Here is a 57,671-nt window from a genome sequence, read left to right as displayed (position 1 = left end):
TGCGCATCCTCTGCTGTCACCGCATCCGCCAGCAGCTTCTCCAGCTCGGCGACCCCGGCGGTGACGCGCTTGACCAGGGCTTGGGTGGGCGACTGGATCAGGCTGCGTAGTTTGTCGGCCTTGATGTCTTCTGCGCTGACCGCCGCGCCGCTGGTCAGCTTCTGCTTGCCTGCGGCGGTCAGTACATCGGCGTACAGGAGGTTGAGCTTGTTGTTGGCTTCCTGCTTGGCCTGCTCGTCGAAGCCGGCGGCCACATGTTGCGCAGCGGTCATCAACATCGCACCAACTGTCTGCGCCGTCGGCGACAGCGCACGCATCGCGCCTGTCTTGCTGAGCAGGCCCAGCGTGCTGGCCACCGGCGAACGCAAGATGCGGGGAATGGCCTGCCAGCGGTTGCCCTGCCACTGGCGATCGTGCGCGCCCTGGGTCATGACGAAATCATGCTGGGCCTGGTGCAGGTCCTTCTCTGCTGCCAGCAAGGCGTCGGCTGCCGCCGCACGTGCGTCACTTGGGGAATTTGGGTCACGCTGAATCTCGCGAAACCTGTCGCAGGCGTTGGCGAACGTTTCGATCTTTTCCTCGAGGGCGCTTGCCAGTTCGGGGAGCCAGTGCTTGTCATTGATCTGCTTCTTGTCCGGCACGATGACGTGAGCGCCGTGTTCGCGAATCGACTCGCATAGGCTGACAACCGCCGATTGTTGGCCGGCATTCACAGGTGCGGCGACCAGCATGGTCGCCAGGCCGAACCCAGCACCGGCCCACGGTTGGCGTGTCGCATAGTTGATCCACGGCGAGACGATGTACTGCATGGCATTGGTGAGGAAGCTGCCGCTCGGGTTGGGCAGGCCGGAGAGCAGCGCGGTGCGTCGCAGCGTGGCCACGTCGTTTTCGTTCAGCCCCTGCGCCTTGTACCAATCGATCACATCGTGTTCGCTGATGCGGCTGACCAGGTCCGCATGCGTGGCCGCGCGTGCCTGCGCACCCGTGGCGCCGGGCGATTTCATCGGCCTGAGCCTGCTGATCAGATCGGCCGCCAAGTCCGGTGCGATTGCGCGTGCATTGTCCGAGGCCAACTGCTGACGAAGCCGTGCCAGCGTCGCCCTGGTTGCAGTCGATGAGGTGACTGGTTGCGGAGCGAGGGCCTGTGCGTCTTGCTCGGGCCTGGCTAGCAGCGCCTCTAACGTGGTTCCGCTACTGCGCCTGACGGGCGCGCGCCCAAGTGGGCTGAGTGCGGGATCAGGCGAGGATTGGTGGGTAACCCCCGCAGAGGTGGAGAGAACGGCGAGCTCTGTTTCCTGAATCTCTTGCGAGTGCGTCCTCGCACTGCGGCTGGCCGGATCGACGGATGCAGATGACTTCATTGGATATATCTCCTGACGTGTATACGGCAGATAGATTGCTTGCGTACCAGACGATTGGTGCGCATCGCATGGATTGCATCGCAGATGCCGTGGAACCTCCCTCCCTTGGCGAAGTTCCTGGTGCAATCCGGAGCCTGCCGGTATTGATGGAAGCGAAGTGGTGAATGCACTGCGCGAAAATTGAACTACCAGACGCGCATGCCACCTGTCTGTACAGCAGATTTTCTATCGCCGTACGCGAACCAAATCAGGTTCCGCAACGGCGCTTGGTACGCAATCAATGTTTGGTGCGTGATAGAAGGGCGGTTTTTAATGCACTGGAATTCGGCGATCGGCCCGTCCCTGTCTCGTCGGCAATATCCAAGATGCGCGTCCATGGCGAGCAGGTCGTCGCGGATGCATGCCATGGCGCTGGGCTTCGGGATGGCCGCACCGAACTGCGTGCGAAGCGCCGGTCATTCGAGAGTGGTATGGCCTGAGGTGCGGAAAAAATCTGCGGCCACTACAGCCTTGATAGCTGACTTGAGTAAACAGGCAAGTTGGATCAGGAGCGCGCCATTGCGGCGGCCGAGCAGGACAGAACGATCTCACGCGCCTTTGCAGAAGCTCGCCGGGCCCTTGGACACGGCGCTTGGCTTGCTTTGGCCGCAGGCCCAGGGCGAGCTGGCGCGCGCCATGGAAGAGGGCATGGGCGTGCCTGTGCCGCTCAGCCCCGACGTCGGCCGATTGCGCGATGCGTTGCAGCAGCTGAGAGGCCAGGTGGCTGCGCAAGCAGTCTCGATTGCGACCATCGACGATGCGCTTGGCCGGCTGGCCGATCTCCCCGTCGCGGTTGAAGGCGAAGGCCGCGCGGTAATCGCAGAATCGTCTGCGCAATTGAACGCGCTTGGCGCGGCTTTGCGTCAGAAGGAGGGGCTGCAGCAGTGGCAACAGGGTAGACCTTGAGCGCCGCCCAGACGCGGGCCTGGCCAGGGCCATCACCAAACGCAAGCGCTATGAGTTGCAGCTTGGACTGAGGCCCGTAGCGCCTGCGTCAGCTCGTCGTTATCTGCATGCCGGCACGCAGGCTTGTCTCTGCGCAACGGGTTCCACGTGAATGCCGCCTACGGCCTGATACGAAACCGATGTGCGTTGCGCGACAAGTGCAGCAATGGGCCAGCACGCTTGCGGCTGCGGGGGAGCGACTATCGCTGCTCACATCGCAAAGGTTCTGCGCGTTGCTGCTGCGGCATTAGCACTTGGTCATGAGGGCGTGCAGGTGTCTCGCTCCGGCATCATCCGTTGCGTGAGCGGCGGGTCGAGCGAAAGGCGGCGGGTCGAGCGAAAGCATGTAGCGTCGGATCAGCTGGCGTGGCAGCGATCACTGCCGTCATCCTCAACGTGCCGGCTTGCGTTTGACGTAGAGCTGCTTGCGCACGCGTGCCACCACCTCGCCGTCCCGGTTATGTACGTCGTTCTCGAACCAGCGCAGATGTTTCTCGCCGTTTGCAGTGGCCTGGCGCAATTGCGCCAGCACGCTGTCGTCGATAACGAAATCCGCCGTTACCGTGCCGCGCCCGGGCTTGACGAATTCGATGCTGCCGGCCTTGTCCCACACATAATAATCGCGGCCCAGGTTGTGCATGGTCAGCAGCATCCAGAACGGGTCGGTCATCGCAAACAGGCTGCCGCCGAAATGGGTGCCGACATAGTTGCGATTCCACGGGCGCTGGCGCAGCTCCACCCGCGCAAAACGGTAGTCGGCCGAGAGCACGGTGACGTGGATGCCGGCGAATAAAAACGGCGGCCATAGATTGATGCCTAACTTGAATAGCGATGCGCGCATGCGGGCCTGTTTCCTTGGCGAGGGAAGTGCTCAGCATAACATTCGCATGCGTATGGAGGCTTTGCCGCATGCCGACATCGAGGCGGTCGTGTTCGTACTGCAAGCCCGGTCCAGACGGTGTGTCATCTCCGGTTCGCAGTCGCATGGTGTGCATTGCCGCTTTGTGCACACCGGGCAAGAGCCCACCGTGGTGGTGCAGCCTTCGTAGGAGCGGACCTGGCCGCGACGGCGCGCTCCCGGGAATACCTTATCGGGGACTGGCGAGTACCCCCTGGTCGCGGCCGGGTCCGCTCCTACGTGTCCGTGTGGCGCCGAAGCGCCATCGGCTGTCAGAACACCAGCGCCGACATCTTGCGACGATAGCGGCCGACCAGATCTTCGTCCTCGATCACACGAAACGCATCGATCAGGCTACGGCGCGGCAGGTTGTCGTCGAACGTGCGGTCCTGCCGCAGCATTTCCAGGAACTGCTCCAGCGCCGCTTCGTCGTTGCCGTCGAGCAGATGGCGCACGCCGAGCAGGTGACGCGCGCGCAGGTCGGCGCTGTTGGCATCCACGGCGGACTGCAAGGTGCCGGCGTCCGCGGCGTCCTTGAGGACACTGGCAAAGCTCAGCCGCGCCTTGGCGCGCACCGCGCGGTCGTCGGTGGCCAGGTTGGCGGGCAGGGCGTCGATCAACCGCTCGGCCTCGGCAGTGTCGCCGGTCTTGAGCAGCGCCAGCGCCAGGTCCAGCTTGAGTTCGTCCTTGTCCGGCTCGGCAGCGATCGCCTCACGCAGCGCCGCGGCCTGCGCCTGCGGGTCGAGCGGCGCCAGCGGCACGTCTTCTTCGGCCACCTGCGGTTCGGCCGGCAGCACGCCGTGCTGGCTCAGGAATTCGCGCACCTGGCCTTCCGGCATCGCGCCGGGGAAGCCGTCGACGATCTCGCCGCCCTTGACCAGGAATACCGTCGGCACCGAGCGGATCTGGAACGCCGCAGCGATCTGCTGTTCCTTGTCCACATCGACCTTGCCCAGCTCGAACGCACCGTTGTACTCGCCGGCCAGCTTTTCCAGGATCGGCGTCAGCGACTTGCAGGGGCCGCACCAGGTGGCCCAGAAGTCCACCAGGACCGGTGTCGTCAACGATTTCTGCAGGACCTCGGTCTCGAAGGTGTCGGTGGTGGCATCGAATACATGCGGCTTGTCGGACATGGGCTTCCAGAAGTTAAGTGCGGCAACAGTGGGAGGTAATGGTGGCAAACGCGGCTGACACAAGCCTAGCCGCGATGACCCGCGCACGTGCCCGGGTCAGGCGCCTTCCGCATGGCCGTGGCAGCGTCAGGGGTTCACGCCGCGCCCGACCGGCACGACAATGCCGCGTTCTGGTGGCGCTTCGCGCCCCGAGTTGGAGTAAGCCAATGGCAACCACCGAGCGCGCACAGCGCTACATGGGCCTGATCGCCGCAACGGTTTTCGTGCTGGCGCTGGCCGGTTTCGGCGTCACGCTGCCGGGCTATCTGCAGGCCAGCCATCCGGTGGCGCTGCTGGGCGCGCAGGGGGTGCCGCATGCGCTGGGCTTCAATCTGGTCGCCTTCGTGCTGGTGGGCGCGCTGGGCATGGCCACCGGGGTCAGCCTGCTGGCGCGCATGCCGCCCAAGGCGAGCTGGAGTCTGCGCGTGGGCGGGCAGTTGATCGTGCTGGCCGGCCTGGCCTTTCTGGGCATGGGCATGTTGCCGCTGGACCCCGCCGATCTGGATGGCCGCGCCAGCCAGGCCCACGCCACCGCCTGGTTGTTGTGGGCCGTGGCGTTCGTGCCCGGTATGTTGTTGATTGCCGCCGCGCTGCTCAACGATGCCACGACCCGCAGGCTGGCCTGGTTGAGCCTGGCGGCAGGACTGTTGGTGTCGGTGCTGGCATTCGGCCCGCCGGGCCTGGTTCGCCAGGCCATTGCGCAACGGCTGGCGTTCCTGGCCTGGGTCGGCTGGCTGGCAGTGGCGGGCTGGAGCTGGCCGCAGAAGCCGGCCACGCTGCGGTAACGGTTTGGTCCACCTGCTGCACTGCGGTACCCTGTACCGCTTTGCACCGCCCGAGCATCCGCTCCCAATGTCCACCGTCGAACCGAACGTCTACGACCCGCAGCAGGTCGAAACCTCCGCCCAGCAGTTCTGGGATGCCACCCGCGCCTTCCAGGTCGACGAGAACTCGGAGAAACCCAAGTTCTATTGCCTGTCGATGCTGCCGTACCCGTCCGGTGCGCTGCACATGGGCCATGTGCGCAACTACACCATCTCCGACGTGGTCAGCCGCTACAAGCGCATGACCGGCCACAACGTGCTGCAGCCGATGGGCTGGGACGCGTTCGGGCTGCCGGCGGAAAACGCTGCCATCAAGAACAAGACCGCGCCGGCCAAGTGGACCTACGCCAACATCGAGCACATGCGCGCGCAGCTGAAATCGCTGGGCTACGCCATCGACTGGTCGCGCGAGTTCGCCACCTGTACGCCGGACTATTACGTGCACGAGCAGCGCATGTTCACCCGGTTGATGCGCAAGGGCCTGGCGTACCGCCGCAATGCGGTGGTGAACTGGGACCCGATCGACCAGACCGTGCTGGCCAACGAGCAGGTCATCGACGGCCGCGGCTGGCGCTCCGGCGCGGTGGTGGAAAAGCGCGAGATCCCGCAGTGGTTCCTGCGCATCACCGATTATGCCCAGGAACTGCTCGACGGCCTGGACCAGCTGGACGGCTGGCCGGATTCGGTCAAGACGATGCAGCGCAACTGGATCGGCCGCTCGGAAGGGCTGGAAATCCAGTTCGACGTGCGCGACCCCGATGGCGCCACACTGGACCCGTTGCGTGTGTTCACCACCCGCCCGGACACGTTGATGGGCGTGACCTTCGTGTCGATCGCCGCCGAGCATCCGCTGGCGTTGCACGCGGCCAAATCCAACCCGGAACTGGCCGCGCTGCTGGAAACGCTCAAGCACGGCGGCGTGTCAGAAGCCGAGCTGGAAACCCAGGAAAAACGCGGCATGGCCACCGGCCTGACCGCGGTCCACCCGATCAGCGGCGAGCAGGTGCCGGTGTGGGTGGCCAACTTCGTGCTGATGGGCTACGGCACCGGCGCGGTGATGGCCGTTCCCGGCCACGACCAGCGCGATTTCGAATTCGCCAACAAGTACGGCCTGCCGATCGTGCAGGTGGTCAAGCTGCGCGAGCCGCGCAACGAAGAAGAGCAGACCTGGGATGCCACCCACTGGCGCGATTGGTATACCGACAAGAGCCGCGAGCTGGAGCTGATCAATTCGGCCGAGTTCGATGGCCTGGATTTCGGCGGCGCCTTCGAAGCACTGGCCGAGCGCTTCGAGCGCAAGGGCCAGGGCCAGCGCCGGGTCAATTACCGCCTGCGCGACTGGGGCGTGAGCCGCCAGCGTTACTGGGGCTGCCCGATTCCGGTGATCTATTGCGCCAAGTGCGGCGCAGTGCCGGTACCGGAAGACCAGTTGCCGGTGGTACTGCCGGAGAACGTGGAATTCTCCGGAACCGGTTCGCCGATCAAGACCGATCCGACCTGGCGCCAGACCACCTGCCCGGACTGCGGCGGCCCGGCCGAGCGCGAAACCGATACCTTCGACACCTTCATGGAATCGAGCTGGTATGTGGCGCGCTACACCAGCCCGAAGGCACGCGACATGGTCGACCGCCGCGCCAATTACTGGATGCCGGCCGACCTGTATGTGGGCGGTATCGAGCACGCGATCCTGCACCTGATGTACTTCCGCTTCTATCACAAGCTCATGCGCGATGCGCGGCTGGTGGACAGCGACGAGCCGGTGACCAATCTGCTCACCCAGGGCATGGTCATCGCCGACACCTTCTATCGCGATGCCGACAATGGCGGCAAGGACTGGATCAACCCGGCCGACGTCGAGATCCAGCGCGACGAGCGTGGTCGCGTCACCGGCGCGGTGCTGATTGCCGACGGCCAACCGGTGCAGATCGGCGGCACCGAGAAGATGTCCAAGTCCAAGAACAACGGCGTGGACCCGCAATCGATGGTGGCCAAGTACGGCGCCGATACGGTGCGGCTGTTCTCGATGTTCGCCGCGCCGCCGGAGCAGTCGCTGGAGTGGAACGAGGCCGGCGTGGACGGCATGGCGCGCTTCATGCGCCGGCTGTGGGTGCAGGTACACAAGCATGTGGGCGAGGGCACGGCGGTCGCGCTGGATGTCGCCGCATTGAGTGCCGAACAAAAGGCGATCCGCCGCAAGACCCACGAAACCATCGGCAAGGTCGGCGACGACTATGGCCGCCGCCACAGCTTCAACACCGCCATTGCCGCAGTGATGGAACTGTCCAACGCGCTGGCCAAGTTCGACGACGCCAGCGAACAGGGCCGCGCGGTGCGCCAGGAAGCGCTGGAAGCGATGGTGCTGCTGCTCAATCCGATCACCCCGCACGCCAGCCACGCGTTGTGGCAGGTCCTGGGCCGTGGCGAGACGCTGCTGGAGAACGTGGCCTTCCCGCAGGCCGATGCCAGCGCGCTGGTGCGCGATGCGTTGACGCTGGCAGTGCAGATCAACGGAAAATTGCGCGGCACGATCGACGTCGCTGCCGACGCGACCCGCGAACAGATCGAAGCGCTGGCGCAGGCCGAGCCGAACGCCGCCAAGTTCCTCGAAGGCCTGAGCGTGCGCAAGATCATCATCGTGCCGGGCAAGATCGTGAACATCGTCGCCGGCTAAGTCGTGCTGGTCCGGCGGGTTGCCTTCGCCGGTCCGGGCAATGCGCCGGATCGGCGTGGCAACGGGGTTGTATGGTGGCGGGGCGTTCCAGCGCGCATGTGTGTGCTGACGCGGTCAGGACGCATCGGTGATGTTGCCGCTGTGGCTGCTGCACACCGCACCGGCGTGCGATGTGCGGGCGTGCCGTTGCGACGGCTCTGGTCATGCACTGCGTGGGCGCGCGGCAACACCGAAGGCGAGAGGTGATCGGCGCGAAGCGCCAGGCGTCTGCGGCGTTTGTTCCATCAGTGCGTGACGACGCGCTGCTGGGCTTTTTAGGGAAACCACTGCATCGGCGCGTGGCGTGGCTTACGTGGGCACGGCTTTCGTTTTCGACACTGCCCTTCGCTGGCGCGCACGGGCGCGTGGGGGAGTTTGCAGCGGTTTCTGACCATCCGTTTCACTGGCGCGTGGCGACGCGTTTTTCATTCCTGGGGCGCCGCAGTTTTTCGCGGCGCCCTCTCAAGCCCCGTTCACGCGGTCTCGGGCAGGCTAGCCGCCTGTTGCCGCCGCCGGGGCGCTCATCCAGACTGTGCCCATGATTCGATTTCCTACTGCCTTCGCTGCGTCCCTCGTGCTCGTCTCGAGCCTCACCGCCTGCGGCTTCCATTTGCGCAATGCGCTGGCGTTGCCGCCCGATACACCGGCGGTGAAGGTGCAGTCCGCCGTGCAGTACAGCGAGCTGGCCAAGCTGTTGCGGCGGGGTCTCAAGGCCTCCGGTGCCACGCTGGCCGACGATGATGCCAAGACCGGCTTTGCGCAGGTGCAGGTGTTGTCCGAGCGTTGGGGCGATCTGCCGATCGCCATCGACAGCCAGGGCCGTGCACAGGAATACAGCCTGCGCTACGCGGCCATTTTCACCGTCACCACCGCCAACGGCTCGGTGCTGGTGCCGCAGCAGGTGATCGAGCTGTCGCGCGATTACGTGTCGCCACCGGTGGACGCCACCGGTACGGCAACCGAGCGCGAAATCCTTGCCGACGAACTGCGCAGGGACATGTCGGCCTCGATCCTGCGCCGTATCGACAGCGTGGTGCGGGCACGCCTGCAGCGCGGCGAAGGTCTGGAGAGCACGCCGACCGCGCCATTGCCGCCGGCCCCGACGGCGCCAGCGCAGCCGACCACGACGCCCGAATCCAGCGTGCCGGCCTCGTTGCCGCCCGCGCCCACGTCGGGCAATTAAGCCGCGCCCCGCGTTTCCGGTCATGGAACTTCGCCCAGAGCAGCTGGCCGGCCAGTCCAGCCAGCCATTGCAGCCGGTGTATCTGATCGCCGGCCCCGAGACCTTGCGTGTGCTTGAGGCCGCCGATGCGGTGCGCGCGCGCGCGCGCGCCGAAGGCATCGGCGAACGCGAAGTGTTCGATGCCGATGGCCGCGAGTTCGACTGGAATCAGCTTGACGCCAGCTTCAATGCGCCCAGCCTGTTCAGTCCGCGCCGCCTGGTCGAAGTGCGCCTGCCCAGCGGCAAGCCCGGCAAGGACGGGGCCGAGGTCATCAGCCGCTTCTGCGCCAACCCGCCGCCGGACGTGGTGCTGCTGATCACCGCCAACGACTGGAGCAAGGCGCATCACGGCAAGTGGGCGGAGGCGGTCGGCCGCGTCGGTACCATCGCGGTGGCCTGGGCGATCAAACCGCACGAACTGTCCGACTGGATCGAGCGCCGCCTGCGCGCGCACGGCCTGCGCGCCGACGCCGCTGCCGTGCAGCGCCTGAGCGAGCGGGTGGAAGGCAACCTGCTCGCCGCCGCGCAGGAAATCGACAAGCTCGCCCTGTTGGCCGACGGCAAGACGCTGGATCTGGAGGCGATGGAATCGCTGGTGGCCGATGCCGCGCGCTACGACGTGTTCCGGCTGGCCGAAACCACTTTTTCCGGGCAGCCGGCCGCGGTGATCCGCATGCTTGCCGGCCTGCGCGGCGAAGGCGAGGCGGTTGCCGCGCTGATGCCGATCCTGATCAAGGAACTGCTACGCACCGCGTCATTGGCGAAGGTGCAGGCCAACGGCGGCAACCTGGCTGCCGAAATGAAGGCACAGGGGCTGTGGGAGTCGCGCCAGGCGCCCTTCAAGCGCGCGCTGCAGCGTCACCCCGAACCGCACCGCTGGGAACGCTTCGTCGCCGAAGCCGGGCTGGTCGATCGCATGGCCAAGGGCCGCGCCGACGGCGATGCCTGGGTTGGTCTGGAACGCCTGCTGGTGGCCGTGGCCGAAGCCCGCGCGGTGAGATTGTTGGCGTGAAGGCTAGGGACGCCGGGACCCGGGACCCGGGACCGGGGAGCCGGGAAGGGCAGGGTGACCGGCAGCGAGCCCATTCCGACCAGCTTGCGCAGGCCAGCCCTGCAATCAGCGCTTCCGGATCGCAGGAACAGCAACGCTCCCATCCCGACCACGTTGCGGACCCCGGCTCTTCCGATTCCCGAATCCCGAATCCCGATTCCCAGCTCCATCTTTATTACGGCGGCACCTTCGATCCGATCCACCTGGGCCATCTGGCCATCGCCTGCGCGGCGCGCGACGAACTGGGCGCGTGCGTACGGCTGGTGCCGGCTGCCGACCCGCCGCATCGTCCTGCACCCGGTGCCACCGCCACGCAACGTGCGCAGATGCTGAAACTGGCGCTGGCCAACTATCCAGGGCTGCAACTGGATAGCCGCGAACTGCAGCGCGCCGCGCATTGCGATGCGCCGTCCTACACGGTCGATACCCTGCGCGGGCTGCGTGCCGAACTCGGCCCTGCGGCGCCGATCGCCTGGTTGCTCGGCGCCGATGCCTTCGCCGGGCTGCACCACTGGCATCAGTGGGAGGCGTTGTTCGGGCTGGCGCATTTCGTGGTTGCCGCCCGACCGGGCACACCATTGACGCTGGCCGACGCACCGCAGCTGGCCACGGCGGTGCAGGGCCGCTGGGTCGCCGGCGCCGACGAGCTGCTCGGTGCGCCGGCCGGCCGCCTGTATCTGCTGCATCAGCCCCTGCGTGGCGAATCGGCCAGTGCGGTCCGGTCACGCATCGCCACCGGTGCGCAATGGCAGAGTCTGGTGCCGCCGCCGGTGGCCGGAATGATCCAGCGCGAAGGCCTGTACCGCAGCGTCCGCCCGGCTACCTGAACACGCGTCCGGCCGGACCGGCCTATAATTCACGCCAATTCCATCGAGTTGCCGCTTTGACCAGCCAAGCCCAAGTCATCAAGACCTCCCTCCCGAACCCGCCGCCATCCGTGCCGGCCCTGTTGGCGACCGTGCGCGAGGCTGTCGAAGAACTCAAAGCCAAGGACGTGGTCGAGATCGATGTGCGCGGCAAGTCCAGCGTCTGCGACTACATGGTGGTGGTCTCCGGCACCTCCACCCGCCACGTCAAGTCGATCGCCGACGAAGTGGTCAAGTTCGCCAAGCGCCTGGACGTGATGCCGCTGGGCGTGGAAGGCGAGCGCGAAGCCGAATGGGTGCTGGTCGACCTGGGCGATGTGGTGGTGCATGTGATGCTGCCGCGCGTGCGCGAGTTCTATGCGCTGGAGCGTCTGTGGACCGTGGGCGATCAACGTCCGTCCGACGAAGACGAGTCCGACGAACTGCGCTGAGTCTGCGCAGGCGCGCCGCAGGCGTGCAGAGTCAACAACGGCGCCCTTGGGCGCCGTTATCGTTTGGGACGTTCGCTGCGCAATCGGCCGGCGTCGTGCATTCCTCAGCCACGCGCTGTTCGGGGCATGCACACCGCCGGCGCGTGGCGCCATGCGGTTACAGCGGTCCGCGTTCCCACGGCCCGGTGATGGCCAGGGTGATGCCCGGCGTCTGGATGTTGACGAACAAGGTGCGCGCCAACGGGTCCCAGCACGCGCCGCAGAACTCGGTGTCGCGGTAGTCGCCTTCGGCAATGGTCTTGCCGGCATCGGCAATCTGCTGCGAGGTCAGCTGTACGTTGTTCTTGGCCAGATAGAACGACTGGCCGTTGCGCGTCAGGCCGAGCAGACGCGCGCCAGGGCCGTATTCGTCCGGGCTTTCGCCGCCGTCTTCGCACAACACCACGCCGCCGCGCGCACTCACCGTCACATTGTCCGGATTGTGCGCGGCCAGCTGATTGCCGCTGACGAACAGCGCGCTCAGGCGTTGGGTAAACAGGTCCAGCACCCACACCGCACCGTTGCCGTAACCGCGACGACCCTGCGCATCCACGCCGGTGCTGGTGTCGACGATGAACATCTTGCCGTAGCTGTACCAGATGCCTTCGCCGCGGCTCATGCGCAGCGCGCCATCGGCCCAGGCCTGTGCGAACGGGCCGCTCAGGGTGTCGTTGGCGCCGATATCGGCAAAGCCGGCCGGTGCGGCGATGCTGTCCAGGTCGGGCTCGGCAATATCCACCCATTCCAGTTGGAACTGCTGGCCGATGCCGGCCACGGTGAGGTCGGCATTGCGGCGGCCGCGCACGCGCGCGGCCTGCAACCGCCCGCCGTTTTCCAGTGAACCATGACGGCCGCGGCGGTCGTTGGGAATGAAGCGGTACAGGCCGGCCTTGTTGCGGTCGTCTTCGGTGAGATAGACGATACCGGTGCGCGGATCGACCGCCACCGCTTCGTGGCTGAAACGGCCAAGTCCCACTAGCGGGCGGCCGGTGGTGCGGTGGCTGTCCGGGTCCACCTCGAACACATAGCCATGCTTGCGGCCGGTGCTGGAGACCGCATTGGTCTTGATCTCTTCGCAGCTCAGCCAGGTGCCCCATGGCGTAGGGCCGCCGGCGCAGTTGACCAGCGTGCCGCCCAGGCTCGGCTCCAGGCTGCCCCAGCCGCGCCGGCCATAACTGAGCGTGGTGGTGCCGCCGCCGGCCTGCTGAGTACCGCTGACGGTGCCGGTGTCGTACATCGCCGGGGCGCGGAGCGGGCTGCCCGCGCCGCGTTCGTGGTTGCGGATCAGCACGTATTCCAGGCCGCGCAGCGGGTCGCTGCCGGGACGCCAGTCGGGTCGGCGCAGGCCGACCACGGCCATGCCGTCATGTCGGTCGGGGCAGGGCTGGCCGTCGTCCATGCGGTCGCCGCTCCAGCCGAACGAGCGATAGCTGAAACCCTGTGGCAGCTGCAGCAGCGGCAAACCGGTGCTCTGGTCGGCGACCGGGGCGAGTGGGCCGTACCGGCTCGGGACCGGTGCAAGTTGCGTGGAGGGCGAGGTGGCGGCCTGGGCCTGGCGCGACTGCAACGCGCTCAAGCTACCAAGGGCGCCGGCGGCCATGACGGCAGCACTGCCCTTGAGAACCTGGCGGCGGGCGGGATCGAAAATCGGCATCGAACGACTCCTGCGTGGCTGGGTGGTCGGGCGACACTAATTGCCAGCTGTAACCACACCATGACACGCAGTGACAAATCGCCGCGGGCTGCCCGGGCTGTGACGCGGATATCATGTCGCCATGAAATGCCGACTCATCGCTACCGGCGAGCGCGCACCGAGCTGGGTGGCGCAAGGTTTTGCCGAATATCAAAAGCGTCTTTCGCACTGGATGCCGCTGGAGCTGGTCGAGATCGAACCCGGCCTGCGCGGCAAGGGCCGCGCTGCGCAGCGCGCGACCGACGACGAAGGCCGCCGCGTGCTCGCCGCGCTGCCGAAAAACGCCTACGTGGTGGCGCTTGATGTGCCGGGGCGCCCGCTCAGTTCCGAACAGCTCGCCCAGCGCATGGAGCATTGGCGCGGGCAGGGCCGCGACCTGGCGTTTCTCATCGGCGGCCCGGAAGGCCACGCGGCAGAGGTGCTCAAGAGCGCCAGCGAAAGCTGGTCGATCGGCCCACTCACCCTGCCGCACATGCTGGTGCGCCTGATCGTCGCCGAGCAGCTGTATCGCGCCGCGGCGATGCTGGCCAACCATCCGTATCACCGCGCATAGGAGCGGCTGACGAAACGTGTGTGCAGCGCCATATCGATGCGGCGGCTGCGGTTGCAGCCCGCCGCATCCGGTCACCGCTCAATTCAGCGAGAAACTCACCGGCACCAGACCATAGGCCTGCACGGCCTGACCGTTCTGCATCGCCGGCTGGAAGCGCCAGTTGCGCAGCACCTGGCTACGCGCGGCCAGGTCGAGCATGCGATGACCACTGCTGGTCTGCACGCTGACTTCGGCCGGACGCCCATCGGTGCCGACCAGGACGCGCAGCAGGACCGTGCCTTGCTGACCTGCGCGCAGTGCGGCCGCCGGATAGCTCGGCGCTGGCGAACTCAGATACTGCAATCGACCTGCTTCGATCGGTCCACTGGGTGCGGTGGTCGTCGGGGCACTGTCTGCAACGACGTCGGAGACCATTGCGGCAACGGCAGACGGTGCGCTGTCGACCAGGGATGTTTCACTGACCACCGGAGTCTGTACCGGCAGCGGGAGCGACTTGGTCGGTGAATGCGTTTTCGGCGTGAACGTGACTTCGACGGGAAACACCCGCGGTGGTGGCGGCGTCGGGATGCTGACCGGCATGAGCCAGCGCTCTTTTGGCGCGGTCTGCTGTGGAATGGCCCGATGCGAGAGCGGAATCAACAACAGCCCGCCCGCCAGGAGGTGCAATGCCACGGCCGTGCTCATCGCCAGAACGCGCGAGGGGTCGATGCCAAGGGGACGGGAAGAAACCTGCGATTGCGTGCGAACCATCATCCACCTCCAGAACGGAACTGCGGAAAGGACCAGCGCGACCCGGACGCACATCACCATCCGGTAGCGTAGGTTTACCGCAGCGGTAACGACCGCACAAGCGCCACGCAAGATTGCGTGGCTGCGCCGAACCGTCAACGCGGCACGCGTCATCCTTGTAATGCTCGGCGATACCTCGCCGCTCACGCGTGTCGCATGGGTCAGCCGCGGCAATCATCCGCGCAAACGAAACGCCCAGCCGAAGCTGGGCGTGCATCGAAGAAAAGCCCAGCCCTTCGCAGGGCTGGGGAAGCGACGCTGACGGGAGAGTGCGTCAGTAGTCGTACGACACGGAGAACATGGCGTAACGCGGCTGGGTGAAATAAAGCCCCATTCCGTAGGTATTGGACAGCGTGAAGGCGCTATCCTCCCAGGTCGAATCCACCTGCAGCGGCTTGCGTTCGTTGAAGATGTTGAAGGCCTGCAAGGTCATGGCGAGCTTGTTGTCCGCGAACGCCGGGCGATAGGTCAGGCCCAGGTCGACGATCTTGGTCCACGGCAACCGGCCCGCATCGCCCGGACGCGACGGTTGGCCATTGCAGGTGTGGTACGAAGAACCATAGCCCACCGGATCGCCGGCATCGGAATCTTCGCTGATGCCGTTGATGCTCACATATCCCAGGCAGGATTTCGGGGTGCCGGACAGGATGCGGATATTGCCCGCGATCAGCCATTCGGGTGCGATCTGATAGGAGCCGTAAAGCTTGATCTGATGGCGGCGATCGTTGGCCAGATACCCGCCCGAGTACCACATCAGCGCAGCAGCGTCCCAATCCTGGGTCTTGGACACATCGGTCTGCCCGATATCGGATTTCACCTGGCCCTCGGTATTGCCGAAGTTGCGCGACCAGGTGTAGTCGATACGGCCTTCCCACTTGCCGTCGAATGGATGCTGCAGGAACAGGTCCACCGCCAGGTACGTGCGCTTGGCCTTCTTGTCGAAGCCCCAGTCCGACGGCGACATCGTCACCGAGGTGCGGCCCGAGCCATCGAGATTGGCGAGGCTGAAGGAATTGGTTTCGCCGGGATTGAAGATGATGCAACCGGGCACGTTGACGGTGCTCGGGTCGACGCCCGATGCCGTCAACTTTGTCCGCATGCGGTCCGCATCGCAGACGTCGTCGATGGTGGCGCCGAGCGTGCGATAGGTGGCCTTGGCGCCGGTGACCCAACTCTCGCCCAGGGTCTTGTCGAAGCCAAGCATGAACTCGTCCTGGTACATCGACTTCAGGTCGGTGGCGGCGATGCCGGCGGCATCCGGTGCCTGGCCGCATTCCAGATTGGACGACACGATGTTGCCCGAACAGGAGAACCCGGCGGATGGATCCACTGCGACCGGCGTCAGTCCGGTCGGGCTGCCTTGCGCATCGATGCCGGAGTAGGTGAAGTATTCGCGCGTGAAAGTGGACGGCGATGCGCCACGGATGGCCACGCTGTTGGGCAACGCCAGGTAATAGCGACCTGCGTTGCCGTACACCTTCAGCGACGAGTCGCCGAACACATCCCAGCTCAGTCCCAGGCGCGGCGCCCATTGGTCGCCGCTGGTCACGTAAGCCTCGCCCGCATCGTTGAAGTTGGTGAACTTGTCGTTGCGGATACCCAATGTCAGCAGCAGCTTGTCGTTGACTTGCCACTTGTCCTCGAGGAAGTAAGCCTTCTGCGCGACTGACATGCTGGTCGCCGTATTGAACACCGAGCGATACACGTAGTAGCCGTTGCCACCGGCCGGACCCACGCCCAGTGCAGCGCTGATGGGCGAGGTGGGGCGGGAAGAGCGGCCATAGATCCAGCGGTAGCCTGGACCCGTGGTGATGACGCCCTCGTTGTTGGCATTGAAATACATGTTGTCCACGCCTGCGGTCAGTGTGTGGCTGCCCAGCACGTATTCCAGATCGATGCGCAGGCCGCGCGTCTTGTTTTCGCCGTCGCGTGCCTGGCTGGAGGTCTGGTTGTTGCGTATCTCGCTGCCACCGGTGATGGCCGGGTCCTGCAGATTGGTGTTGGTCAGCAGCGGTGCGGTGCTGGGGTTGTTGCGGAAGTCGGTCTGGCGGCTCTTGCCGTAAGTGGCGCTCAGTGTCAGATCGTCGGTGATATAGCTGGTGTACTTGCCGATGTAGTAGCGGTCGTTGACCTTGACCGTATCGGCGAATGCGCCGTTGGCGTCGCTGACAACGTCCGGGTATCCGTTGAAATCGGTATAGGCACCGCCTTCGCGAGAATTGTTCTTGACGCCGGTCAGTTCGAGAATATTGCTGTCGTTGATGTTCCAGTCGATCTTGGCGTAGACCTTCGGCTCATCAATGCTATAGTTGTTGCGGCCGATGACCGGGTCGTCCCTGCGTGCAGTGGAAACGCCTTCGGTGCGTTCCTGCTCTGCGGCAACGAACACGAACAGGCGGTCTTCGACCAGCGGGCCGCCAGCGTAGACGCTGTAGACCGTGTTCCAGAAGGTGTCGTCCTTTCGGCTGCGGTAAAGCGTGCCTGGCAGGCTTTCGTCGCTGTACTCATAGCCGGCAGGCGGTGCGGTATCGGGGTAGAAGACATTTTTGTAGTCGCTGGACAGCGACCTCGGACGCCACAAGGCCTGCGCGCCAAAATGCCACTCGTTGGTGCCACGCTTGCCGACCTGGCTGAGCACGCCACCGGCCGAGCGGCCGTAGCGGGCGCTATAGCCGCCGGTATACGTTTCCTGCTGATCGATGGCACCAAACGGCAGGGTGACACCGCCGATGTTGGTCAGCGGATTGGAGCTGAGATAGCCATTGAGGTAGTAGGCGTTTTCGGTAACGCCGGCGCCGCCGAAGGAAATGGCGTTGCCGAAATAGCCGCTGCCTTGCACCGCACCGGGCGACAATAGCGCGATCGCTTCGCCCGAGCGCGCCAGCGGCAGGCGTTGCAATTGCTCGGCCGTGATGACGGTGCGTGAAGCAGTGGCGGAGACGTCCACCGGCGAGATGTTCTTGCCGGTCACCGTGATGGTGCCCAGGGTGGCAGTGTCGTCGGACGCATTGCTGCTGCCGAAGGACACATCGGTGCCGGCGCCGACGCGCAGCGCGATGTTCTTGCGGGTCTCGGCGGCCTGGCCTTCGCGCTGCAGGGTGACGGTGTAGGTGCCCACCGGAAGGTTGCCGATGGCATAACGGCCATTGGCATCGACGGTTGCAGTGCGCGTCAAACCGGTGTCGCTCTGCGCGGTGACCGTGGCGCCTGCACTGGCCGGCGCGCTTCCGTAGATGCCGGCGGTCGTGCTTTGCGCGGCCGCAGTGCCGGTGGCGAGCATGCCGACGGCGCCGCTCAGGGCAAGCGCAAGCATGCTGATGCGGCCATAGCGCGCAGGCGACGTGGAACGAAACGGGCGGCGTTGCCGCGCGGCGTGGCTGGTCATCTCTATCGCTCTCCAGATGGGCGCCGTCACGAAGATGACGGTGCGCTGACAACCGATGCTAGAGAGCGGTCGCGCCTGCTTAAAGAATAATTTCGCTAAATTTCATGTTTTTTTAAGCACAAACAGCTAAAAGCGCGTATTCAGACCAGGTCCTCATGACTCTGGGCACTTGCAGCCAGGCAATCTTTTTGTTTCTTAGGGGAAATGTGGCTCGCTGCCAGTCACTGGCAACCACCATCGACTGGCGGCGGCCAGAAGTGAGGTGCGCTCTACCAAGCGTGCAAACGACATTGCCCTCCGAAGAGGGCAATGCAAACGCAACACGTGAGGCTTGAGGGTGGGGCTACCCTGTCAACGCCCCAGTTCGAACGTCACATCCAGGTTTATCGACAAGGTGCTCTCGCCGGGGGCGACCGGGGTGTCCATCTCGGCCTTTGCCGAGCGCATCGAGGCGGCCATCATCATCGGGCGAACCGCGCCGCCGCTGCGGCCCTCGGAGATGCTGACGATGCGGCGCACCTTCAGCCCAAGCGATTTCGCATAAGTGTCGGCGCGCGCCTGGGCCTTCTTCAGTGCGGCAACGCGGGCTTCGTCGTAGACCGGCTCGGGTTGGTCGATCGAAAAACTGGGGCCGTTGATGTCGTTGGCGCCTTGCGCGACCAGGGCGTCCAGCACCTTGCCCAGGCGCGTGATGTCGCGCACCTTGAGGCTGACCGTGTTGCTGGCCTGGTAGCCGTTGATCTTGGGCGCTTCGTTCTCTTTGTAGGTGTACTGCGGGCTCAGATTGATGCCGCTGGTTTGCACGTCTTTGTCGGCGATGCCGGCGGCCTTGACGGCGGCCATGACCTTGCTCATCTGCTCGGCATTCTGGCGCATGGCGGCATTGCCGTCGGCGGCCTGGGTGACCACCCCGGCAGACAGCGTGGCGATGTCCGGCACACGCTTGGCCTCGGCCTCGGCCGATACGTTGAGCAGGGTGCCGTCGCTGGGAATGGTATAGCTCGACGCAGGTTGGGCGTGGGCGGTCATGGCGGTTCCGGCAGCGATGGACAGGGCCAGCAACAACGGCTTGAGATGGGTATGCATGAGATCTCCTTGTCTGTGTGGCGAGCGTGTTGGCAGGTCGATGAATATGTTGTGAGTCGAGCACGGCCACGCCGTCGGCAACGGTGTGTGCGTTCACCAGGCAAGCGGGCGAGTGCGGGCAACAGGTATGCTGGACGGATGCTCTATCTCGCTTCCCGTTCGCCGCGCCGACAAGAACTCCTGCAACGCCTGGATGTGCCGTTCCAGACATTGCAACTGGATGTGCCCGAGCTGCGCGCAGCCGATGAATCGCCCGACCAGTACGTGCAGCGCGTCGCGTTGGAGAAGGCCCACGCCGGGCTGGCGCTGGTACAGGCCGCCGACCCCGACGCCATCGTGCTGGGTTTCGATACCGAAGTGGTGCTGGGCGAGCGGGTGTTCGGCAAACCGCTCGATGTGGACGATGCCATCGCCATGCTGCGTGAGTTGTCCGGTCGCACCCACCAGGTGCTCACGGCGGTGGTTCTAGTCTGCGCACAGCGCGCGCCGGCGCAGGCATTGGTGGTGTCGGAGGTCACCTTTGACACCCTCGATGATGCGCAGATCGCCGCCTACGCCGCCTGCGGCGAGCCGATGGGCAAGGCTGGCGCCTATGCGATTCAGGGCCGCGCCGAGCGCTTCATCCGCCATCTGTCCGGAAGCTATTCCGGCGTGATGGGATTGCCGCTGTACCACACCTCGCAGTTGCTCACAGCCTTCGGAGCGCATTGATGTCGGAAGAGATTTTGGTCAACGTCACCCCGCGCGAGACCCGTGTGGCGGTGATCGAGAACGGCATGCTGCAGGAGTTGCATATCGAGCGCGGCTGGCGGCGGGGCGTGGTGGGCAATATCTACAAGGGCAAGGTGCAGCGGGTGATGCCGGGCATGCAGGCTGCCTTCGTCGAAGTGGGGCTGGAGCGTGCCGCGTTCCTGCACGCCAACGACGTGGTCCGTCTGGCGCCGGCGCCGGCCAGCGTGGTCGATACCGAAGAGACCCCGATCCCGCCGCCGCCGCCGGCGTCGGTGCCGATCGTGGAGCTGCTGCGCGACGGCCAGGAGATCGTGGTGCAGGTGGTCAAGGATCCGATCGGCACCAAGGGTGCGCGGTTGACCACCCAGATCAGCATTCCTTCGCGTTATCTGGTGCTGCTGCCGCAGTCCAAGGTCGTTGGGGTGTCGGCGCGCATCGAAGACGAAGCCGAGCGGCTGCGCCTGAAGACCATCGTCAGCGAGGTCTCGGCCCAGCATGGCGGCTTCGGCTACATCATCCGCACCAATGCCGAAGGCCAGCCGGCCGAGGCACTGGCCGAGGACATCGCCTACCTGTCGCGGGTCTGGAACGTGGTGGAGCGCCGCGGCCGCGAAGCGCCGCCGTGCAGCATCATCTACGAAGACCTGAGCCTGCCGCTGCGTGCGGTGCGCGACCTGATCCGCCGCGACGTGGAAAAGGTCAAGGTCGATTCCAACGAGACCTTCGTGCAACTGCAGGCCTTCGTGGCCAAGTACATGCCGGTGCTGGCCGAGCGGCTGGAGCTGTACACCGGCGACCGCCCGATCTTCGACCTGTACGGCGTCGAAGACGAGATCGGGCGCGCGCTGAACAAGCAGGTGCCGCTCAAATCCGGCGGCTATCTGGTGATCGACCAGACCGAGGCGATGACCACCATCGACGTGAACACCGGTTCGTTCGTCGGTCAGCGCAATCTAGAAGAAACCGTCTTCCGCACCAACCTGGAAGCCGCGCAGGCGGTGGCGCGGCAACTGCGCCTGCGCAACCTGGGCGGCATCATCATCATCGACTTCATCGACATGGACGACTCCGAGCACCGCCGGCAGGTGCTGCGCACCCTGGAAAAAGCGCTGGCGCGCGATCACGCCAAGACCACCGTGTACGAGTTCTCGCCGTTGGGCCTGGTGGAGATGACCCGCAAGCGCACCGTCGAAAGCCTGGAGCGCCAGCTCTCGGAAACCTGCGGCCAGTGCGGCGGAAGAGGCACCATCAAGACCGCCGAAACGGTGACCTACGAAATCTTCCGCGAGATCACCCGCGCCGTGCGCCAGTTCGATGCCGCGCGCCTGCTGGTGATCGCCTCGTCCAAGGTGGTCGCGCGCATCACCGATGAGGAATCGGCAGCCGTCGCCGAGCTGGAGGAGTTCCTCGGCAAGAGCATCCGCTTCCAGTCCGACGACCAGTACCTGCAGGAGCAGTTCGATGTGGTGCTGCTGTGAGGCCGGGAATGGGGAATCGGAAGTGGGGAATGGGTGTGGAGCAACAGCCGCTCCACGGGACCTTTGGTATCACTTCAACTTCGTTGCGCAGGCGGGCGGCTAACCGGTCGTGCGCCTGCGCTGGTGCTCTTACGATTCCCTATTCCCCATTCCCCATTCCCAGCCGTTAATGCCCACCCCGCTGCGCCGCCGTCTCCGTCTGTTTCGCCGCTATGCGATCACTGCCTGCGCGCTTGCGCTGGTGGCGGTCGCGTTGTTGGTGGGCGCGGCCAGCCAGGCGCTGCCGTTGGCCGAGGAACATCCGCAGCAGATTGCGCAGTGGCTGAGCCAGCGTGCCGGTCAGCCGATTGCGTTCGATCGGCTGCAAACCGAATGGACCCGGCGCGGTCCGCTGCTGCGGCTGGATGGGTTGCGCATCGGTCGGCACGGCGAGGTGCGCATTGGCCAGGCCGAGGTGCTGCTGGCGATGTACGCCGGGTTGCTGCCGGGCCATTCACTGACCGAAATACGCCTGCGTGGCCTGGCGCTGACCTTGCAGCGTAGCGATGACGGTGTGTGGTCGGTCCAGGGCATGCCCAGCGGCGGGAACTCCGATCCGTTGGATGCGCTGCGCCGGCTTGGCGAGATCCAGCTGGCCGAAGCGCGCCTGCATGTGACCGCGCCTTCGATCGGCTTGGACACCACGCTGCCGCGCATCGACCTGCGCCTGCGCGTCAGCGGCTCGACCGTGAAAGTGGGCAGCCGTAGCTGGATCGATCTCAAGCGCGCGCCGCTGACGGCGGTGCTGGAATTCGATCGCGACAGCGGCGACGGCAGCGCCTATGTGCAAGCCGACCCGGCCGACCTGTCCGCATGGGCGTCGCTGCTGCAGTTCGGCGGCATGCGCGTCGATGGCGGTGGGGGGCGCTTGCAGGCCTGGGCGCAACTGCGCGCACGCCGGATCGCTGCGGTGAGCGTGGATGTCGACCTGCAGCAGCTACGCCTGTCCGGGGCCGCGCTGCCGGACGAGACCGCGCGGCGCACGCTCACCTGGGAACGGCTGCAGGCGCGTGCGCGCTGGCAGACCATCGATGGCGGCTGGCGCGTGGACGCGCCGCTACTGCGCCTGGGCCAGGCGGCGCAACTGCAGCGCCTGGACGGGCTGAGCATTGCCGGCGGGCGCCGCTACGCGGTGATGGGCAGGCATGTGGATGCCTCGGGCCTGATCGCAGCGGCCGCCCTGAGCGAGCAGTTGTCGCCGGCCTTGCGGCGCTGGCTGAGCCTGTCCAAACCGCAGCTGCGCGTGGCCGACCTGCAGGTCGCCGGCGAGCCGGGCGGCGCACTGCGCGCGCAGGGCCAGATCGAGGAGCTGGGGTTTTTGCCGGTGGGCAATGCGCCTGGCATCAGTGGCCTGCGCGGCACCATCGATGGCGATGCGCAGGGCGTCGAGCTGGACCCCGCGCCCGACGCCACGCTGCGTTTCGATTGGCCGACCGGCTTTGGCGTGGTGCACGAGATCCAACTGGCCGGCAAGATCGTCGGCTGGCGCGAAGGTGCTGGCTGGCAGGTCGCCACCCCGGCGCTGCGTGTGCAGGGCAAGGATTACGGCGCCAACGTGCGTGGCGGGCTGTGGTTCCTGGGCGATGGCAGCCGCCCGCGCATGCAGCTGGCGGCCCAGCTGGACGATGTGGCGCTACCGGTGGCGCGCAAGTTCTGGATCCGCTCCAAGATGAGCGAGGCCGCCATCGACTGGCTCGACATGGCCGTCGCCGGCGGTACCGTCACCGGCGGCACTGGCCTGGTCAGCGGCGATCTGGACGATTGGCCTTTCGACAATAACGACGGGCGCTTCGAAGCGTTCGGGCAGATCCGCGATGGCGTGATCCGCTTCCAGCCGGACTGGCCGGCGATGGAGCAGGTCCAGGCCAACCTGAGCTTCATCGGCAACGGCTTCTCGCTGCACGGGCAGGGCGATCTTGCCGGTACCCCGATCGCGCAGCTGGAAGCTGGCATTCCCAGCTTTGCCACCTCCGAACTCTACGTCCGCGCCTCCACGCAGGCCGATGCGGCGCAATTGCTCGGCATGCTGCGCAAGAGTCCGCTGGAGCGGCGCTATGGCGACACCTTGCGCAATCTTACTGTGTCCGGGCCGGCCGCCGTGACCTTCGACCTGCTGCGTCCGTTGCGGACGCATGGCGTCGGTGGCCATCTGCAGGGCACGGTGGCTCTACAGGGCGCCAAGCTGGCCGACGCGCGTTGGGATCTGGCCTTCGATCAGGTCAGCGGGCAGGCCGAGTATCGCGACACCGGCTTTGCCGCCGAGCGGTTGAGCGTGCAGCACGAAGGCCGCAGCGGCGAATTGTCGTTGCGCGCTGGCGGGTTGGTGCAGGACCCGAAGCAAGCCTTCGAAGCACGTCTTGGCGCCACCCTGGATGCCAAGGAACTGTTCGATCGTGCACCCCAGATGGAATGGCTGCGCCCGTACGTGCATGGCAGTGCGCCCTGGCAGGTGGGCGTGGATGTGCCGCTGCCGCCGCCGGGACAGACCGATGCGAACGCGGTACTGACGCTGCGCTCCACTCTGGTCGGCACCACGCTGGATCTGCCCGCGCCATTGGACAAGGCAGCCAGCGAGCCACTGGATACCCGGGTCAAGGTTGCGCTGCCGCTGGGCGATGGCGACATCGATGTGGGGTTCGGCAAGCTGGTGGCGCTCAAGGCCAGCAGCCATGGCGCGCAGACCGGCGTGCGTGTGGTGATGGGCACCGACACCGTCACCGAACGGCCACCCGCCAACGGGCTGGTGGTCACCGGCCGCGCCGCGTCGCTGGATGCGATCGACTGGATCAGCCTGGCGCGCGGCAGCAGCGGCGACGCCGACATGCCACCGCTGCCCGGCCAGCCGGCCGTGCCCAGCAAAGACCCGATGCCGTTGCAGCAGGTGGATGTGCAGGCAGACCGGTTGCTGATGATCGGTGGTGTGTTCCCGCAGACGCGTCTGCGTCTGCGCCCCACCCGCGATACCGTGGCGGTGACGCTGGACGGACCCTCGCTGGCCGGCCAGCTCACCGTTCCCAATGCCGACGGCGCAACGGTGCAGGGCACGTTGAAGACCGTGCACTGGCAGCCGGTGGAGGCGCCTGCCGAGCCGGCCGCGCCCGAACCTGGCGACCCATTGGCAGGCGCGTTGCCGGAGCCCGCGCGTCGTGCAGTGGCCGAATTCGACCCGGTGTCGATCCCCCCGCTGGCATTGGATATCGACGATCTGCAGATCGGCAAAATGACCTTCGGTGCGGCCACCCTGCGCAGCAGCCGGCTCACCGATGGCATGCAGGTAGATCAGCTGCAGCTGCGCTCGGACGATCAGAATATCGGCCTCACCGGGGCCTGGCGCGGCAAGGGCGAGGCGGCCAGCACGCGCCTGTCGGCGCGCGTGGATAGCCGCAACCTGGGCAATCTGCTGCAGAACCTCACCCTGGGCGGCCAACTGCGCGGCGGTGAAGGGCAACTGGAACTCAATGCCGGCTGGCAGGGCTCACCAACCGGTTTCGCGCTCGGTTCGCTGGACGGCAACCTCAAGGTCGATGTGCGCAACGGCCAGTTGCTGGAAGTGGACCCGGGCGCCGGCCGCGTGCTCGGCCTGCTGAGCGTGGCGCAGCTGCCGCGCCGGTTGATGTTCGACTTCCGCGATTTCTTCTCCAAGGGGCTGGCCTTCAACAAGCTGGCCGGCGAGGTGCGCTTCGGCGAGGGCTTCGCGCGGACCGATGCCATCCGCATCGAAGGCCCGGCCGCCGACATCGCGATCCGCGGCCAGACCGACCTGCGCGCGCAGACCTTCGACCAGACCGTGGACGTGAACCCCAAGGCCGGCAACCTGCTGACCGTGGTCGGCGCGGTTGCCGGTGGCCCGGTGGGTGCCGCCGTCGGCGCAGCGGCCAACGCAGTGCTCGGCAAACCGCTCGGTGCCATCGGTGCCAAGACCTATCACGTCACCGGGCCGTGGAAAGACCCGCAGGTGGACGTGGTGGAGCGCGAGGCGCGCGAGCGGCCGCCGAGCAAACCGGCCGCACCCTCCGGCAAGTCCGGCAAGACCGATCCGACGCAGCGCTGACGGAGTCCGTCGGCCTCACTCTGCGGGCGTGTCCTCGCTGCCGGCACGGGTAAACATCGGCAAGCGCAGTCGCGACCGATGCCCCGGCACTGGCGGCTGCGCGGGTGCAGCCACGCCAAGAAAGTAGCCACGCTGCCATTTCTCGCGCGCCGCGGCCGATTGCGCATCGGGCAGGTCATCGAGAAAACGCGTGCGGCTCCGCGTCCAGTCGGCGTGTTGCTGCGCCAGCTGCGGCGCCTCGGACAGCGGCTTCCACTGCGGCTGCACCTGCTCGATCAACTGTCGCTGCAGCGGGAACAGATGACAGAACGGCTCGCCCGCCTCGAAGCGCACCCGCCCGGGCCGGGTGAAGCGCCAGTTCATGGTGAAGGTATGCGGGCTCCAGTCGGTTTCCACCATGCCGCTCAGCGCGCCGATGCCGTCCTTGGGCCGGTTCAGGGGCCCGGTGACGAACAGGTCGATGCCGGTGTCGGTGCGGAACAGGCACGGGACGTGGAAGGTCAGCACGCCATAGCCGAAGTGGCTGATCGCCGGTGCCTGCGTGTCTGCATCGGCGCTGATGGTGATCGCCGCCAGCGCGTTGCTGCCGTCCCAGCTGGCCTCGAAGCCGGACCGGCACAGCAGCTCCCAGCCATGCGCGTTGGCGATCGCCAGCGGCAGGCAACGGTAGGCGTAGCGTTGTTCGGTGGCGTCCATCCACGCGCGCTCGTGCGGGGCAGGGCGGATGTCCAGCGTGTGGCCGTCCAGAACGTGGGCGATGAGCTTCATGCGCGGGCGATCGGTGAAGAGCTGACCGACGATGATAGCTGCGCCGCATGTTCAGCCGAACGACTTGTCTCCCCGGCGCGCGGGCCCCATCCTGACCGCATGACCGATAACGCTCTCACTCTGGCCGAAACCCGGCTGCTGCTTCCCTCCGGCCTGGACGCCGGCCATCTCGACCGCACCTTCGGCGCCCTGCTGGGCCCGGGCATCGACTTCGGCGATCTGTATTTCCAGCATTCGCGGCGCGAGAGCTGGAGCGTGGAAGACGGCATCGTCAAGGACGGTGCGCACTCCATCGAGCAAGGCGTGGGCGTGCGCGCAATCGCCGGCGAGAAAACCGGCTTCGCCTATTCCGACGATATCCATCGCGATGCGCTGCTCGAAGCTGCACAGTCCGCGCGCGCGATCTCGCGCGAGGGCGGCGCGCAATCCACCCGCTCACTGGTGCGCGGCAGTGGCCGTGCGCTGTACCCGGCCACCGACCCGATCGACGACATGGACAGCGCCACCAAGGTGGACCTGCTGCGCCGGATCGACCAGTTCCTGCGCGCTGCCGACCCGCGCGTCAAGCAGGTGATGGTGAGCCTGTCCGGCGGCGTGGACACGGTGCTGATCGCCCGCAGCGATGGCGTGCTGGCAGCGGACGTGCGCCCGCTGGTGCGCTTGAACGTGCAGGTGATCGTCGAACAGGGCGGCCGGCGCGAATCCGGTTATTCCGGCGGCGGCGGGCGCTATGGCTATGCCGACCTGTTCGCCGACGGCCGCCCGGAAGGCTTCGCGCGCGAAGCGCTGCGCCAGGCGCTGGTGAATCTGGATGCGATCCCGGCGCCGGCCGGGGTGATGCCGGTAGTGCTCGGCCCGGGCTGGCCCGGCGTGCTGTTGCACGAGGCGGTGGGCCACGGCCTGGAAGGCGACTTCAACCGCAAGGGCACCAGCGTCTACGCCGGGCGCATCGGCGAGCGCGTGGCCTCGCCGGGCGTGACCATCGTCGATGACGGCACCCTGGACGGCCGTCGCGGCTCGCTCAATATCGACGACGAAGGCACGCCCAGCCAGTGCACCACGCTGATCGAAGACGGCGTGCTGGTGGGTTACATGCAGGACAGCCACAACGCGCGCCTGATGGGCGTTGCGCCCACCGGCAACGGCCGCCGCGAATCGTTCGCGCACCTGACCATGCCGCGCATGACCAATACCTACATGCGTGCCGGCCAGCACGACCCGGAAGAGATGATCCGCTCGGTCAAGAAGGGCATCTATGCGGTGAACTTCGGCGGCGGCCAGGTCGACATCACCAGCGGCAAGTACGTGTTCTCCACGACCGAGGCCTACCTGATCGAAGACGGCAAGGTCACCGCGCCGGTCAAGGGCGCCACCCTGATCGGCAACGGCCCGGAGACCATGCAGAAGGTGCGCATGATCGGCAACGACCTGGCATTGGATGAAGGCGTGGGCGTGTGCGGCAAGGACGGGCAGAGCGTGCCGGTCGGCGTCGGCCAGCCGTCGCTGTTGATCGACGGCATCACGGTTGGCGGAACGCAGGCCTGAGATGCGGGGAATCGGGAATCGGGATAGGGGAATCGCAGCGGCAGGAGCGCAGAGCAGCGCGTCGGGCCTTTGCCGTTTGCCGGTTCAGCAGAGGGGAATCGGGAGTCTGGATTTGGAATTGGCAACGGCTGGGATGGCCGTTGCCTCGATTGATGGATCGAGCGGATCCTTATTCGTCGTCCTCCGACGCCGATTCGCCGTCTTCCAATTCCGAATCCCCACTCTCCAATCCCTGCTCTTGAGACAGGTCGCGCAGCACCTGGAACAGTTCGCGGTAGGCGCGCGGAGGCTTGTTTTTGGCGCGTTCGTGGATCGCGTTGCGTACCAGCTGACGCAGTTGCTGGCGGTCGGCAGCCGGGTAGGCTTCCAGCAGTTCGGCCAGCGCCACGTCGCCTTCGGCGAGCAGGCGTTCGCGCCAGCGCTCGACCCGGTGGATCGCCGCCACTTCGCGGCGCGCGGTGTCGCTATTGGCGTCCAGCGCATCGCGGATCGCGGCCAGGGTCTGCTCGTCCTCGCGGCGCATGTGCTTGGCCAGAAACGCCAATTGCCGCTTGTGCGCGATATGCGAGGTGATCCGCTTGCTCTCTTCGATATGCGGGATCAGCGATTCGGGCACCGGCAACTTGGCCAACTGCGCCGGGGTCAGCGCCACCAGCTTTTCGCCCAGGTCGAAAATCTCCAGCGCCTCGCGCCGCTGCTGGCTGCGGCTGGCGCCGCGAAATTCACCGGTCTCTTCATCGCGTCCGCGCATTGCCACCACATCCCGAAACTTGGTTGATAAACATCTCCGGCCTCGAACGGCCGGGCGTCGGCGGAACAACTCCGCACCGAATTCAAACACTCCGGCCATGGACAGCCGGGCTTTCGCGGACGGATCCGCGTTTCCAAGGATAAAGCATTGAACGTACTCTCCTCCGAAATCTGCGTCACCGACGACAGCCTGCAGCGCCTGGATGCGCTCACCGACATCTCCCAGCGCCTGCTCGCGCGCGCGCGTGCGGCCGGCGCCACGCAGGCCGAAGTGAGCTGCAGCGAAGAGCGCGGCCTGGACGTCAATGTGCGGCTGGGCGATGTGGAGACGGTCGAATCCACCCGCGATCGCGGCATTGCGGTCACGGTCTACTTCGGCAAGCGCAAGGGCAGTGCCAGCACCGCCGACCTGCAGGAGTCCAGCCTGGAATCCACCGTGGCGCAGGCCTGCGCGATCGCCCGCTTCACCGAGGACGACGTGGCCGCCGGCCTGGCCGACCCGGAGTTGATGGCGCGCGAGTTCCCCGAGCTGGATGGCTGGCACCCGTGGGCGCTGGACGCCGACACCGCGGTGGATCTGGCGCTGGCCTGCGAAACCGCCGGCCGCGACGCCGATGCGCGCATCAGCAACTCCGACGGCGCCTCGGCCAGCACCGGGCTCAGCCTGTCGGTGTACGCCAATTCGCATGGCTTCGTCGGCCGCGAGCGCGGTACCTATCATTCGATCAGCTGCGCGCTGATCGCCGGCCAGGGCGACGGCATGCAGCGCGACGGCTGGTACAGCAGTGCACTGGCACGCGAGGACCTGGAAGCGCCCGACGCCATCGGCCGCCATGCCGCCGCGCGTACCGTGGCGCGCTTGCAGCCGCGTTCGCTGCCCACCGGCCAGTTGCCGGTGCTGTTCGCTCCGGAAGTGGCGCGCTCGCTGGTCGGCCACCTGCTCGGTGCGGTGTCCGGCGGCGCGCTGTATCGCCGCGCCAGCTTCCTGCTCGACAGCGTCGGCAGCAAGTTGTTCCCGGACTGGTTCAACATCGAAGAGCTGCCGCACCTGCGCCGCGGCTTGCGCTCGGCCGCCTTCGACGGCGAAGGCGTGGCGACGCGGCGTTCGGCGCTGATCACCGACGGCGTGCTGCAGCGCTATGTGCTGGGCAGCTATTCGGCACGCAAGCTGGGCCTGCAGACCACCGCCAATGCCGGCGGCGTCCACAACCTGCAGGTCACCGCCAATGCAGGCGATCTGGCGTCGATGATTGCCGGCATGTCGCGCGGCCTGCTGGTCACCGAATTGATGGGCAATGGCGTCAATCCCGTCACCGGCGACTATTCGCGCGGGGCTGGTGGCTTCTGGATCGAGAATGGCGTGATTGCCTATCCGGTCGATGGCCTGACCGTCGCCGGCAATCTGCGCGACATGTTCGCCGGCATCGAAGCGGTGGGCAGCGATGTCGATCCGCGCTCGCACGTCAAGATCGGCTCGGTGCTGATCAACCGCATGACGGTGGCAGGCGACAGCTGAGCGGCATCGGCTGTACCGGCTTCACCGGTTTCCGAGCGGCGGCTTGTTGTGTCGGCGCACGTCGCGCGAGCAGTCGTTCGAGTCTGACGGTGCATGCGCGTGGGGCCGAAGCGGGCAGTCACGGTTCGCCCCCGCGTTCTCGGGCGCGCGATGCAAGAGGGTATGGATCATGCGGCGGCGCGCGCGACGTGCGAGCGCTATCTGCGCACCTTACGACGCTATTGAATAAGCCATCTGCGTCTTGTGGGCGGCGCTAGCTCGCCGCAAGGCAGGGCGGTCTTGTCGCCACGACGTGGCCCATTGCAGCCACGGCCGGGCCGTGCGCCCACGTCTTTCCGCACTGGTGGCTGGTTGAATCGTTGCTATAGTCCGCCGCACCACAACCATGCACGGGGAGACATGATGAGCGAATTCGAATCGCACGCTGCACCGCCACCGCCACCGCCGCCGCCGGTCGGCACCAGCAGTCCGTCGGAGGAGCGCACGCTCGCGCTGGCCGCGCATCTGCTCGGCATCGTGAGCTCGTTCGTCGGCGCGTTGGTGATTTGGTTGATCAGCAAGGACGCCAGCCCGTCCAAGCCGTTTGCGACCGATCAAGCCAAGGAAGCGCTGAATTTCCAGATTACCGTGCTCATTGCCACCGTGGCAGCGATCATTCTGACCATTGTCTCGTTCGGCATCCTGTTCTTCTTGCCGACGCTGGTGTGGATTGCCAACCTGGTGCTGTGCATCCTGGCCGCAGTCAAGGCCAACAATGGCGAGCATTACCGTTACCCGTTCGCGCTGCGTCTGATCAAGTAACTGGTGCAGTGGAAACAACAAAGGCCCGGCAGCGATGCCGGGCCTTTGTCGTATCAGGCGATGGAGCGATCAGTTCTGCGCCGGGGTGTTTTCTGCGAAGTACTCATGGCTGTCGGCATTGGTGATGGCCTGCGCGGGGTTGCTGATCGCCAGGCTGCGCGCGCCGGACTGGCCATACACGCGGTCCTGGGTGCCGGCCACCACGGTGAAGTGGCTGGTCTCGTGCACCAGCGTGCCGGCCTTGGAGTCGGTGCCGGTGGTCGATGCACTCCAGAAGGCGTTGCAGACGTGGATCTCATACGGCTGGTTTGGATAGACGTAGGCATAGGCATCCGCCAGATCCGCCTCGCAGCTGCAGTTGATCGTCAGCTGGCCGTTGTTCTGGTCCAGCGCATTGTCGATGTTGACGAAGTTCGAGCTCACCCGGCTGTAGCGCGAGGCGTTATAGGTGCCGAACCAGGTGGTGTAGCGCGCACCAGTGCTGCCGGCGTTGAGGTAGTTGCGCGCGTTCTGCGAGTAGTTACGCGCGGCAGTGACGGCGCTGCCGGCCTGGCTGGTGCGGGTGGTGCTGCAGTTGAGGTAGTTGATGCCGTTGACCACGGCGGTCGGGCCGACTGCGAGCTGGCGCTGCACGCCGCGCCGCGCGCCGTCCAGCCAGACGGTAAGCGGGGTGCTGGTGGCCACGGCCGGCTCGCCGTTGGCCGCTTTCATCAGGCTGCCGTCGGAGAAGGAGGCGTACTGCAGCGCCGAGCGCACCTGGATGGTGTAGTTGCCGCTGGTGGACAGATCGTAGGCGCTGGCCAGATCGACCTCGCCCTTCACGCTCTGGCCCGGCTGCAGGATGGTGAAGTCGGCGGCCTTGGGCAGGCCGCGCTTGACCAGGCGCCCGGTGTAGTCCACTGGCTTGCCGTCGCGGCTCACTTCCAGAATGCCGTTATCCAGTGATTTCAGCGGCAGCTGATAGGTCGGCACGCGCGCGATCCGGCTGCCATTATTGTGACGGTGACGGCGATCTTGCCCTGAAGACGCCCAACCTGGTCGGCCACTGGCGACAGTTCGATGGTCAACGGAACCGGGCCGCGCACGGACTGCGCCTGCGCCGATCCGAAGACGCCAACAACGGCCAGCGTGCCTGCTGCAAACGATGCAAAAAAAACGTTCTTCACCAGTAACTCTCCGTGTGATCGGGGGATGTCCGCGGATGCGGGCAAGCCAAACCTAGGCAGGACGAGCGAACGCGACAAGTTATTCAATTGCGAATATTTTTGTTCGTATCGAACTTATGCACGGTGCCGAAATATCACAAATGTCGACAATTCAGCTTTAAATGTGCATTCGGTCACGTGCTGCGACTTCGAATGTGTCAACGACTGGCACAAACGCACCCAAGAAAAGTTGCAATGTGTGACCGAGTTCGCTGGTTGGTCGCCGCTGCTGCAGGCGTTGACCGTGCGCTGGCGCACGGAGTGCGCAAATCATGTCCTTTGCGTCCGATTTATGTCGTCAATGGTCGAGATGTGGCCGCGAGCGACCGGCGCGCCGTCGCGGCACGCAGGAACTTCAGATCCATTCGGCATCGGCCGCCCCCGCTTGCTGCGGTGTAGCGGCGTTGGCAACGGCGCCTAGTGCGCGCGGTTCACCGCAAACCGGGCCAAGGTGGCCAATGTCTCGCCTGGTTGCCCGTAGGGCTGCAGGACGTCATGCATGCGCGCGGCCAGTTCGGCCAGCTTCGCCTTGGCGCCGTCCATCCCCAGCAGGGCGGGGTAGGTGGATTTGGATTGCGCCGCGTCCTTGCCGGCGGTCTTGCCCAGCTGCGCCGAGCTCGATTCCACATCCAGGATGTCGTCGCGCACCTGGAAGGCCAGGCCCAGCGCGTCGGCAAATTCGTCCAGGCGCTGCTGGTCGGCCAACGCTGCGCCTCCGGTCAGTGCGCCCATCCGTACCGCTGCACGGATCAACGCGCCGGTCTTGAGCGCATGCATGCGTTGCAGGTGCTGCAGCGATTGCAGTTGCCCGGTCGCATCGATGTCCAGCGCCTGGCCGCCGCACATGCCCGCCGCGCCCGCCGCGGTGGCCAGGCTCTGCATCCAGCCCACGCGCAGTTCGGCGCTGGCAGAGGCAGCGGCGAGTAATTCGAACGCGCGCGTCTGCAAGGCATCGCCGGCCAGAATCGCGGTGGCCTCGTCGAAGGCGATATGCACGGTGGGCTGGCCGCGTCGCAGCGCGTCGTCGTCCATCGCCGGCAAATCGTCGTGCACCAGCGAATAAGCGTGAATCAGCTCTACTGCCACCGCGGGCGTGTCGAGCTGATCCTCAGCGGCACCGAACAATGCGCCGCTTGCGTAGACCAGCAGCGGCCGCATGCGCTTGCCCCCGCCCAGCACGGCGTGGCGCATCGCTGCATGCAGGCGCTGCGGCGCATGCGTGGCGCTCGGCAAGCCGGCCTCCAGGCTGCGTTCGGTGCGGGCGATCCAGTGGTCGAACAACGCCGAGCTCACCTCAGCCGTCCAGCGACGGCGGTTCGAAGGCTTCGGCAAGCTCGGGGCGGGCGGGGTCGGTCAACAAGCGTACGCGCAGTTCGGCCTGTTCCAGCGCCTGCTGGCAATCACGGTACAACCCGATGCCGCGTTCGTAGGCCGTGAGCGATTGCTCCAGGCTCAGATCGCCGACTTCCATCTTCTGTACCAGTTGCTCGAGTTCTTCCAGCGACTGTTCGAAGCGGGCAACCGGGGACGTTTCGTTCAAGGACTTCTTGGCCATCGCTAAAGTGTGCGGCGCGCGCGCAGGCGGGTCAATTCGCATCGGCAGCCTCGCGCCATTGCAGCGATGCGGCATTGGCCTGCAACCATGCGTTCAAGGTGCCGGAAATGATGCAGTCGCCGGCGGCGAGCACCTGCGCGCCTTCCCACAGGACCGGCAGGCGCTCGCGTTCCCACGGCGGTAGATCCAGCGTCTGCAGCAGATGTTTGAGTTGGTGCGAATGCCCGCGCTGCGGCAACACGATGCGCTCGCCGCCCTGGCGGGCCCGAACCAGCAGCGGTTGCGCAAAGCGCAGGCCCTGTGCGCCGAGCAACCGCAACTGCGCACCGTCGGGGAGTTGCAGGGGCGCTGCGCCGTCCCACTGCGCGTGCCAGTCCGACGGCCAGGCCGCAGCGGGGCGATGCAGAAACAGGCACTGGCGCCAGCGGCGTACTTCTACCTGCTGCCACGCAAAGCAGGCGTGCCGATCTGCAGCGTGATTGTCGATTTCCTGCTCCAGTGCGGCCACGCCGTGCGCAGGCAGCGGCGGCGCGTGCGCCGCACTCACCCAGGCGCGCAACAGCCTTGCCCTTCGTTCCACAGATTGCGCGCGCAACGCTTGCAGATCCAGCGCGCCGCTGGCGGTAAGCACGCCTGGCAGCAACGCCATGTCTTGCTGCAGCAGCAACGCGCTGGCATCGGCGCTCAGTTGCGCACTGCGCGCCAGCGCGTCGGTCGCCTGCGGCCAGCGTTGCTGCAGCAACGGCAACACCTGGGAGCGCAGGAAATTGCGGTCGTGGCGTGGGTCGGTGTTGCTGGGGTCATCGATCCAGCGCAATCGGTGCGCATGCGCGTAAGCAAGCAGATCGGCGCGCGCATGCGCCAGCATCGGGCGCCACAACGTGCCGCTGGCGAACGGGCGCTGCGGGCGCATCGCCGCCAGGCCTTCGGGGCCGGACGCGCGCAGCGCACGCAGCAGGAACGTTTCCGCCTGGTCGTCGCGATGATGCGCCAGCGCCAGCCATTCGCCAGCAATGAGGGCCTGCGCAAAAGCCGCGTGGCGCGCATTGCGTGCTGCCGCTTCCAGCCCAAGCCCGCTGTCGCGTGCCACCTGCACCCGCACGATCTGCAACGGCACCTGCAGCGCGTCGCACGTGCGTTGGCAATGCGCCGCCCAGGCGTCGGCATCGGCGTGCAACCCATGATGCACATGCAGCGCGCGCAATCCTGCGTGTCGATAGCGCGGCCTCGCCGCCAGCAGATGTAGCAGTACGCTGGAATCCATCCCGCCGCTGTAGGCCAGCAGCACCGGGCCAGGCGGGGTGGCTGGCAGCAGCGGGGTGCCGGTCAGCACAGGCGCGACCTCGCAGCGCATCCTGCGCGCCTGGTGAGCAGATGCCGTCCCGGCTGCGTGATGGCCGGTCGGTCGCCTGCCTGCGGTGTTGCCTGCTGAAGATACAGCGACGTTTCCAGTGTTCTCGGCGTCCCACAGCGCGAACAACGGTGCGCAGCTGCAGCCTTGGCTGCAATTGGCTGCCGTGCACGGTTACCGCATCGCTTCGCGACGGCCCGTCTGAGCACCACACCGACAGCCGGGGACTGCGGCCGTTTGCAGACGTGCTCGCACACGGCATTGGCGACGCCAGGCAGGCAGGTCGAGCGGCGCTGCGTCGACCGCATCATGCGCCGGCTCGCCCGCCATCGCTGCAGCGCCGCCTGCGCATCAGCGCTTGACCGCAGCCTCGAACGTGGCCGGCTTGGGCAATTCCACCGGCACACCAGCGGCATTGCAGGTGCCGGCTTTGCACAGGCGCTCGCGCAGGCGCGGAGTGGCCTGGACGATGACGTGGTAGATCACGTTCTCTTCCAGCGTGCCGCGGAATGCCGCGCTGCCGGGGCCGGTGGCCCAGATGCCGACATCTTCGCCGCCGTGGCTTTCGGATTTGGTCGGCACCAGCGCTTCCTGCATGTAGCTGGGGGCTTCGGTGTCGACATGGCTCAGGTCCGGACGGCCATTGGCCGGCTCGCTGCTGCTGGGTTCGTGCGGATACTTCTTGGGACCGGCCGGCTGCGCGTTGCTGGCACCTGTATAGCCGGGGCCGTTGGCGTAGCTGAGCGTGGTGTACGGCTGGCCGGCCAGGTCGGTGGCCAGCTGGCTGCGGTCGCCTTCTTCGCCGCCGGTGCCGCGCACCTTGCCCAGGATCGGGTTACCGCGCACCGGGTAGCCGACGAAGTTGAGCGTGTGCGAATGGTCGGCGGTGACGATGATCAGCGTGTCCGGTGGCGCAGTCTGCACAGCAACGCGCACGGCATCGGACAGCGACACGGTTTCATCGAGCGCGCGGTAGGCGTTGCCGGCGTGGTTGGCGTGATCGATGCGGCCGCCTTCGACCATCAGTACGAACCCGTTCGGGTCGCGCGACAGCGACTGGATCGCGGTGCGGGTCATCTCGGTCAGGCTAGGCTCGCCCTGCGGGGTGCGGTTGCGGTCGTGATCGAACTGCATGTGGTCCGGTTCGAACAGCCCCAGCAGCGCAGGTGCACCGGATGCTGCCTGCAATTGCTGCTCGTTCCAGACATAGGCGCCGTGCGGGTGCGCTTGTTTCCACTCGGCGACCAGATCGCGACCGTCCAGGCGCAGGCCCACCTTGTCGTCGTATTCCGGGTCGCGCTCCTGCACGCTCTGGAACTGGCTGCGTCCTCCGCCCAGCACCACCTGCGGGCCTCGGCCGTAGCGGGCGGTGGAGAGCAATTGCTGGGCAATGTCCTGGCAACCGGCAGCACGCGCCGACTCGGGAAGGTCGGTGTCGTTTTCCCAGTTGCGGTCCGGCGAATGCGCATAGGTTGCCGCCGGCGTGGCATGGGTCAGGCGCGTGGTGGTGACGATGCCGGTGGCCATGCCGGCGCTGTCGGCCAGCTGCAGCCAGCTCAGCAGGCCCTTGTTCAAGCTGTCGGCGCAGTCGCTGCGGTTGCCGCTGCTGACGCCGATCGCGCCCATGTGTGACTTCACGCCGGTGGTGATGGAGGTCATGGTGCCGGCCGAATCCGGCGTCTGCGAGTCGGTGTTGTAGGTCTTGCTGAAAGCGGTGGCGGGAAACTGCTCCCACGACAGCAGGTTCTCTTCGCCCGGGCCGCCCTTGCGCTGGCCGTCCAGGATGCGCGCGGCGGCCACCGTGGTCAGGCTCATGCCATCGCCCAGGAACAGGATCACGTTGCGCGCCTTGCCGGCCATGGCGCCGTTGCCGGCCGCGCGGGCGGCGCCCGAGCGGTACCACCATTGCGGGGTTTCGTCGGCCGGGTGCGTGACCGGCGGCACCTCCACGCGGACCGACGCGGGTGCGGAGGTGCCGCTCCCGGTGGTGGAAGCGCAGGCAGCGACGCACAGCGTGGTCAGGGCGGCGAGGGTAGGCAGGCGGTAACGCATCGGCATCGAACTCGTGACTGAATCAATCCCCATTATGCCGCGCTGGGTGGTGTCACACCGATGACACAGCGCTGTTCCAGCTGTGGTCTCGCGAGCAGGGCAGCCCTGGGCTATGGTGCATGCACTTTCCCCCAGAAGATTCGACGACATGAAACTGGTTGCGGCGTGGTTGCGCATTCCGTTCTGGCAGCGCGTGGTGGCCGGCTTTGCGCTGGGTGCGATCGTCGGAGCGGCCATGGGCCCGGCGGCCGATGTGTGGTTCGGTCCCCTGGGTGACCTGTACGTCACGCTGATCAAGATGATCGCCATCCCGCTGGTGTTCTTTGCGGTGATCAATGCGATCTCGTCGTTGCACGGGCAAAAGTCGGTTGCCGCACTCGGCGGGCGCACGTTCTTGTGGTTTGTGATCACCGCAGCATTGGCGGTGGCCGTGGGCCTGGCGGTCGGCACGATCATGCAGCCGGGTGCCGGCCATTTCAGCTTGAGCGTGGATTCGGGCTGGAAACCGCGCGATGTGCCCAGCCCGGTCCAAGTGCTGCTGGATGTGGTGCCGTCCAACCCGTTCTACGCATTGACCGGCATCGGCACCAAGACCAACGCGGCCGGCGAAACGGTGCTGGCGGCGGGGCGTGGCTCGATCCTGCCGGTGATCTTCTTCGCCGCGTTGTTGGGCTTTGCGATGGTCAAGCTCGGCGAGCGTGTGGCCGAGGCGCGCAAGCTCACCGGGCAGATGAGCGACATCATGATCCAGGTGACGCGCTTCGTGCTGGAGATGACTCCGCTCGGCACCTTTGGGCTGATCGCTGGCCTGGTCGGCAGCTACGGCTTTTCGAAGCTGCTGCCGTTCGGCAATTTCGTGCTGGCGCTGTATGTGGCCTGCGCGATCCACATTGTGGTGGTCTACAGCAGCCTGTTGCTCGCACATGGGCTCAACCCGTGGAAGTTTTTCCGCGGTGCCGCGCCTGGCATGCAGGTGGCGTTCGTCAGTTCGTCGAGCTTTGCGGCAATGCCGGTGGCGATGCGTTCGATTACCCACAACCTGGGGGTCAGCAAGGATTACGCTGCATTCGCGGTACCGCTGGGCGCCAGCATCAAGATGGATGGCTGCGGCGCAATCTTTCCGGCGTTGTGCGCGGTGTTCATCGCGCAATACACCGGCGTCCCCCTGACCGCCAACCAGTATTTCGTGGTGCTGATCGCCTCGGTGCTCGGCAGCTTCGGCACGGCCGGCGTACCGGGCACGGCGGTCATCATGGCCACGGTGGTGCTGAGTGCGGCCAATCTGCCGTTGGAAGTGATCGGGTACCTGTATGCGATCGACCGCATCCTGGACATGATGCGCACCATGACCAACGTCACCGGGCAGATGCTGGTGCCGGTGCTGGTGGCCAAGCAAACCGGCCTGCTCGACAAGAGCATCTACGAATCCGCCTCCACCAATGTGGGACTGGAAGAACCGCCGGCTGACAGCGCCAAACCACTGCGCTGAGGCAGCTTGATGCGTGCCGGATTTCCACACCTGCGCGAACGGCTGCAGCAGTTGCCCGAGCTGGAGCGCATGGATGGCGTGTTGGTGCAGCGCGGCTTGGCCGATGACCCCTTCGAGACGCACTACCTGGAGATCCGGCGCAAGGAAGGCCGACTCTATACCGATGCGCAGGTGCGCAGCCTGCCGCGTCCGGGCGGAAAACTGGGGGCAACGCTGGAATGGCGCGTGCGCGCGCTGTCTAGCAGTTTGCTGGCGCAGCACCTGGCCACGCATGCCGGCGAGGGCGCCATCCTCGAACTCGGTTGCGGCAATGGCTGGCTATCGCACTTGCTGGCGCAGTCGCTGCAACGCGAGGTCTGCGGCATCGACGTCAATCGCACCGAGCTCAGCCAGGCCGCACGCGTGTTCGGCCATGCAACGGGCCTGAGTTTCATCGCTGGCGACATCCAGACCGTGGCACTGCCGCGCGAGGTGTTCGACATCATCGTGCTGCCCGCCTGCGTGCAGTATTTCGCTGATCCTGGCGCGTTGATCGAGCGTTTGCTCGCGCATCTGCGCGAGGATGGCGTGCTGCATATTCTCGATAGCCCGCTCTACGCCACGCCGCAGCAGGGCCAAGAGAGCGCCGCACGCAGCCTGCGCTACTTCACCGAGCTGGGCGTTCCGGAACTGGCTGCGCATTACCACCAGCATACCTACGCGACGTTCGACCGCTTTGCGGTGCAGTGGTTGTTCGACCCGCGTCGTTGGAGCGCCCGTATGCGAAAGGCGCTCGGGTTGCCGCAGCCGCATTTCCCGTGGCTGTGTCTACGCAAGCGGGACAACCTTGAGGTGATTGGCGGTTGAGCGTGCTTGTTGACGTTGTTCGATCACGTGGGGCAGGGGGAGTCGGGCGATCTGACGATGGCGCTGCTCAGGCTCACGGGACGAATTTCAAGGCATCCCGCATCTTGGCTGATGACAGGTCTTTTGCCGATCTTCGTTGCGCTCACGTCGACCGGTATGGCAATCGCGTCGTGGGTACGACGAGTTCCACCCACATGGCACACTTCCAGCTCATCCATTGACGAGGGCGGGCGGTGATTGGCCAACAGCGTGATCTGACATTTCGTTTTCTGGCCGAGCCCAGCGACGTCAACTTCGGCGGCAAGGTGCATGGCGGCGTGGTGATGAAGTGGATCGACCAGGTTGGTTTTGCGGCGGCCAGTGGTTGGAGTGGGCATTACTGCGTCACCGTGGCGGTGGGCGGTATCCGCTTCGTGGCGCCGGTGCGCATCGGCGATCTGGTGGCCGTGTCGGCCAAACTCGTCTACACCGGCCGCAGCAGCATGCATTTCGCGATCGATGTACGCGCGCGCAGTCCGATGGGCGGCGATTCGCGCCTGTGCACGCATTGCATCATCGTGTTCGTGGCGATGGATCCGGACGGGATCACCCCGGTGGGAGTGCCGTCCTGGCGGCCAGATACCCCGGAAGATCAACGCCTGGCGGAATACGCGCTCAAGGTGATGGAGTTGAGCAAGGGCATCGAGGACACCATGGCACGGTACAAGGCCGACGCCTCCCAGTAAGCCGCATCCCGTGTACCGGTAGATCATCTGCCCGATGACGGCGTAGGCGGTGCGGGCAGCGCGGCTCCTGGTGCACCTGGCGCGTGGGCCGGTAGGCGCCGATAGAGGCTGCGCGGTCGCACATGCACGTCGCGGCCCGGTTCCGCGCAACAAAAAGGCCGCGAGATCGTCGCGGCCCTCTTCGAATGAGTCGAAAGCAACCGAGCGTTACAGCACCCGGCGCGCCTGGATGAATTTCTCGCTCCAGTAGCCGCTGGCCAGCGAATCCACGCGCACGTCCTTGCCGCGGCTGGGCGCGTGCAGAAACTTGCCGTCGCCGACCACCAGGCCGACATGGTCGATACGGCCACGCTTGCCGAAGAACACCAGGTCGCCAGCCTTCAGCGCGCTCGGATCCTTGATCAGTTCGGCCGATTCGTCGCGGGCGATGTCGCGCGAGACGCGCGGCAGGTCGATGCCGAGCGCAGTCTTGAATACATAGCCGACCAGGCCGCTGCAGTCGAACCCTTCGGTGGATTCGCCGCCCCAGACGTACGGAGTGCCGAGCAGGGCCATGGCGCGCTGCAGGATCACCTGCACGCGGCTATCGGCCACGGCGTTCTGAGCAGCATTGGCTGCGCTCTGCGACACGTCGTAATTGGCGAGCAGGCGGCTGAGATCGCCAGCGAACATCGCCGAGCGGTCCATCAGCGGAATGGCGTCGTTGGCAGCCAGGTGCGGAAGCAGGGCGGCCAGTGTTGCGGTGGCAGCGGCGTCGGCGCGGCTGCGGGTTGCGGCCTTCTCGGCGGCGACGGCGCTGTCCGGTGTGGTCGTCTGAGGAGCGGATGGCGTGCTGCTGGCGGTCTGCGCGAATGCAGGAAGTGCTGCAATCAACAACGCGGTGGCGCATAGCAGGCGGAGCGGTTTCCGGGGCGGAAGCGGTGCGGCGCCAGGTTTGATCTGTTCGTCGTTCGTCACGCGGGAATCACAGTTCTGCTGTCGATGCGAGATGATGCCCTGGTGAAAGAATTGTTACGTTCAAAAAAAGTTAACTTTCCGTTTTGTGACTTGTGATGTTCATCACATTTTAGTGCAAGACCCGCTTTGAACCTGAATAATGGTCACGCCAGTAAGCTCCATCCAGAAAATCCAAGCGGACCGTACCGCCGGTGGTAGGGGCATGCACGAAGCGGCCTTCACCGACATAAATGCCAACATGGGTCACGTTGCCTCCGGCGCCGAAAAACACCAGATCGCCGGTGGCAAGTCGCTCGGGCGGGATGCGCGGGCCCTGGATCGCGGCCAGTTCGCGCGAGGTGCGCGGTAGCGCCAGGGCCAATACGTCTTGGTAGACATAGGTGACCAGCCCGCTGCAGTCGAAGCCGGTCTGAGGCGTATTGCCGCCAAACCGGTACGGGGTGCCCACCAGCCCCAGCGCGCGCATCAGAATGTTGTTGGCGGCGGCCGGGTCGGCCGGCGGCACCGGCGGCCATACGCGCGCAGCCGGTGGTGGCGCGGCCGGGCGCCGCACTGGCGCATGCGACGAACAGCCGCCCAGGAGCAGCAGGCCCAGCAACAGGCTGGCCGCGGCGCGTCGGGCGCTGGCGGCGAAAACTGGCGTCATATGCATGGAGCCGGGATAATGGGCGGTTCGAAAGGTCGCCATGATGGCGGCGCACCCGGCGGCCGACAAGCCGTCCTCAACCGTCTGCCACCGGGCAGCCCATTCAGAGCCAGGCATGAAGATCGAAAAAGACAGCGTCGTCCGCTTCCATTACACCGTTTCGGAGATCGGCCAGGAGCCGATCGAGAGCTCCAAGGAGCGTGACCCGTTGGCGATCATGATCGGCCACGGCAACATCATCCCGGGCCTGGAAGCGGCCATGATGGATAAGGAAGCCGGCGAGAGCTTCGGCGTTGACGTCAAGGCCACCGAAGCCTATGGCGAATACCGCGAAGGCCTGAGCCAGCGCGTGCCCAAGAAGCATTTCGGCGCCACCAAACTGGTGCCCGGCACCCAGGTCGTGCTGCAGACCAACTTCGGCCCGCGCGCAGTGACGGTGCAGAAGGTCGGCATGAGCGTGGTCGATGTGGACCTCAATCACCCGATGGCCGGCAAGGATCTGCATTTCGACGTGGAGATCGTCGAAGTGCGCGAAGCCACCGCGGAAGAACGCGACCACGGCCATGTGCACGGCGACGGCGGTCATCACCACTAAGGTCGGTCACGCACGCACGCGCTCGCGTGGCGGTTGGACGGGTGGGACGCATGCGCACCACTGACGTAGGCCGGCCATCCGGCGCGACGGTGGTGCATGCGCGCCACACGCACATCGGCCCATGCCTGTGGGTTGCCGCGGTGCGTGCATGATTGCTGTTCCTGACGGCCCGCCCCATCGGCGGGCCGTTTGCATTCTGCGGCGCGCGCCGCCGCATCTGGTTGCCTGAGCCGTGATGACATCCCGCGACGTGCTGCTTCCCATTGCTGCGACCGAACGCATCGTCGTGCTGGATGTCCTGCGCGGCGTGGCGCTGCTGGGCATCCTGCTGATGAACATGGAAGCCTTCGTCGGGCCGCTCGATCTGGCCATGACCGGCGTGGAGCCGCATTGGCATGGCGCCGACCGGGTTGCCGATGCGCTGGTCTACGTGTTCGTGCAAGGCAAGTTCTACACGCTGTTTTCGCTGTTGTTCGGCATGGGCTTTGCGGTGATGGCGCAGCGCGCCGCACAGGCCGGGCGCGCATTCTTCGGCCTGTATCTACGCCGCACCCTCGGGCTCTTGGCGATCGGGCTTGGCCATGCATTGCTGGTGTGGTCCGGCGATGTTCTGGTGACCTATGCCCTGCTGGCGTTGCTGCTGCTGAGCGCGCGCAACGTGCCGACGGTGACGCTGCCGTGGTTCGCTGCATTGGTGTACCTGTGTGCACCTGGGTTGACCCTGCTGTATGGCGTGGCAGGCGAGCTGGCGCAGGCCGATCCTGCCGCGACGGTGCAGTGGAAAGCGGCGATGGCCGACGCCGCGCAGCAGGCGCTGGCGAATGTGCAGGCGCAGCGCGCCGCATTCGGCAGTGGCACTTACCTGCAAGCGACGGTGCAGCGCTGGCATGACTTTCAGGAAGCGATGACCGGCCTCAGCATCAACGGCCCGGCCATGCTCGGCATGTTCCTGCTCGGTGGCTGGTTCGTGCGCAGCGGTGCGATCGCCACGCCCGAGCGCTTCCCACGCTTGTTTGCGACGCTACGCTATGGCGTATTGCCGCTCGGGCTGGGCGTGATGCTGGCAAGTTATGCGTTGGAGCCGTGGATCGATCCGGCGCGTCTGGACCTGCGCCTGTCCGGCGCCTTCGCGCTGTCGCTGATTGCAGGGCCGTTGATGTGCCTGGGCTACGCCGCATGGGTGGTGCGCCTGGCATCGCGCCTGGCATGGCTTGCGCCAGCAGGGCGGATGGCATTGAGCAACTATCTGCTGCAATCGCTGGTCTGCACCGGCATCTTCTACGGCTACGGGCTGGGCTATTTCGAACAGCTGCCGCGGGTGTGGCAACTGCCGTTCGCACTGGCACTGTTCGCGCTGCAGGTGCTGCTGAGCCGGTGCTGGCTGCACTGGTTCCGCTTCGGGCCGATGGAATGGCTATGGCGCAGCGTGACCTATCTGCAGGTGCCGCCGATGTGGCGTGGCGCCGGGCGCGCCGGGTAGCGCCTGCATGCACGGCAGCCGCGATGATGTGCTGGTGATCGGCGCGGGCGCGATTGGCCTGGCCACCGCGCTGGCACTTGTCGAAGCGGGCCGGCAGGTGCGTGTGCTCGATGCCGGTGCGACTGGGGCGGCGACCTCCTACGGCAATTGCGGCACCATCACGCCGAGCCATGCACCGCCGCTGGCGGCGCCCGGCATGATCGCGCAGGCACTGAAATGGATGTTCACCCCGGATGCCCCGCTGTATATCCCGCCCCGTCTGGATCCGGAGTTGTGGCGCTGGCTACTGCGCTTCGCACGGCGCTGCAATGCACGCGATTGGCAGTCCAGTGCACAGGCGCGGGCGGCGCTGTTGCGCGATGCGCGGCAGCGTTTCGACGCGTGGGTGGCGCGGTACGCGCTGGAGTGCGAGTTTCGCAACGACGGGCTGGATTACGTGTTCGGCGATGCGCGCCGCTTTGCGCAATACCGCGACGAATGCGCGCTGCTGGCGCAGTGGGGTATCCGGGCAGAGGTCATCGATGGTGCGGACTATATGCGTCAGGATCCCGCATTTCGCGATGGGGTCGCTGGCGCGATCCACTTCCCGGGCGATGCGCATCTACGCCCGGAGCAATACACCGCAGAGCTTGCGAGAGTGCTGCGCGCACGTGGCGGGGTGATCGATGCGCACTGCCGCGTGCAGGCAATCGTGCCCGATGGAGGCGGCAGCTGCGTGCAGACCGAGCACGGCAAGCGCCGTGCGCGCGAGGTGGTGATCGCAACCGGACCATGGTCGCCGGCGCTGGCGGCGCAACTTGGTCTGCGCCTGCCGGTGCAGGCCGGCAAGGGCTATTCGATTACCTACAGCGCGCCGCATCTGATGCCGCGTCGCCCGGTGGTGTTGAAGGACCGCTGGGTGTTCGTGGTGCCGTGGCGCGACCGCCTGCGCATCGGCAGCACGATGGAATTTTCCGGGCGCGATACGCAGCTCAATGCCACGCGCCTGGCTGCGTTGGAGCGCGCGGCGGCCGACTATCTGCATACGCCATGCGGACCTGCAGTGATCGAACGCTGGTACGGATGGCGGCCGATGACCTGGGACGACGTGCCGGTGTTGGGCGCGGTGCCAGGCCATCCTCACGTCTGGCTCGCAGCCGGGCATGGCATGCTCGGCATCAGCATGAGCACTGCAAGCGGACAATTGATGGCCGACCTGATCACGGGCCGCGCACCTGCGCTGGACCCGCATCCTTACCGGGCGGAGCGTTTCGCATGAGTGCGCGTTACGACTACGACGTGGTGATTCTGGGCGGCGGGTCCGGCGGCCTCGCGGCGGGATTTCGCGCGGCAAAACATGGCGCGCGCGTGGCGATCATAGAGCCCGACGAATTGGGCGGCACCTGCGTCAATCTCGGTTGCGTGCCGAAGAAGGCGATGTGGCTGGCCGCCGATCTGGCCGGCAAGATCGAGTTGGCCAGCGCCTTGGGATTCGATGTGCCGCGCCCGACGTTGGCCTGGCAGGAGCTGGTCACGCATCGGCAGGGGTACATCGCCAACATCCACGCCAGCTATCGACGCCGCCTCAACGAAGATGGCGTGGTCTTGATCCCGCAGCGCGGCGTATTGCAGGACCGCCATACCGTCATGGACAGCGACGGCGTGCCGGTAACCGCCGGGCACATCGTGATCGCCACTGGCGCGCACGCGTTACGCCCGGACGTGGAGGGCGCAGAGCATGGCGAGGTCTCCGACGATTTCTTCAATCTCTGCCATGCGCCCGAGCAGGTCGCGATTATCGGCGGCGGCTATATCGCGGTGGAAATCGCCGGGCTGCTGCAGGCCTTGGGGAGCCGCGTGCATCTATTCGTGCAGGGCGAGCGCTTGCTGGAACGCTTCGATGCGGAACTGACCTTGCAGTTGGCCGACAACCTGCGCCATCTGGGCGTGCGGCTGCACTTCGGTTTCACCACCACCGCATTGGAGCGCGATATGCACGGTGCGCTGCGCGTGCATGGGCATTCCGTACATCCGCGCGAGCAGGGCAACGACGTCTTCGACAAGGTGTTTTTCGCGGTGGGCCGCCGCGCCAATACCGCAGGGCTGGGTCTGGACACCGTGGGTGTTGCGCTTGGCGACAAGGGCGAAGTGGTGGTGGACGACAGGCAGACCACCAACGTGCCCAATATTCACGCAATCGGCGATGTGGGCGGCAAGGTCGGACTGACGCCGGTGGCGATTGCGGCGGGGCGCAAGCTGATGGACCGCCTGTTCGGTCACCAACCGGATGCGCGCATGGATTACGAAGACGTGCCCAGCGTGGTGTTTTCGCACCCGCCGCTTGGCAATGTCGGGCTCACCGAAGAACAGGCGCGTGCGCGCTACAACGGGGCGGTGCGCGTGTACCGCAGCAATTTCCGCCCGATGCTGCACGCACTGGCCGACGCGCCGCAGCGCAGCCTGTTCAAGCTGGTGTGCGTGGGCGAAGAAGAACGTGTGGTCGGCGTGCATCTGCTGAGTGAAAGCGCCGACGAAATGCTGCAAGGCTTTGCGGTGGCGGTGAAGATGGGCGCGACCAAGCGCGACTTCGACGAAACCGTGGCGATTCATCCCACCTCGTCTGAAGAGGTTGTGTTGATGCACTGAGCGTTGCTTGCGCCATGGTGCCGCCGCCGCTGTCGATAATTGGTTGCCATGTGGCGGCGCATAAGGCGATGCCTTGATCGATGCCAGGCTGCGATATCCAGTGGCAGACGTACCCTCATCCGGAACTGCGCGCCACCTTAGTCTCCGTAGGGGGGGGCAGTGTCTCGATGGGAAGGATTGAAGCGTCTCTCCCATGGATGAGGGGTTGGGGGTAAGGGTTCGGTAGAAGCGACTTATTAATCCCCTCGATCTGATATTCAAGCTTTTTGTATTTTTTACCCGGGGGCGATGTCGACTTATTGCGTTGCCTCATTGGTTTGCTTGCTTCGCCCGTACCCTCACCCCAGCCCCTCTCCCCGGGGGAGAGGGGCTGGCAAGTTTCCCTTCGCGTGCAAGCCGATCCGCACACGCACGCCGATCAGCTGGCATGCTTGCACGATGCCCACATCTCGCCATCCAACGCCGCGCGGCACTGCCGGCCCGCCTGTGCGTGCCGGCTCCAAGGGTGAGTCACTGTCCGGCGAGCAGGCGCGGCTGCGGATTGTCCAGATAATCCGCACAATTCCCGCGGGCGAGGTCGCCGGTTATGGGGAAGTTGCCCGGCGCGCCGGCCTGCCGGGCCGTGCGCGTCTGGTGGCACGCGTGCTCAGCGGCAACGACGACCCAAAGCTTCCCTGGCATCGCGTATTGCGTAGCGATGGCCGGATTGCCTTGCCCGAAGGCTCGGCAGGCTACCGGGAGCAATGCCAGCGCCTGCGCGCCGAGGGCGTCCAGGTGGAACGGGGCCGTGTGCGCCGGGCCAGCGCCGCACAGCGGCTGGATGCGGCCGTGTGGGGGCCTTCATAAGCCTGCCGTTATCATCGGCAGCATTCCGAAGGAAGCCACCATGCCTCAACTACCGCCCATCACCAAAGCATTACTGATCGCCAACATCGGCTTGTTCCTGCTGCAATGGGCGGTGGGCGACCTGGGCGCCGGCGTGTTGCCATCGGACAGCGTGTTGTCGTGGCTGATGTTGTGGCCGCTGTCCAACGGTTTCGATGCATTTTCGCCGGGCGCCAGCTTCATGCCGTGGCAGCTGCTGACCTACGCGTTCCTGCATGGCGGCTTCAACCATCTGTTTTTCAACATGCTGGCGCTTTTCATGTTTGGCGCGCCGTTGGAACAGACCTGGGGCCAGAAGCGCTTTCTTACCTACTACCTCGTGTGCGTGGCCGGCGCCGGGCTGTGCCAGTTGTTGATGGCCTGGTTCACGCAAAGCGGTGCGCCGGTCGTGGGCGCATCGGGTGGCGTGTTCGGTTTGCTGCTGGCGTACGGAATGCTGTTCCCCAATCAGCGCGTGATGCTGCTGTTCCCGCCGATTCCAATGAAGGCGCGGACCTTCGTGATCGTGTTCGGCGCAATCGAGTTATTGCTGGGGGCGACCGGTTGGCAGCCTGGCGTGGCCCACTTCGCGCATCTGGGCGGCATGCTGTTCGGCTGGCTGATGATCCGCTACTGGCGCGGCCAGTCGCCATTCGGCGGCAGCGGCGGAAGGAAGGGCGGTGGGAAGCGCAAGCCGCCGTTACGCGTGGTGCGTTGAGTCGGGCAATGCTGCTTCGTTGCGCGTGATCCGTAGGAGCGGCCTTGGCCGCGATGGGCATCATCGGGAACACCTCAGCGCGGCCAGGGCCGCTCCTACATGGATGGACGTCGCAGAAGCCAGCACGGATCGTAGCTGACACGCTTTCCCGCGAATGCCACAGACAAAGAAAGAGCGCGGGATCCGCGCTCTTTTTTGATTGCCTAACCTCGGCGAGGATCAGCGCCAGACTTTGATCTGGTCCGCATCCACGCGCTGCATCGGTTGGCCGGCCTTGCAGCTGAACGTTGCACCGAACTCGGGCAGGTTCGAAAGCGGGCCGTTGGTGCGCCACTGGCCCGGTGCGCGGATGTCGGCGCTTGCGCGCTGTACCGCTTCGTTGGGCGACAACTGCTGCGCCCACAGCCCGGCCCAGGCAGTGAAGAAGGCCTGCTTGTCGGCCTCGGTGGCTGCCGGCTGCGCTTTGCTGAATGCCTGCCAGGCCAATTCGACGCCGGCCAGATCGGCCAGGTTCTCTTCGGCGGTCTGCGCACCATTGACCTTGGCGTTGGGCACGCCCGGATACGGGTAGGCCGAGAACTGCGTGGCGACCTTGTTGGTCAGCATCGTCCAGCTCGCCTTTTCGGCCGGCGTCCACCAGCTGCGCAATTCACCCTTGGCATCGACCAGCGAGCCCTTGGCATCGATCGCACGGGTGATCTCGTGTGCGACCAGCGCACCGTACGCACCGTACTGCGCCGCCTGCGTTCCGCCGGTGGTCAACACCGGCGCCTGCAACACGGCGGCAGTGACGATCAGGCGGTTCTGCGCGATGTCGTAGGCCACCGCCGGCTGTTGCGGCAGCACGTCCCAGCGACGGTCGGCGTTGCCCTTGCCGATGCGCTTCATCTCTTCGCGGTGGCGCCAGGTCGAGGCGATCAGCATATTACCGCCGAAGCTGCCGCGCCCCATCGGCTGCACGGTGTAATCCAGGTCGCGTCGCGGCGCGCCGACTTCGATCTTCATCGCAGCCAGCTTGGCCTTGGCTTCGGCCACCACCTCGCCGTTGCCCCAACCGGTGCGCTCCAGCGCGGCCAGCTGCGCATCGCGCACCTGGTCGGCGATGGCTTCGGCCTGGCGACGGGTGTCGCTGCTCAGATAACGCGACACGTACTCGCGGCCGAGCATCGGGCCGGCGGCCACGTTGATCGCGTCCAGCACCTGCTGCCAACGCTGCGGCGACACCGCATCGCCACGCAGCAGACGGCCGCGGAACTGGTATTCGGCATCGTGGAAGCTCTTGGACAGGTACGGCGCCATCGCATCGCCCACGCGCCAGCGCAGGTAGGCCTTCCACTGGTCCGGCTTGATGCTGACGATCATGCTGTCGAGTTGCTTGAACATGGCCGGGTCGGCCATCGACACCAGGTCGTCCTTGACGCCTTGCGCTTCCAGAAAGTCGGCCAGGCGCAGGTTCTTGTACTGCTTGCCCAGTTCCTTGGTGGCGATCGGTGCGTAGTTGTTGAACGGGTTGTTGATGCCCTGCACCGACTGCGCGCTACGCGCCAGCGCGGTTTCGATCTGCAGCACGGAGGCGGCGTCGGCGTCGAGCTTGTCGGCGGCGGTGCCGGTGAGCGCCAGGATCTGCTTGACGTAGGCGCGGTAGCGGCCCATCAGCGCCTGGGTGTCGGCGTCGGTGCGGGTGTAGAAGGCCGGGTCGGGCAGGCCCATGCCGCCCTGCATGAAGTAGCCGATATGGCGATCGAGCGCCTTCAGGTCCACGTCCGGGCCGAAATTGAAGCCGACCGGAATACCGACCTGATGCAACGCGGCGATGGAAGCGGGCACATCCTTGGCCTTCTTGATCGCGTCGATGCGCGAGAGCAGGGGGGCGATCGGGTTGGAGCCGTCCTTTTCGACAGCCGCCTCGTCCAGGCCGCTGGCCCAGAAATCGCCAAGCAGCTTCTGCACGTTGCCCTGCGGGGACTTCATCGATGCGTCGAGCAACTCGCGCTGCTGCTGCAGGGCGCGCTCGGACAATTGACCCAGCGCGGTGACGGCGCCGGCCTGCGGCACGGGGTTGGCCTTGAGCCAGCTGGCGTTGGCGTAGTCGTAGAAATTGGTGCAGGCCGCCGAGACGGCCGGAGCCTTGGGCGCCGCGGCCTTCTTCTTGCGAGCGGCGTCGGCGTCGGGGGCGGACAGCAGCGAGATCAGGCTGAAGCCAAGAGCGAGGGCAAGCGGACGAATGGTGGGCATCGAGAAGAAGGGTGGCCAGATTGAAGTCGGCGGAGTTTAGCAAGGCTGCGTGCCGCGCAGGCAGGCGCGCGCGCCGGTTCGTGCTCGCTGCCGGCCGCTTGCATGAATGCGACAGGCCCGCGCGTGCGGGCCCGTGCCGGGTGCCATCGTGGTGGAAGCGCTTGCCGCCGCCTGTGCAGGCTTACCAGATCACCACGCGGTCTTGTTCTGGCCGCACCATCGCATCGCCGGCCTTGCAGGAAAATGCCTTGGCGAAAGAGGGCATGTTCGAGGGCGGGGCAATGGCGCGCAGGTTGTCCGGCGCATGCGGGTCGCTCGCCAGGTAGACCAGCTGCTGCTGCTCGCGTGTCTGCCCACGCCAAGTGCGTGCGTAGTTCAGGAAAAAGCGTTGATCCGGGCTGTACCCGTCGATCGCGATGGCGCGTTCCGGGTGCGCGCGCAGATCTGCCTGCAACGCATCGTAGGCGACGTTGAGGCCGCCCAGATCGGCGATGTTCTCGCCCAGGCTGAGCTTGCCATTGACGTGCACCGTAGGGTGGTCGGGTAGCGGCACGTAGGCATCGAACTGTTTGATCAGTCGGTCGGCACGCTGCTCGAAGGCCTTGCGATCCTGCGGCGTCCACCAGACGACATTGTTGCCGGCGCCGTCGAACTGCCTGCCCTCATCGTCGAAGCCGTGCGTGGCTTCATGCCCGATCACCGCGCCGATGCCGCCGTAGTTCAAGGCATCGTCTGCGCTGGCGTCGAAGAACGGCGGCTGCAGAATTCCGGCCGGGAAATTGATGGAATTTGTGCTGGGGTTGTAATACGCATTGACGGTCTGCGGCGTCATCGACCAACGCATGCGGTCGGTGGGTTTACCGATCCGGGCGATGTTGTCGTGATAGTTGAACTTCGCTGCCGCCTGTAGGTTGCGGTAATACGCGCCGGGCACGATCTCCAGCCCCGACCAGTCGCGCCAGGTGTCGGGGTAGCCGATTTTTGGCAGGAATGTTTGCCACTTGGCGATGGCCTTGGCTTTGGTTTCCGGGCTCATCCAGTCGACGCGTTCGATGCGTGCCTTGAGCGCGGCACGCACGTTGTCGACCAGGTCGCTGGCACGCTGTTTTGCTTCCGGCGTGAACACCTTGGCGACGTAGAGTTGCCCCAGCCCTTCGCCCATTGCGCCGTTGACCGTGCGCAATACGCGTTTCCAACGTGGCTGCTGTTCGGGTTGCCCGGATAGCGTTTTGCCGTAGAAGGCGAAGTTGTTGTCGACGAACGCCTTGCTGAGCTGCCTGGATGCATCGTCGATGGTGTGGAAGCGCAGGTAGGCCTGCCATTGTGCGATCGGAGCATTCGCCAGCTGACGATCGAATTCAGCGAAGAACCGCGGCTGCGACAGGGAAAAGCCGGCACCGCTGTCGAGGCCTTGCACAGCGAAGAAATTGCTCCATGCAAAGTGCGGCGTGAGTTTGTCGGCCTCGGCCGTGCTGACGAAGTGATACTGGTTCTTGGGGTCGCGCGCCTCGGTGCGTGTGAGCGAGGCGGCCGCCAGCCGCGTTTCGAGCGCCAGGACCTGGCTCGCCTGCGCCTTGGCGGCATCGGCGGTGCTGCCGGTGAGTTCGAAGGATTTGGCGATATACGCCAGATATGCCTTCCGAATGGGCGCGTATTCGGGCGCGGTGTAGTACTCCTTGGTCGGCAGGCCTAGCCCATCTTCCTGCGCGAACCCGATCTGCCTGTCTGCATGTTTGAAGTCGGCAGCCGCTCCGAAGTCGAAGACATGCTTATCGCCTTCGGCAAAACGATGAGTGATGTAGTCGGCAACGGCCTTGCCTGAGGTCAGCGCGGCGATGGCGTCGAGCTGTGGCTTGATCGGCTGGTCGCCAGCCGCTTCGATGGCCGCTTCATCCATGCCCGAGGCGTACAGCATGCCGATCTTGTGGGCGACAGGATTGGGTTGGGTACCCGACTGCGTTGCGGCGTCTTCGACAATCTGGCGTTGGGTGGTCAGGCTGTTCTCCACGAGCACGTCGGTGACGCTCCAACTGGTGCGGTCGGCCGGGATGGGATTGGCTTTTTTCCAACGGCCATTGACGAAATCGTCCAGGTTCTGGCACGCGCTGGTGGTTGCATCCAGTTCGCCGATATCGAACGCAGGTTTCGCTGCCGCTGGCGTCGCTGCGGGTGCCGAGGTTGCGGTTTTTTCCGGTGTGCTGCTGTTTTGCGCTTCGCGTTGGCAGCCTGTCAGGGCGACCAGCAGGGCAAGGGCAAGCGTGGAGGTCTTGGTCGGTGACATGGGCGCCAGTGGCTGGGATAAACGCCGAGCATAAGCGGACCCATCAACAGGAGCGCACGTGTTGAGGTTTGTTGAGGCTTGCATGCAGGCGCGATTGCAGATCGCACCGCATTGCAGCTGGTGTTTGCGGGTCTTGCGTACAGCCTGCGCTTGCGGCCAGGCGCAGCGATGGCGTGGCAGCAGGATGTGCGTTGTACGCGTTGGTCGGCACGCGTCTGGCGACGTGTGTGTGCAGGAAAGGTCATCCATTGTCGGGGCATGGCCTGCATCGGTCGTTGGCGCCGGTTGGCGGATATGGAAAAGACGATGCGGGAAATACCGGGCATACAAAGAAAACGGGCGGCCGTCTTTCGATGGCCGCCCGTCGTTTTACCGCGACTGCGCAATTACCAGATCACGACCTGCTTGTCGCCCTGGCGCACCATCGCATCGCCCGCCTTGCACGAGAACGCGGCGGCGAATGCCGGCATGTTCGACGGTGCGCCGATGGCGCGGAAGTTCGCCGGTGCATGCGGGTCGGTCTTCAGGCGCACGACCAGTTCTTCCGGGGTGAAGTTGCGACGCCACACCGTGGCCCAGTTCAGGAAGAAGCGCTGGTCGCGGGTGATGCCGTCGGTCTTGGGGTCGTCCTTGCCGGCAGTGGCGGCCTTCATGGCGTCGTAGGCGGTGTTCAGGCCACCCAGGTCGGCGATGTTTTCGCCCAGGGTCAGGTCGCCCTTGACCTTGTCGCCGGCCGGCGTGCGGTAGCCATCGAACTGCGCCACCAGCTTGCCGGTGCGTGCCTTGAACGCGTCCAGATCCTTCTGCGTCCACCAACCCGGATCGGGGATGAAGTTGCCATCGGCGCCGAAGCGGCTGCCCTGGTCGTCGTAACCGTGGGTCATCTCATGGCCGATCACTGCACCGATGCCGCCGTAGTTCATTTCCTCCGGCGCATTCGGGTCGAAGAACGGCGGCTGCAGGATGGCGGCCGGGAACACGATTTCGTTCTGCAGCGGGTTGTAGTACGCGTTGACCGTCTGCGGGCTCATGCCCCATTCGGTCTTATCCACCGGCTTGCCGATCTTGGACAGGTTCCACTTGTAGTTGAACTCCTGGGCGGCCATCACGTTGCCCAGGTAGCTGTCGCGGCCGGTGCTCAGGCCGTTCCACTCACGCCACTTTTCCGGATAGCCGATCTTGGGCGTGAAGCTCTCCCACTTGGCGATGGCCTTGGTCTTGGTCTCCGGGCTCATCCAGTCCAGCTTTTCGATGCGGGCCTTCAGCGCGGTACGCAGATTGGTCACCAGGGTTTCCATCTTGGCCTTGGAATCGGCCGGGAAGGCGACCTTGACGTACAGCTGGCCCAGCGCTTCGCCGGCCTGGCCGTTGATGGTGGCCAGCACGCGCTTCCAACGCGGCTTGATTTCCTTCTGGCCGCGCATGGTCTTGTTGTAGAACGCAAAGTTCTCATCGACGAACGGCTGGCTCAGGAACGGCGAAGCGCCATCGACGGTGTGGAAGCGCAGGTACGCGCGCCAGATCGCCGGGTCGGTGTCGGCGATCATCTTGCTCACTTCCTGGTGGAAGGCCGGGATCGCCAGCGAGAACATCTCCGGTGTGGCCACGCCCTGCGACTTGAAGAACTCGGTCCACGACCAGTTCGGGGTCAGCTTGTCGGCCTCGGCCGGCGAGATCGGGTTATAGGCCAGCGAGGCGTCGCGCGACATCTGGGTGCTGGTCTTGGAGACCTTGGCCAGGCGGGTTTCGAAAGCGACCACTTGCTTGGCCTGCGCGGCGGCATCGGCCGCAGCCACGCCGGACAGTTCCAGCACCTTGGCCACGTGCGCCTGATACGCCTCCAGCTTGGCCTTGTTGGCGGGGCTGGTGTAGTACTCCGGGTCCGGCAGGCCCAGGCCGCCCTGCATGGCATAGGCGATGTTCTGGCTGGACTTCTTGAAGTCCGCTTCGGCGCCGAAGCCGAAAAGCGCGTTGTTGCCCTTGGCCGCGCTGCTGCGCAGATAGTCGACCAGCTTGGCCTGGTCGCTGATGGCGTCGATGGTGGCCAGCTCCGGCTTCAGCGGCTCGATGCCCTGTGCGTTGATCTTGGCTTCGTCCATGCCGGTCGACCACAGGTCGCCGACGATCTTCTCTACGCCGGTGGCCTTGCTGTCGGCGGCGGCCTGTTCCATCAACTGCCGCTGGATCGCATTGGAGCGCTCGTCGAGCATCTCGAACGCGCCCCAGCTGGTGCGATCGCTCGGCACGGGGTTGGCGGCCAGGAACTTGGCATTGGCGTAGGCGTTCAGATCGGTACAGGCATTGCTGTTGGGGTCCAGGTCGGCCGCGGTGAACTGGTTCACTGCCGGCAGCTTGCTCTGGTCCAGGGTCAGCGTCTTGGGTGCCGCCGGGGTGGCGGCCGCGGTGTCGCCCGCCGGGGCCGCAGGTGCGGCGTCTTCGGACTTCTTGCAACCGCTCAGGGCGGTGGCCACGGCCAGGGTCAGCGTCAATAAATGAGGTGTACGAATCACGAAGGACTCCAGAGGCATCAATGGGAAGCCCCGTCGCCGGGGCCGTGGCCGGCACTCTACGCCTCGCCAGCCGGATGGCATGGTGTCGAAGGTCATGGGTGCGGGGCGTAGGGGCCGGGCGAGGCACCAGCTTTTAGGGCGCGGTGGTGCATTACACGAGTTGAGCCGCCCCGTCATCGCCAACAGGCAACGGCGGCACTGCCGATCACACAACGTGCAGCTGCCGGCTGGACGCATCGGTGGACTCAACCTCGAATCATCGCGCGCGGCACTTGCTGCAGCAAACACCAGCCGCACTTTGCAGCGGCTGTTCCTCGCCTACCACTGCACGCGCCGGCGCGGTGTTGCGTCGATAGCGACGGGCGGGCGTGCATGCGCTGCCGCTGCCAGATGGTGGGCGCGGGTGAGCGGTGCTATATACCGGTGCATGGCCATCGCCTCTGAACCCCTGGATGCCCTGATCATCGGCGCCGGCCACAACGGGCTGGTGTGCGCTGCCTATCTGGCCAGGGCCGGCAAACGGGTGCTGGTGCTGGAAGCGCGCGAGGTGGTCGGCGGTGCGGCGGTGACCGAGGAGTTTCATCCCGGTTTCCGCAATTCGGTGGCGGCGTACACGGTGTCGTTGCTGCAGCCCAGGGTCATCGCCGATCTGGCACTGGAGCGCCATGGCTTGCGGGTGGTGCCGCGACGCATCAACAACTTTCTGCCGTTGCCGAACGGCGACTATCTGCTTGCCGGGGCAGGGCGCACGGCACAGGACGTCGCCAGGTTCTTAGCGCGGGATGCGGCTGCCTTGCCCGCCTACGAAGCGCGATTGGAGCAACTGGCCGATGTATTGCGTGCGCTAGCCTTGCAGCCACCGCCCGATGTCACCGATGGCGGCTGGCTGCAGGCACTGCCGCAGCTATGGCGGGCAGGCAAGCTTGGGCTGCAGTTGCAGGGCCTGTCGTTGACGTTGCGCCAGGAGCTGTTGGACCTGTTTACGATTTCAGCGGCCGAGTATCTGGATCGCTGGTTCGAAAGCGCGCCGATCAAGGCCTTGTTCGGCTTCGATGGCATCGTCGGCAATTACGCCAGCCCTCACACGCCGGGCACCGCATACGTGTTGTTGCACCACGTGTTCGGGCAGAGCAATGGGGTCAAGGGGGCGTGGGGCCACGCCATCGGTGGCATGGGCGCGATCACTCAGGCCATGGCCGCCAGCGCGCGCGAGCACGGGGCGCAACTGCGTACCGGCTGCGCGGTGGAGCGCGTGCTGGTAGAGCAGGGGCATGCGGTCGGTGTCGTCACGACCGCTGGCGAAACCGTCCGCGCTCGCGCGGTCGTGGCCAACGTCAACCCGAAACTGCTGTATCAGCGCCTGATGCGGCCAGACGACGTGCCTGCGACAACGCGCGAACGTATTGCGCATTACCGCTGCGGGTCGGGCACCTTCCGCATGAATGTCGCGCTCTCGCGCCTGCCGGACTTCACGGCATTACCCGGCAATGGCGATCATCTGACCGCCGGCATCATCCTGGCGCCGAGCCTGGACTACATGGACCGCGCCTGGCACGACGCGCGCGCTTTCGGGTGGTCGCGTGAGCCGGTGGTCGAACTGCTCATTCCCAGCACCCTGGACGACACCCTTGCGCCACCTGGCCAGCATGTCGCCAGCCTGTTCTGCCAGCACGTGGCGCCGCAACTGCCCGACGGCAGGCGGTGGGACGATCACCGCGAAGAGGTGGCCGATCTGATGATCGCCACGGTGGAGCGCTACGCGCCTGGGTTCGCCACATCGGTACTGGGCCGGCAAGTGCTGAGCCCGCTCGATCTGGAACGCATCTTCGGCCTGGTGGGCGGCGACATCTTCCACGGCGCCCTCAGCCTCAATCAGCTGTTCAGCGCACGCCCGCTACTGGGCCAGGGGGCGTATCGCGGCGCGGTGCCAGGGCTGTATCTGTGCGGCTCCGGGACCCATCCCGGTGGAGGCGTGACGGGTGCGCCTGGGCATAACGCGGCGCGGGTGATCTTGGGTGGGTGAGAACTCGCCTTGGACACTCCGTGCATAGAAAAAAGGCCTCGGAAACCGAGGCCTTGGAGTAACCAACATCATCCCTGGAAGCGTCGCATGGACGCATCCAGTGTCCTGCGATTAGAAGTCGTAGGAAGCAGATAGACGCAGATAACGCGGCGTGTTGTAGCTGTAGTCCTGCAAACCAATGCCATAGGTGTTGGACCCGACGTCCCCCCACCCTGAGTAGTGGTTTGGTTTAGAGTCCGGGGGTAATGATATCGGTGTTTGCCAGATGTTGGGCATAAGCAGCCGGGGTCATGCCGCCGATCGCCTTCTTGGGTCGGTCCTCGTTGTATTCGCGTCGCCAGCGTTCGATTTCGGTGCGCGCGTGCAGCAGTGTCGGGAACCAGTGCTCGTTGAGGCATTCGTCGCGTAGTCGGCCATTGAAGGATTCGACGTAGGCGTTCTGGTTCGGTTTGCCGGGTTGGATCAGCCGCAACTGCACGCCACGGGCATGCGCCCAGGCGACCATCGCCTTACCGCAAAACTCCTTGCCATTGTCGGTACGGATGACGTGAGGCAAACCGCGACTGTGTGCCAACCGATCCAGCACGCGCGTCACCCCGTGCCCGCAGATCGCGCGCTCCACCTCGATGGCGACCGCTTCGTGGGTTGCATCGTCCACGATCACCAGACACTTGATCACTCGGCCTTCGGCGGTGCGGTCGAACACGAAATCCATCGACCACACCTGGTTGGCCTGCGATGGCCGCAGCAGCGGCTGACGCTCGCCTATT

43 protein-coding genes and 1 pseudogene (1 of these 44 running past the window's edge) are annotated in these 57,671 nt (G+C 65.8%); 24 read left to right on the top strand and 20 right to left on the bottom strand.

The annotated features are described in order from the left end of the window. Window positions 1–1,361 carry the 5' portion of a type III secretion system effector XopN gene (gene xopN / locus F7R02_RS01180; protein ID WP_078591171.1) on the bottom strand. Its footprint begins 841 nt before the window's first position, so only the first 1,361 of its 2,202 coding nucleotides appear in the window; the start codon lies at window positions 1,359–1,361; its stop codon lies off the left edge, out of view. A gap of 597 nt (window positions 1,362–1,958) precedes the next feature. Between xopN and F7R02_RS01175 the strand changes: the two genes are divergently transcribed. Continuing rightward, on the top strand, window positions 1,959–2,306 hold the full coding sequence (locus F7R02_RS01175) for a hypothetical protein (RefSeq protein ID WP_015463410.1): 348 nt from the start codon (window positions 1,959–1,961) through the stop codon (window positions 2,304–2,306). A 430-nt stretch (window positions 2,307–2,736) separates the two neighbouring features. Here F7R02_RS01175 and F7R02_RS01170 read toward each other — a convergent pair whose 3' ends face one another. Together F7R02_RS01170 and trxA are read right to left on the bottom strand one after the other, a co-directional pair. Further along, window positions 2,737–3,186 (bottom strand): DUF4442 domain-containing protein, encoded by a 450-nt coding sequence (locus F7R02_RS01170; RefSeq protein ID WP_003487622.1) that lies wholly within the window; start codon window positions 3,184–3,186, stop codon window positions 2,737–2,739. 329 nt (window positions 3,187–3,515) lie between these two features. After that, window positions 3,516–4,376, bottom strand: a complete 861-nt coding sequence (gene trxA / locus F7R02_RS01165) for a thioredoxin (RefSeq protein ID WP_078591172.1) — start codon at window positions 4,374–4,376, stop codon at window positions 3,516–3,518. A gap of 206 nt (window positions 4,377–4,582) precedes the next feature. On the opposite strand from trxA, the gene F7R02_RS01160 reads away from it, so the two are divergent. The 6 genes from F7R02_RS01160 (at window position 4,583) to rsfS (ending at window position 11,519) form a co-directional block, all read left to right on the top strand. Beyond that, complete coding sequence (locus tag F7R02_RS01160; RefSeq protein ID WP_005912928.1) at window positions 4,583–5,200, top strand: DUF998 domain-containing protein; 618 nt, start codon at window positions 4,583–4,585, stop codon at window positions 5,198–5,200. Window positions 5,201–5,267: 67 nt separating this feature from the next. Continuing rightward, window positions 5,268–7,910 carry a leucine--tRNA ligase gene (leuS, locus tag F7R02_RS01155; protein WP_078591173.1) on the top strand — a complete coding sequence of 881 codons (2,643 nt, stop codon included), beginning with the start codon at window positions 5,268–5,270 and terminating at the stop codon, window positions 7,908–7,910. 577 nt (window positions 7,911–8,487) lie between these two features. Beyond that, the gene (locus tag F7R02_RS01150; protein ID WP_005912936.1) at window positions 8,488–9,132 is read left to right on the top strand and encodes an LPS-assembly lipoprotein LptE; all 645 of its coding nucleotides are present in this window, start codon (window positions 8,488–8,490) and stop codon (window positions 9,130–9,132) included. Between the two features lie 22 nt (window positions 9,133–9,154). Beyond that, on the top strand, window positions 9,155–10,183 hold the full coding sequence (gene holA, locus F7R02_RS01145) for a DNA polymerase III subunit delta (protein ID WP_003486816.1): 1,029 nt from the start codon (window positions 9,155–9,157) through the stop codon (window positions 10,181–10,183). After that, complete coding sequence (nadD, locus tag F7R02_RS01140; RefSeq protein WP_033481585.1) at window positions 10,180–11,049, top strand: nicotinate-nucleotide adenylyltransferase; 870 nt, start codon at window positions 10,180–10,182, stop codon at window positions 11,047–11,049. The genes holA and nadD overlap by 4 nt, the downstream gene beginning before the upstream one ends. Before the next feature lie 56 nt (window positions 11,050–11,105). Then, complete coding sequence (gene rsfS / locus F7R02_RS01135; protein ID WP_005912943.1) at window positions 11,106–11,519, top strand: ribosome silencing factor; 414 nt, start codon at window positions 11,106–11,108, stop codon at window positions 11,517–11,519. Window positions 11,520–11,676: 157 nt separating this feature from the next. Here rsfS and F7R02_RS01130 read toward each other — a convergent pair whose 3' ends face one another. Further along, the gene (locus F7R02_RS01130; RefSeq protein WP_078591174.1) at window positions 11,677–13,212 is read right to left on the bottom strand and encodes an alkaline phosphatase PhoX; all 1,536 of its coding nucleotides are present in this window, start codon (window positions 13,210–13,212) and stop codon (window positions 11,677–11,679) included. A gap of 121 nt (window positions 13,213–13,333) precedes the next feature. Between F7R02_RS01130 and rlmH the strand changes: the two genes are divergently transcribed. Beyond that, a complete protein-coding gene (rlmH, locus tag F7R02_RS01125; protein WP_078591175.1) occupies window positions 13,334–13,804 on the top strand; it encodes a 23S rRNA (pseudouridine(1915)-N(3))-methyltransferase RlmH in 471 nt (156 codons plus the stop codon). Between the two features lie 78 nt (window positions 13,805–13,882). Here the strand turns inward: rlmH and F7R02_RS01120 are convergent, their stop codons facing one another. The 3 genes from F7R02_RS01120 to F7R02_RS01110 form a co-directional block, all read right to left on the bottom strand. Further along, a complete protein-coding gene (locus tag F7R02_RS01120) occupies window positions 13,883–14,557 on the bottom strand; it encodes an energy transducer TonB (protein ID WP_078591176.1) in 675 nt (224 codons plus the stop codon). 310 nt (window positions 14,558–14,867) lie between these two features. Continuing rightward, a complete protein-coding gene (locus tag F7R02_RS01115) occupies window positions 14,868–17,978 on the bottom strand; it encodes a TonB-dependent receptor domain-containing protein (RefSeq protein ID WP_078591177.1) in 3,111 nt (1,036 codons plus the stop codon). Between the two features lie 351 nt (window positions 17,979–18,329). Next, window positions 18,330–19,064, bottom strand: a complete 735-nt coding sequence (locus tag F7R02_RS01110) for an SIMPL domain-containing protein (protein ID WP_033484542.1) — start codon at window positions 19,062–19,064, stop codon at window positions 18,330–18,332. A gap of 138 nt (window positions 19,065–19,202) precedes the next feature. On the opposite strand from F7R02_RS01110, the gene F7R02_RS01105 reads away from it, so the two are divergent. From F7R02_RS01105 to F7R02_RS01095, 3 genes are all read left to right on the top strand, one after another. Then, a complete protein-coding gene (locus tag F7R02_RS01105) occupies window positions 19,203–19,775 on the top strand; it encodes a Maf-like protein (protein ID WP_033484541.1) in 573 nt (190 codons plus the stop codon). Then, a complete protein-coding gene (gene rng / locus F7R02_RS01100) occupies window positions 19,775–21,274 on the top strand; it encodes a ribonuclease G (protein WP_003486835.1) in 1,500 nt (499 codons plus the stop codon). Before F7R02_RS01105 ends, rng begins: the two co-directional genes overlap by 1 nt. Before the next feature lie 169 nt (window positions 21,275–21,443). Beyond that, complete coding sequence (locus tag F7R02_RS01095) at window positions 21,444–25,364, top strand: YhdP family protein (protein WP_078591178.1); 3,921 nt, start codon at window positions 21,444–21,446, stop codon at window positions 25,362–25,364. Window positions 25,365–25,379: 15 nt separating this feature from the next. Here the strand turns inward: F7R02_RS01095 and F7R02_RS01090 are convergent, their stop codons facing one another. Continuing rightward, on the bottom strand, window positions 25,380–26,132 hold the full coding sequence (locus tag F7R02_RS01090) for a DUF6065 family protein (RefSeq protein ID WP_078591179.1): 753 nt from the start codon (window positions 26,130–26,132) through the stop codon (window positions 25,380–25,382). A 99-nt stretch (window positions 26,133–26,231) separates the two neighbouring features. On the opposite strand from F7R02_RS01090, the gene tldD reads away from it, so the two are divergent. Beyond that, a complete protein-coding gene (gene tldD, locus F7R02_RS01085) occupies window positions 26,232–27,677 on the top strand; it encodes a metalloprotease TldD (protein WP_078591180.1) in 1,446 nt (481 codons plus the stop codon). 169 nt (window positions 27,678–27,846) lie between these two features. Here the strand turns inward: tldD and yjgA are convergent, their stop codons facing one another. Next, window positions 27,847–28,428 (bottom strand): ribosome biogenesis factor YjgA, encoded by a 582-nt coding sequence (yjgA, locus tag F7R02_RS01080; protein WP_005933477.1) that lies wholly within the window; start codon window positions 28,426–28,428, stop codon window positions 27,847–27,849. Window positions 28,429–28,575: 147 nt separating this feature from the next. Here yjgA and pmbA point away from each other — a divergent pair, with 147 nt between their 5' ends. After that, on the top strand, window positions 28,576–29,943 hold the full coding sequence (gene pmbA / locus F7R02_RS01075; RefSeq protein ID WP_078591181.1) for a metalloprotease PmbA: 1,368 nt from the start codon (window positions 28,576–28,578) through the stop codon (window positions 29,941–29,943). A 402-nt stretch (window positions 29,944–30,345) separates the two neighbouring features. Next, the gene (locus F7R02_RS01070; protein ID WP_078591202.1) at window positions 30,346–30,744 is read left to right on the top strand and encodes a DUF4870 domain-containing protein; all 399 of its coding nucleotides are present in this window, start codon (window positions 30,346–30,348) and stop codon (window positions 30,742–30,744) included. Between the two features lie 69 nt (window positions 30,745–30,813). On the opposite strand, the pseudogene F7R02_RS01065 reads toward F7R02_RS01070, so the two are convergent. From F7R02_RS01065 to F7R02_RS01040, 5 genes and pseudogenes are all read right to left on the bottom strand, one after another. Further along, a pseudogene (locus F7R02_RS01065) lies at window positions 30,814–31,910 on the bottom strand (M35 family metalloendopeptidase). Window positions 31,911–32,366: 456 nt separating this feature from the next. Continuing rightward, a complete protein-coding gene (locus F7R02_RS01060) occupies window positions 32,367–33,242 on the bottom strand; it encodes a polyprenyl synthetase family protein (protein WP_003486850.1) in 876 nt (291 codons plus the stop codon). A gap of 1 nt (window position 33,243) precedes the next feature. Next, window positions 33,244–33,504 carry an exodeoxyribonuclease VII small subunit gene (locus F7R02_RS01055; protein WP_003486852.1) on the bottom strand — a complete coding sequence of 87 codons (261 nt, stop codon included), beginning with the start codon at window positions 33,502–33,504 and terminating at the stop codon, window positions 33,244–33,246. Window positions 33,505–33,535: 31 nt separating this feature from the next. Further along, a complete protein-coding gene (gene tilS / locus F7R02_RS01050; protein WP_078591203.1) occupies window positions 33,536–34,837 on the bottom strand; it encodes a tRNA lysidine(34) synthetase TilS in 1,302 nt (433 codons plus the stop codon). A 369-nt stretch (window positions 34,838–35,206) separates the two neighbouring features. Then, complete coding sequence (locus tag F7R02_RS01040) at window positions 35,207–36,913, bottom strand: alkaline phosphatase family protein (RefSeq protein ID WP_078591183.1); 1,707 nt, start codon at window positions 36,911–36,913, stop codon at window positions 35,207–35,209. A 142-nt stretch (window positions 36,914–37,055) separates the two neighbouring features. Here F7R02_RS01040 and F7R02_RS01035 point away from each other — a divergent pair, with 142 nt between their 5' ends. From F7R02_RS01035 to F7R02_RS01025, 3 genes are all read left to right on the top strand, one after another. Next, window positions 37,056–38,396 carry a dicarboxylate/amino acid:cation symporter gene (locus F7R02_RS01035; protein ID WP_005912974.1) on the top strand — a complete coding sequence of 447 codons (1,341 nt, stop codon included), beginning with the start codon at window positions 37,056–37,058 and terminating at the stop codon, window positions 38,394–38,396. A 9-nt stretch (window positions 38,397–38,405) separates the two neighbouring features. Then, complete coding sequence (locus F7R02_RS01030) at window positions 38,406–39,242, top strand: class I SAM-dependent methyltransferase (RefSeq protein WP_139371096.1); 837 nt, start codon at window positions 38,406–38,408, stop codon at window positions 39,240–39,242. A 233-nt stretch (window positions 39,243–39,475) separates the two neighbouring features. Next, window positions 39,476–39,967: an acyl-CoA thioesterase gene (locus tag F7R02_RS01025; RefSeq protein WP_078591184.1), complete on the top strand. Its 492-nt coding sequence runs from the start codon at window positions 39,476–39,478 to the stop codon at window positions 39,965–39,967. A 207-nt stretch (window positions 39,968–40,174) separates the two neighbouring features. On the opposite strand, the gene F7R02_RS01020 is transcribed toward F7R02_RS01025, so the two are convergent. Together F7R02_RS01020 and F7R02_RS01015 are read right to left on the bottom strand one after the other, a co-directional pair. Then, a complete protein-coding gene (locus F7R02_RS01020) occupies window positions 40,175–40,924 on the bottom strand; it encodes a C40 family peptidase (RefSeq protein ID WP_003486867.1) in 750 nt (249 codons plus the stop codon). Between the two features lie 109 nt (window positions 40,925–41,033). Beyond that, on the bottom strand, window positions 41,034–41,576 hold the full coding sequence (locus tag F7R02_RS01015; RefSeq protein WP_139371097.1) for a C40 family peptidase: 543 nt from the start codon (window positions 41,574–41,576) through the stop codon (window positions 41,034–41,036). 109 nt (window positions 41,577–41,685) lie between these two features. Here F7R02_RS01015 and F7R02_RS01010 point away from each other — a divergent pair, with 109 nt between their 5' ends. From F7R02_RS01010 to F7R02_RS00985, 6 genes are all read left to right on the top strand, one after another. Further along, window positions 41,686–42,165, top strand: coding sequence for an FKBP-type peptidyl-prolyl cis-trans isomerase (locus F7R02_RS01010; RefSeq protein WP_003486870.1), 480 nt, complete (start codon window positions 41,686–41,688; stop codon window positions 42,163–42,165). A gap of 235 nt (window positions 42,166–42,400) precedes the next feature. Then, the gene (locus tag F7R02_RS01005) at window positions 42,401–43,645 is read left to right on the top strand and encodes a DUF418 domain-containing protein (protein WP_078591185.1); all 1,245 of its coding nucleotides are present in this window, start codon (window positions 42,401–42,403) and stop codon (window positions 43,643–43,645) included. Next, the gene (locus F7R02_RS01000) at window positions 43,623–44,903 is read left to right on the top strand and encodes an NAD(P)/FAD-dependent oxidoreductase (RefSeq protein WP_170914467.1); all 1,281 of its coding nucleotides are present in this window, start codon (window positions 43,623–43,625) and stop codon (window positions 44,901–44,903) included. The genes F7R02_RS01005 and F7R02_RS01000 overlap by 23 nt, the downstream gene beginning before the upstream one ends. Further along, a complete protein-coding gene (gene gorA, locus F7R02_RS00995; protein WP_078591186.1) occupies window positions 44,900–46,270 on the top strand; it encodes a glutathione-disulfide reductase in 1,371 nt (456 codons plus the stop codon). The genes F7R02_RS01000 and gorA overlap by 4 nt, the downstream gene beginning before the upstream one ends. A 438-nt stretch (window positions 46,271–46,708) precedes the next feature. After that, complete coding sequence (locus F7R02_RS00990; protein ID WP_033480569.1) at window positions 46,709–47,116, top strand: MGMT family protein; 408 nt, start codon at window positions 46,709–46,711, stop codon at window positions 47,114–47,116. A gap of 40 nt (window positions 47,117–47,156) precedes the next feature. Next, on the top strand, window positions 47,157–47,852 hold the full coding sequence (locus F7R02_RS00985; RefSeq protein ID WP_003486879.1) for a rhomboid family intramembrane serine protease: 696 nt from the start codon (window positions 47,157–47,159) through the stop codon (window positions 47,850–47,852). A gap of 219 nt (window positions 47,853–48,071) precedes the next feature. Here the strand turns inward: F7R02_RS00985 and F7R02_RS00980 are convergent, their stop codons facing one another. The 3 genes from F7R02_RS00980 to F7R02_RS00965 all read right to left on the bottom strand — a co-directional run bounded on the left by F7R02_RS00980 (window position 48,072) and on the right by F7R02_RS00965 (window position 54,857). Further along, window positions 48,072–50,087 carry a M13 family metallopeptidase gene (locus F7R02_RS00980; protein ID WP_078591187.1) on the bottom strand — a complete coding sequence of 672 codons (2,016 nt, stop codon included), beginning with the start codon at window positions 50,085–50,087 and terminating at the stop codon, window positions 48,072–48,074. 181 nt (window positions 50,088–50,268) lie between these two features. Beyond that, window positions 50,269–52,368 (bottom strand): M13 family metallopeptidase, encoded by a 2,100-nt coding sequence (locus F7R02_RS00975; RefSeq protein WP_078591188.1) that lies wholly within the window; start codon window positions 52,366–52,368, stop codon window positions 50,269–50,271. 386 nt (window positions 52,369–52,754) lie between these two features. Next, complete coding sequence (locus tag F7R02_RS00965; protein WP_167520946.1) at window positions 52,755–54,857, bottom strand: M13 family metallopeptidase; 2,103 nt, start codon at window positions 54,855–54,857, stop codon at window positions 52,755–52,757. Window positions 54,858–55,305: 448 nt separating this feature from the next. Between F7R02_RS00965 and F7R02_RS00960 the strand changes: the two genes are divergently transcribed. Beyond that, complete coding sequence (locus F7R02_RS00960) at window positions 55,306–56,901, top strand: phytoene desaturase family protein (RefSeq protein ID WP_078591190.1); 1,596 nt, start codon at window positions 55,306–55,308, stop codon at window positions 56,899–56,901. A 229-nt stretch (window positions 56,902–57,130) separates the two neighbouring features. On the opposite strand, the gene F7R02_RS00955 is transcribed toward F7R02_RS00960, so the two are convergent. Then, window positions 57,131–57,671, bottom strand: a 541-nt coding sequence (locus F7R02_RS00955; RefSeq protein ID WP_151210035.1) for an IS3 family transposase, incomplete at its 5' end; no start/stop codon positions are given.

It is taken from the genome of Xanthomonas cissicola (genome assembly GCF_008801575.1).
In the GTDB taxonomy this organism is placed as follows: Bacteria; Pseudomonadota; Gammaproteobacteria; order Xanthomonadales; family Xanthomonadaceae; genus Xanthomonas; species Xanthomonas cissicola.
The sequence above is the reverse complement of the archived record's forward strand: the minus strand, read 5'-3'. Positions and strand labels throughout refer to the sequence as shown.

Coding starts and splice junctions, on each gene's coding strand:
- F7R02_RS01170 (WP_003487622.1), bottom strand. CDS start 3,186: ATGCGCGCATCGCTATTCAAGTTAGGCATCAATCTATGGCCGCCGTTT.
- trxA (WP_078591172.1), bottom strand. CDS start 4,376: ATGTCCGACAAGCCGCATGTATTCGATGCCACCACCGACACCTTCGAG.
- F7R02_RS01160 (WP_005912928.1), top strand. CDS start 4,583: ATGGCAACCACCGAGCGCGCACAGCGCTACATGGGCCTGATCGCCGCA.
- leuS (WP_078591173.1), top strand. CDS start 5,268: ATGTCCACCGTCGAACCGAACGTCTACGACCCGCAGCAGGTCGAAACC.
- F7R02_RS01150 (WP_005912936.1), top strand. CDS start 8,488: ATGATTCGATTTCCTACTGCCTTCGCTGCGTCCCTCGTGCTCGTCTCG.
- holA (WP_003486816.1), top strand. CDS start 9,155: ATGGAACTTCGCCCAGAGCAGCTGGCCGGCCAGTCCAGCCAGCCATTG.
- F7R02_RS01130 (WP_078591174.1), bottom strand. CDS start 13,212: ATGCCGATTTTCGATCCCGCCCGCCGCCAGGTTCTCAAGGGCAGTGCT.
- rlmH (WP_078591175.1), top strand. CDS start 13,334: ATGAAATGCCGACTCATCGCTACCGGCGAGCGCGCACCGAGCTGGGTG.
- F7R02_RS01120 (WP_078591176.1), bottom strand. CDS start 14,557: ATGATGGTTCGCACGCAATCGCAGGTTTCTTCCCGTCCCCTTGGCATC.
- F7R02_RS01115 (WP_078591177.1), bottom strand. CDS start 17,978: ATGACCAGCCACGCCGCGCGGCAACGCCGCCCGTTTCGTTCCACGTCG.
- F7R02_RS01110 (WP_033484542.1), bottom strand. CDS start 19,064: ATGCATACCCATCTCAAGCCGTTGTTGCTGGCCCTGTCCATCGCTGCC.
- F7R02_RS01105 (WP_033484541.1), top strand. CDS start 19,203: ATGCTCTATCTCGCTTCCCGTTCGCCGCGCCGACAAGAACTCCTGCAA.
- rng (WP_003486835.1), top strand. CDS start 19,775: ATGTCGGAAGAGATTTTGGTCAACGTCACCCCGCGCGAGACCCGTGTG.
- F7R02_RS01095 (WP_078591178.1), top strand. CDS start 21,444: ATGCCCACCCCGCTGCGCCGCCGTCTCCGTCTGTTTCGCCGCTATGCG.
- F7R02_RS01090 (WP_078591179.1), bottom strand. CDS start 26,132: ATGAAGCTCATCGCCCACGTTCTGGACGGCCACACGCTGGACATCCGC.
- tldD (WP_078591180.1), top strand. CDS start 26,232: ATGACCGATAACGCTCTCACTCTGGCCGAAACCCGGCTGCTGCTTCCC.
- yjgA (WP_005933477.1), bottom strand. CDS start 28,428: ATGCGCGGACGCGATGAAGAGACCGGTGAATTTCGCGGCGCCAGCCGC.
- F7R02_RS01070 (WP_078591202.1), top strand. CDS start 30,346: ATGAGCGAATTCGAATCGCACGCTGCACCGCCACCGCCACCGCCGCCG.
- F7R02_RS01055 (WP_003486852.1), bottom strand. CDS start 33,504: ATGGCCAAGAAGTCCTTGAACGAAACGTCCCCGGTTGCCCGCTTCGAA.
- F7R02_RS01040 (WP_078591183.1), bottom strand. CDS start 36,913: ATGCCGATGCGTTACCGCCTGCCTACCCTCGCCGCCCTGACCACGCTG.
- F7R02_RS01035 (WP_005912974.1), top strand. CDS start 37,056: ATGAAACTGGTTGCGGCGTGGTTGCGCATTCCGTTCTGGCAGCGCGTG.
- F7R02_RS01030 (WP_139371096.1), top strand. CDS start 38,406: ATGCGTGCCGGATTTCCACACCTGCGCGAACGGCTGCAGCAGTTGCCC.
- F7R02_RS01015 (WP_139371097.1), bottom strand. CDS start 41,576: ATGCATATGACGCCAGTTTTCGCCGCCAGCGCCCGACGCGCCGCGGCC.
- F7R02_RS01010 (WP_003486870.1), top strand. CDS start 41,686: ATGAAGATCGAAAAAGACAGCGTCGTCCGCTTCCATTACACCGTTTCG.
- F7R02_RS01005 (WP_078591185.1), top strand. CDS start 42,401: ATGACATCCCGCGACGTGCTGCTTCCCATTGCTGCGACCGAACGCATC.
- gorA (WP_078591186.1), top strand. CDS start 44,900: ATGAGTGCGCGTTACGACTACGACGTGGTGATTCTGGGCGGCGGGTCC.
- F7R02_RS00990 (WP_033480569.1), top strand. CDS start 46,709: ATGCCCACATCTCGCCATCCAACGCCGCGCGGCACTGCCGGCCCGCCT.
- F7R02_RS00985 (WP_003486879.1), top strand. CDS start 47,157: ATGCCTCAACTACCGCCCATCACCAAAGCATTACTGATCGCCAACATC.
- F7R02_RS00980 (WP_078591187.1), bottom strand. CDS start 50,087: ATGCCCACCATTCGTCCGCTTGCCCTCGCTCTTGGCTTCAGCCTGATC.
- F7R02_RS00975 (WP_078591188.1), bottom strand. CDS start 52,368: ATGTCACCGACCAAGACCTCCACGCTTGCCCTTGCCCTGCTGGTCGCC.
- F7R02_RS00960 (WP_078591190.1), top strand. CDS start 55,306: ATGGCCATCGCCTCTGAACCCCTGGATGCCCTGATCATCGGCGCCGGC.